The sequence below is a fragment of the Vibrio jasicida CAIM 1864 = LMG 25398 genome (assembly GCF_000400365.1).
Classification (GTDB): domain Bacteria; phylum Pseudomonadota; class Gammaproteobacteria; order Enterobacterales; family Vibrionaceae; genus Vibrio; species Vibrio jasicida.
Map to the genome: position 1 here is coordinate 115,344 of NZ_BAOG01000022.1, position 56,495 is coordinate 171,838.

Annotated in this window: 60 protein-coding genes (1 of these 60 only partly in view); 21 read left to right on the forward strand and 39 right to left on the reverse strand. The window is 46.1% G+C overall.

The window, feature by feature from the left end; translation table 11 throughout:
• The 6 genes from VJL_RS05945 to VJL_RS29960 all read left to right on the forward strand — a co-directional run.
• Nucleotides 1–768, forward strand: partial view of a flagellar hook-length control protein FliK gene (locus VJL_RS05945; RefSeq protein WP_038876439.1) — the 3' portion only. 285 nt of this gene lie to the left of the window's left edge; 768 of the gene's 1,053 nt are visible here — the last part of the coding sequence; the start codon falls outside the window, past its left edge; its stop codon occupies nt 766–768.
• A 23-nt stretch (nt 769–791) separates the two neighbouring features.
• Nucleotides 792–1,301, forward strand: coding sequence for a flagellar basal body-associated FliL family protein (locus VJL_RS05950; protein WP_038868346.1), 510 nt, complete (start codon nt 792–794; stop codon nt 1,299–1,301).
• Between the two features lie 12 nt (nt 1,302–1,313).
• Nucleotides 1,314–2,042 (forward strand): FliA/WhiG family RNA polymerase sigma factor, encoded by a 729-nt coding sequence (locus VJL_RS05955; protein WP_038876441.1) that lies wholly within the window; start codon nt 1,314–1,316, stop codon nt 2,040–2,042.
• 9 nt (nt 2,043–2,051) lie between these two features.
• Nucleotides 2,052–2,909, forward strand: coding sequence for a flagellar motor stator protein MotA (gene motA / locus VJL_RS05960; protein ID WP_038876444.1), 858 nt, complete (start codon nt 2,052–2,054; stop codon nt 2,907–2,909).
• Complete coding sequence (locus VJL_RS05965) at nt 2,909–3,901, forward strand: flagellar motor protein MotB (RefSeq protein ID WP_038868340.1); 993 nt, start codon at nt 2,909–2,911, stop codon at nt 3,899–3,901. The genes motA and VJL_RS05965 overlap by 1 nt, the downstream gene beginning before the upstream one ends.
• Nucleotides 3,902–4,001: 100 nt before the next feature.
• The gene (locus tag VJL_RS29960) at nt 4,002–4,289 is read left to right on the forward strand and encodes a hypothetical protein (RefSeq protein ID WP_038868338.1); all 288 of its coding nucleotides are present in this window, start codon (nt 4,002–4,004) and stop codon (nt 4,287–4,289) included.
• Nucleotides 4,290–4,316: 27 nt separating this feature from the next.
• Here the strand turns inward: VJL_RS29960 and VJL_RS05975 are convergent, their stop codons facing one another.
• The 6 genes from VJL_RS05975 to VJL_RS06000 all read right to left on the reverse strand — a co-directional run bounded on the left by VJL_RS05975 (nt 4,317) and on the right by VJL_RS06000 (nt 9,676).
• On the reverse strand, nt 4,317–4,889 hold the full coding sequence (locus VJL_RS05975; protein WP_038876446.1) for a hypothetical protein: 573 nt from the start codon (nt 4,887–4,889) through the stop codon (nt 4,317–4,319).
• Between the two features lie 163 nt (nt 4,890–5,052).
• Entirely contained in the window at nt 5,053–6,492 is a 1,440-nt protein-coding gene (locus VJL_RS05980) for a pyridoxal phosphate-dependent decarboxylase family protein (RefSeq protein ID WP_038876448.1), read from the reverse strand.
• Nucleotides 6,493–6,622: 130 nt separating this feature from the next.
• Nucleotides 6,623–7,642: a helix-turn-helix domain-containing protein gene (locus VJL_RS05985; RefSeq protein WP_038876449.1), complete on the reverse strand. Its 1,020-nt coding sequence runs from the start codon at nt 7,640–7,642 to the stop codon at nt 6,623–6,625.
• A 133-nt stretch (nt 7,643–7,775) separates the two neighbouring features.
• Nucleotides 7,776–8,546: a PhzF family phenazine biosynthesis protein gene (locus VJL_RS05990; RefSeq protein WP_038876451.1), complete on the reverse strand. Its 771-nt coding sequence runs from the start codon at nt 8,544–8,546 to the stop codon at nt 7,776–7,778.
• A 419-nt stretch (nt 8,547–8,965) separates the two neighbouring features.
• Nucleotides 8,966–9,343, reverse strand: a complete 378-nt coding sequence (locus VJL_RS05995) for a PH domain-containing protein (RefSeq protein ID WP_038868327.1) — start codon at nt 9,341–9,343, stop codon at nt 8,966–8,968.
• Nucleotides 9,344–9,460: 117 nt separating this feature from the next.
• Nucleotides 9,461–9,676: a TIGR02450 family Trp-rich protein gene (locus tag VJL_RS06000; protein ID WP_005435943.1), complete on the reverse strand. Its 216-nt coding sequence runs from the start codon at nt 9,674–9,676 to the stop codon at nt 9,461–9,463.
• A gap of 183 nt (nt 9,677–9,859) precedes the next feature.
• On the opposite strand from VJL_RS06000, the gene VJL_RS06005 reads away from it, so the two are divergent.
• Entirely contained in the window at nt 9,860–10,624 is a 765-nt protein-coding gene (locus tag VJL_RS06005) for a transporter substrate-binding domain-containing protein (RefSeq protein ID WP_038876453.1), read from the forward strand.
• Nucleotides 10,625–10,773: 149 nt separating this feature from the next.
• The gene (locus tag VJL_RS06010; protein WP_038876455.1) at nt 10,774–11,571 is read left to right on the forward strand and encodes an aminoglycoside 6-adenylyltransferase; all 798 of its coding nucleotides are present in this window, start codon (nt 10,774–10,776) and stop codon (nt 11,569–11,571) included.
• 106 nt (nt 11,572–11,677) lie between these two features.
• On the opposite strand, the gene VJL_RS06015 is transcribed toward VJL_RS06010, so the two are convergent.
• The 6 genes from VJL_RS06015 to VJL_RS06040 form a co-directional block, all read right to left on the reverse strand.
• Entirely contained in the window at nt 11,678–12,100 is a 423-nt protein-coding gene (locus tag VJL_RS06015) for a hypothetical protein (protein ID WP_038876457.1), read from the reverse strand.
• 187 nt (nt 12,101–12,287) lie between these two features.
• The gene (locus VJL_RS06020) at nt 12,288–12,740 is read right to left on the reverse strand and encodes a hypothetical protein (protein WP_038876459.1); all 453 of its coding nucleotides are present in this window, start codon (nt 12,738–12,740) and stop codon (nt 12,288–12,290) included.
• Between the two features lie 140 nt (nt 12,741–12,880).
• Nucleotides 12,881–13,126, reverse strand: coding sequence for a hypothetical protein (locus VJL_RS06025; protein WP_038876461.1), 246 nt, complete (start codon nt 13,124–13,126; stop codon nt 12,881–12,883).
• A gap of 302 nt (nt 13,127–13,428) precedes the next feature.
• On the reverse strand, nt 13,429–14,142 hold the full coding sequence (locus tag VJL_RS06030; RefSeq protein WP_038876463.1) for a class I SAM-dependent methyltransferase: 714 nt from the start codon (nt 14,140–14,142) through the stop codon (nt 13,429–13,431).
• A 150-nt stretch (nt 14,143–14,292) separates the two neighbouring features.
• On the reverse strand, nt 14,293–14,694 hold the full coding sequence (locus VJL_RS06035; protein ID WP_005435931.1) for a GFA family protein: 402 nt from the start codon (nt 14,692–14,694) through the stop codon (nt 14,293–14,295).
• A 168-nt stretch (nt 14,695–14,862) separates the two neighbouring features.
• Nucleotides 14,863–15,342: a porin gene (locus VJL_RS06040; protein WP_038868315.1), complete on the reverse strand. Its 480-nt coding sequence runs from the start codon at nt 15,340–15,342 to the stop codon at nt 14,863–14,865.
• A gap of 499 nt (nt 15,343–15,841) precedes the next feature.
• Here VJL_RS06040 and VJL_RS06045 point away from each other — a divergent pair, with 499 nt between their 5' ends.
• A complete protein-coding gene (locus VJL_RS06045) occupies nt 15,842–17,326 on the forward strand; it encodes a winged helix-turn-helix domain-containing protein (RefSeq protein WP_038876467.1) in 1,485 nt (494 codons plus the stop codon).
• A gap of 21 nt (nt 17,327–17,347) precedes the next feature.
• Here VJL_RS06045 and VJL_RS06050 read toward each other — a convergent pair whose 3' ends face one another.
• Complete coding sequence (locus VJL_RS06050) at nt 17,348–18,070, reverse strand: TerC family protein (protein ID WP_038876470.1); 723 nt, start codon at nt 18,068–18,070, stop codon at nt 17,348–17,350.
• A gap of 512 nt (nt 18,071–18,582) precedes the next feature.
• Between VJL_RS06050 and VJL_RS06055 the strand changes: the two genes are divergently transcribed.
• Nucleotides 18,583–19,197, forward strand: a complete 615-nt coding sequence (locus VJL_RS06055; RefSeq protein ID WP_038876473.1) for a mechanosensitive ion channel domain-containing protein — start codon at nt 18,583–18,585, stop codon at nt 19,195–19,197.
• A gap of 27 nt (nt 19,198–19,224) precedes the next feature.
• Here the strand turns inward: VJL_RS06055 and VJL_RS06060 are convergent, their stop codons facing one another.
• From VJL_RS06060 to VJL_RS06085, 6 genes are all read right to left on the reverse strand, one after another.
• Nucleotides 19,225–20,406, reverse strand: coding sequence for a M24 family metallopeptidase (locus VJL_RS06060; protein WP_038876474.1), 1,182 nt, complete (start codon nt 20,404–20,406; stop codon nt 19,225–19,227).
• Nucleotides 20,407–20,437: 31 nt separating this feature from the next.
• Nucleotides 20,438–21,781 (reverse strand): TRAP transporter large permease, encoded by a 1,344-nt coding sequence (locus VJL_RS06065; RefSeq protein ID WP_038876476.1) that lies wholly within the window; start codon nt 21,779–21,781, stop codon nt 20,438–20,440.
• Nucleotides 21,778–22,320: a TRAP transporter small permease gene (locus tag VJL_RS06070; RefSeq protein WP_038876542.1), complete on the reverse strand. Its 543-nt coding sequence runs from the start codon at nt 22,318–22,320 to the stop codon at nt 21,778–21,780. Before VJL_RS06070 ends, VJL_RS06065 begins: the two co-directional genes overlap by 4 nt.
• A 118-nt stretch (nt 22,321–22,438) precedes the next feature.
• Nucleotides 22,439–23,482: a TRAP transporter substrate-binding protein gene (locus tag VJL_RS06075; protein WP_038876478.1), complete on the reverse strand. Its 1,044-nt coding sequence runs from the start codon at nt 23,480–23,482 to the stop codon at nt 22,439–22,441.
• A gap of 113 nt (nt 23,483–23,595) precedes the next feature.
• Nucleotides 23,596–24,789 (reverse strand): M20 aminoacylase family protein, encoded by a 1,194-nt coding sequence (locus VJL_RS06080; RefSeq protein ID WP_038876479.1) that lies wholly within the window; start codon nt 24,787–24,789, stop codon nt 23,596–23,598.
• A 39-nt stretch (nt 24,790–24,828) separates the two neighbouring features.
• Nucleotides 24,829–25,596: a maleate cis-trans isomerase family protein gene (locus VJL_RS06085; RefSeq protein WP_038868307.1), complete on the reverse strand. Its 768-nt coding sequence runs from the start codon at nt 25,594–25,596 to the stop codon at nt 24,829–24,831.
• A 310-nt stretch (nt 25,597–25,906) separates the two neighbouring features.
• On the opposite strand from VJL_RS06085, the gene VJL_RS06090 reads away from it, so the two are divergent.
• The gene (locus VJL_RS06090; RefSeq protein ID WP_038868305.1) at nt 25,907–26,392 is read left to right on the forward strand and encodes an Lrp/AsnC family transcriptional regulator; all 486 of its coding nucleotides are present in this window, start codon (nt 25,907–25,909) and stop codon (nt 26,390–26,392) included.
• 106 nt (nt 26,393–26,498) lie between these two features.
• Here VJL_RS06090 and VJL_RS06095 read toward each other — a convergent pair whose 3' ends face one another.
• From VJL_RS06095 to VJL_RS06105, 3 genes are all read right to left on the reverse strand, one after another.
• Complete coding sequence (locus VJL_RS06095; RefSeq protein WP_038876481.1) at nt 26,499–27,680, reverse strand: diaminopropionate ammonia-lyase; 1,182 nt, start codon at nt 27,678–27,680, stop codon at nt 26,499–26,501.
• Nucleotides 27,681–27,948: 268 nt separating this feature from the next.
• Complete coding sequence (locus VJL_RS06100; protein WP_038868301.1) at nt 27,949–28,212, reverse strand: DUF3012 domain-containing protein; 264 nt, start codon at nt 28,210–28,212, stop codon at nt 27,949–27,951.
• A gap of 117 nt (nt 28,213–28,329) precedes the next feature.
• The gene (locus tag VJL_RS06105) at nt 28,330–28,767 is read right to left on the reverse strand and encodes a PACE efflux transporter (RefSeq protein WP_038868300.1); all 438 of its coding nucleotides are present in this window, start codon (nt 28,765–28,767) and stop codon (nt 28,330–28,332) included.
• Nucleotides 28,768–28,918: 151 nt separating this feature from the next.
• On the opposite strand from VJL_RS06105, the gene VJL_RS06110 reads away from it, so the two are divergent.
• Entirely contained in the window at nt 28,919–29,806 is an 888-nt protein-coding gene (locus VJL_RS06110) for a LysR family transcriptional regulator (protein WP_038876483.1), read from the forward strand.
• A 71-nt stretch (nt 29,807–29,877) separates the two neighbouring features.
• Here the strand turns inward: VJL_RS06110 and fni are convergent, their stop codons facing one another.
• Entirely contained in the window at nt 29,878–30,897 is a 1,020-nt protein-coding gene (gene fni, locus VJL_RS06115; RefSeq protein WP_038868297.1) for a type 2 isopentenyl-diphosphate Delta-isomerase, read from the reverse strand.
• A 249-nt stretch (nt 30,898–31,146) separates the two neighbouring features.
• On the reverse strand, nt 31,147–32,940 hold the full coding sequence (locus tag VJL_RS06120; protein WP_038876485.1) for a cation:proton antiporter: 1,794 nt from the start codon (nt 32,938–32,940) through the stop codon (nt 31,147–31,149).
• A gap of 234 nt (nt 32,941–33,174) precedes the next feature.
• On the opposite strand from VJL_RS06120, the gene VJL_RS06125 reads away from it, so the two are divergent.
• Nucleotides 33,175–35,898, forward strand: coding sequence for a DUF2339 domain-containing protein (locus VJL_RS06125; protein ID WP_038876487.1), 2,724 nt, complete (start codon nt 33,175–33,177; stop codon nt 35,896–35,898).
• Nucleotides 35,899–36,007: 109 nt separating this feature from the next.
• Here VJL_RS06125 and VJL_RS06130 read toward each other — a convergent pair whose 3' ends face one another.
• From VJL_RS06130 to flgB, 12 genes are read right to left on the reverse strand one after another with little or no spacing between them, the layout of a single operon-like run.
• Nucleotides 36,008–37,048, reverse strand: coding sequence for a flagellin (locus VJL_RS06130; RefSeq protein ID WP_038876489.1), 1,041 nt, complete (start codon nt 37,046–37,048; stop codon nt 36,008–36,010).
• A gap of 11 nt (nt 37,049–37,059) precedes the next feature.
• Nucleotides 37,060–37,959, reverse strand: a complete 900-nt coding sequence (flgL, locus tag VJL_RS06135) for a flagellar hook-associated protein FlgL (protein WP_005432410.1) — start codon at nt 37,957–37,959, stop codon at nt 37,060–37,062.
• Nucleotides 37,960–37,971: 12 nt separating this feature from the next.
• Nucleotides 37,972–39,345 carry a flagellar hook-associated protein FlgK gene (gene flgK / locus VJL_RS06140; protein WP_038876493.1) on the reverse strand — a complete coding sequence of 458 codons (1,374 nt, stop codon included), beginning with the start codon at nt 39,343–39,345 and terminating at the stop codon, nt 37,972–37,974.
• Nucleotides 39,346–39,894 carry a rod-binding protein gene (locus tag VJL_RS06145; RefSeq protein WP_038876494.1) on the reverse strand — a complete coding sequence of 183 codons (549 nt, stop codon included), beginning with the start codon at nt 39,892–39,894 and terminating at the stop codon, nt 39,346–39,348.
• Nucleotides 39,895–39,904: 10 nt separating this feature from the next.
• Nucleotides 39,905–41,026 (reverse strand): flagellar basal body P-ring protein FlgI, encoded by a 1,122-nt coding sequence (locus tag VJL_RS06150; protein WP_038876497.1) that lies wholly within the window; start codon nt 41,024–41,026, stop codon nt 39,905–39,907.
• Entirely contained in the window at nt 41,026–41,697 is a 672-nt protein-coding gene (flgH, locus tag VJL_RS06155) for a flagellar basal body L-ring protein FlgH (protein WP_005435900.1), read from the reverse strand. Before flgH ends, VJL_RS06150 begins: the two co-directional genes overlap by 1 nt.
• A gap of 32 nt (nt 41,698–41,729) precedes the next feature.
• Nucleotides 41,730–42,515, reverse strand: a complete 786-nt coding sequence (flgG, locus tag VJL_RS06160; protein ID WP_038876499.1) for a flagellar basal-body rod protein FlgG — start codon at nt 42,513–42,515, stop codon at nt 41,730–41,732.
• A gap of 39 nt (nt 42,516–42,554) precedes the next feature.
• Nucleotides 42,555–43,286 carry a flagellar basal-body rod protein FlgF gene (gene flgF, locus VJL_RS06165; RefSeq protein WP_005435899.1) on the reverse strand — a complete coding sequence of 244 codons (732 nt, stop codon included), beginning with the start codon at nt 43,284–43,286 and terminating at the stop codon, nt 42,555–42,557.
• A gap of 12 nt (nt 43,287–43,298) precedes the next feature.
• Nucleotides 43,299–44,498, reverse strand: a complete 1,200-nt coding sequence (gene flgE, locus VJL_RS06170; protein ID WP_038876502.1) for a flagellar hook protein FlgE — start codon at nt 44,496–44,498, stop codon at nt 43,299–43,301.
• 26 nt (nt 44,499–44,524) lie between these two features.
• The gene (gene flgD / locus VJL_RS06175) at nt 44,525–45,211 is read right to left on the reverse strand and encodes a flagellar hook assembly protein FlgD (protein ID WP_005535962.1); all 687 of its coding nucleotides are present in this window, start codon (nt 45,209–45,211) and stop codon (nt 44,525–44,527) included.
• Nucleotides 45,211–45,645, reverse strand: coding sequence for a flagellar basal body rod protein FlgC (gene flgC / locus VJL_RS06180; RefSeq protein WP_005432431.1), 435 nt, complete (start codon nt 45,643–45,645; stop codon nt 45,211–45,213). The genes flgD and flgC overlap by 1 nt, the downstream gene beginning before the upstream one ends.
• A 2-nt stretch (nt 45,646–45,647) precedes the next feature.
• A complete protein-coding gene (flgB, locus tag VJL_RS06185; RefSeq protein ID WP_038876504.1) occupies nt 45,648–46,010 on the reverse strand; it encodes a flagellar basal body rod protein FlgB in 363 nt (120 codons plus the stop codon).
• A gap of 78 nt (nt 46,011–46,088) precedes the next feature.
• Between flgB and flgA the strand changes: the two genes are divergently transcribed.
• From flgA to VJL_RS06205, 4 genes are all read left to right on the forward strand, one after another.
• The gene (gene flgA / locus VJL_RS06190; protein WP_081634925.1) at nt 46,089–46,886 is read left to right on the forward strand and encodes a flagellar basal body P-ring formation chaperone FlgA; all 798 of its coding nucleotides are present in this window, start codon (nt 46,089–46,091) and stop codon (nt 46,884–46,886) included.
• Nucleotides 46,887–47,024: 138 nt separating this feature from the next.
• Nucleotides 47,025–47,306 carry a flagellar biosynthesis anti-sigma factor FlgM gene (gene flgM, locus VJL_RS06195; protein ID WP_027726655.1) on the forward strand — a complete coding sequence of 94 codons (282 nt, stop codon included), beginning with the start codon at nt 47,025–47,027 and terminating at the stop codon, nt 47,304–47,306.
• A 22-nt stretch (nt 47,307–47,328) separates the two neighbouring features.
• Nucleotides 47,329–47,766, forward strand: coding sequence for a flagellar export chaperone FlgN (gene flgN, locus VJL_RS06200; RefSeq protein WP_038876507.1), 438 nt, complete (start codon nt 47,329–47,331; stop codon nt 47,764–47,766).
• Nucleotides 47,767–47,812: 46 nt separating this feature from the next.
• Nucleotides 47,813–48,490, forward strand: a complete 678-nt coding sequence (locus tag VJL_RS06205; protein ID WP_038876544.1) for a lytic transglycosylase domain-containing protein — start codon at nt 47,813–47,815, stop codon at nt 48,488–48,490.
• A gap of 404 nt (nt 48,491–48,894) precedes the next feature.
• Here the strand turns inward: VJL_RS06205 and VJL_RS06210 are convergent, their stop codons facing one another.
• Nucleotides 48,895–49,413 carry an NUDIX hydrolase gene (locus VJL_RS06210; RefSeq protein ID WP_038876509.1) on the reverse strand — a complete coding sequence of 173 codons (519 nt, stop codon included), beginning with the start codon at nt 49,411–49,413 and terminating at the stop codon, nt 48,895–48,897.
• A 228-nt stretch (nt 49,414–49,641) separates the two neighbouring features.
• Between VJL_RS06210 and VJL_RS06215 the strand changes: the two genes are divergently transcribed.
• A complete protein-coding gene (locus VJL_RS06215) occupies nt 49,642–49,902 on the forward strand; it encodes a putative hemolysin (protein ID WP_038876511.1) in 261 nt (86 codons plus the stop codon).
• Nucleotides 49,903–50,163: 261 nt separating this feature from the next.
• Complete coding sequence (locus tag VJL_RS06220) at nt 50,164–50,823, forward strand: hypothetical protein (RefSeq protein ID WP_038868264.1); 660 nt, start codon at nt 50,164–50,166, stop codon at nt 50,821–50,823.
• Between the two features lie 15 nt (nt 50,824–50,838).
• Here VJL_RS06220 and VJL_RS06225 read toward each other — a convergent pair whose 3' ends face one another.
• Complete coding sequence (locus tag VJL_RS06225) at nt 50,839–51,675, reverse strand: YdcF family protein (RefSeq protein ID WP_038876513.1); 837 nt, start codon at nt 51,673–51,675, stop codon at nt 50,839–50,841.
• A 144-nt stretch (nt 51,676–51,819) separates the two neighbouring features.
• On the opposite strand from VJL_RS06225, the gene VJL_RS06230 reads away from it, so the two are divergent.
• On the forward strand, nt 51,820–53,190 hold the full coding sequence (locus VJL_RS06230; RefSeq protein ID WP_038876515.1) for an L-serine ammonia-lyase: 1,371 nt from the start codon (nt 51,820–51,822) through the stop codon (nt 53,188–53,190).
• 373 nt (nt 53,191–53,563) lie between these two features.
• Nucleotides 53,564–55,039 carry a peptide MFS transporter gene (locus VJL_RS06235; RefSeq protein ID WP_038876517.1) on the forward strand — a complete coding sequence of 492 codons (1,476 nt, stop codon included), beginning with the start codon at nt 53,564–53,566 and terminating at the stop codon, nt 55,037–55,039.
• 81 nt (nt 55,040–55,120) lie between these two features.
• On the opposite strand, the gene VJL_RS06240 is transcribed toward VJL_RS06235, so the two are convergent.
• Nucleotides 55,121–56,392: an Nramp family divalent metal transporter gene (locus tag VJL_RS06240; protein WP_038868255.1), complete on the reverse strand. Its 1,272-nt coding sequence runs from the start codon at nt 56,390–56,392 to the stop codon at nt 55,121–55,123.
• Nucleotides 56,393–56,495: the final 103 nt, after the last annotated feature.

Sequence of the window (56,495 nt, forward strand, 5' to 3'; positions counted from 1 at the left end):
CAAGCGCAAACCCTTATCCAAGGAATGAGAAAAACCGCGGTTAAGCAAGGCGAAACAAATCAACTTGCGCAAGTATCGGCAGGTAATGCGTCTCAAAGCACAAATGTCGGAAACCAAGTAAACCCAATACTTAACACCACTGTGCAGGAGAACCAAAGCCCCCCTAAAGCCAGTGCAACGAGCGTATTAAAGGTATCAGCTTCGGACTTGCAAACTCTACTTAATCAACCAGCTCAAGGGCAAGTGCTAGCGGCCAACTCACAAGCGCAAACAGCTACAGCGCCGCATTCGAACCCAAGCTCACCACTGGCAGCTACTCAAGCTCAAGGCGCGGAGTGGGCGGCCGTACGTGTTGATACCAACTCTAGTAAATGGGGTGAGCAAATGATGCAGGTTTTACACGATCGTGTGACCTTACAAGCGCAGCAAAACTTGCAAGAAGCCAAAATCCGCTTAGACCCACCAGATCTCGGTAAATTGGATTTATTGGTTCGTGTCGAAGGGGATCGTTTGAGCGTGCAAATTAACGCCAACACAGCCGCTACGCGTGAAGCATTAATGCAAGTGTCCGAGCGTTTACGTGCTGAGCTTCAAGAGCAGAACTTTGTTCATGTGGATGTCAATGTCGGTTCGGATCAAGGTCAAGACCGTCATGACCATGAGAGCCCACAAGAAGACACCACTATTTTTGCGGCTCGTGAATCCGGCACTTTTCAATCAAATACAACAACAAACTATTCAGAGCATTGGCTGAACACTCAAGCCTAATTTAATCATCGAGGAAAAAGGTTATGACCAAACAACAAATGATCGCCCTGTTTATCGCCATGATCATCACCAGTGCCCTCGTTTCGGCCGCCACGGTGGTTGGCGGTATTTGGTACATAAATAAAAGTTCAGAATCCGCCTCATCGGAATCAGGCGTCAGCGCTTTTTTGGAAGATTCTCCACTCGCGTTCTTAACAGCAGAAGAACCGACCAGCAACGGACCGAGTTTTCACCCATTGGACAAAGTGGTACTGACTATCAAAGGTAAAAAGCAGACGCACTTTGTGATGCTGGAACTGGCCGTAGAAACACGTCGTCCAGAGCGCATTAAGAACATCGATAACTACATGCCAATGGTACAAAACTCATTGCTCAAGCTGTTCAGCGATAAAACCTTTGATGAACTACAGCAGGCGGGGTCTATCGATATTCTGCAAAACGAAGTCAAAGAGACCTTACTCTTAGCGTTTGCGAAAACTGACATCGTGCGTGATATCGATGATGTTCTATTGACCAAATACGTTGTGCAATAACGGAGCACGACTATGTTGGAGATGAACTTACAGGAAAGTTATACCGCGACGGAGGAAGTGAATACACCGTCTCGCCAGATTGACGAAAACGCACTGCTGCAACGCCATCAAATCATGGTGAAACGCGTCGTAAACCAACTCCGCGTTCATGCTACTTCGCATTGCAGCATTGAAGACATGCAGCAAATTGGCCTAATTGCGCTCGTCGAAGCAGGACGTCGTTATGGGGATGTGGATGACACACACTTCCCCGCTTTTGCCGTTTGTCGGGTTCGTGGCGCTATTTTAGACGAGCTTCGCCGCTTAGATTGGCGCTCACGTAAGACCCGTCAACAAGCACACGAACTAAACGACGTCACACGTGACCTAACCCGTGAACTTGGCAGAATGCCTACCGATGCCGAGATCATTAAAGCACTCGGCACTGATGAGCAAGACTTCTACAACCGCCAAAATGCAGCGCTGGCGGGCGAAATGCAGAGCCTTGATCAATTAATGGAAACAGGGGGAGACAGCCACTTCGGCGGTCAATACGACGGGATGGAACATGAACATATTCGTCGTAGCTTAGATTGCGCACTTAGCAAAATGTCGAAGCGCGACCAGTTGCTACTGACTCTGTTTTATCAACACGAACTCAACCTACATGAAATCGCGCTCGTGCTCGATCTGACGCCACCTCGCATCTGTCAGTTGCACAAACAAGCGCTTAAACAACTCAATCAATTAATGTCCTCTTAGGAGTCAAAGATGCAAAAGTTTTTTGGAGCCATTACCGTCCTGTTGTGTGTCTTTGGTGGATACATGTGGGCAGGAGGTAAACTTGGTGCGATTTGGCAACCGGCCGAGTTTCTGATCATCATCGGAGCCGCAGCTGGCTCTCTGATCATCGGTAACCCGCCTCAAGTGTTAAAAGAAATGCGTCAGCAAGTGCGTGCAACGATTTCTGGCCCGCGTCAGGAATACGAGTACTACATGGAGCTGATGGCACTACTGAATAACCTGCTAGAAACCGCACGCAGTCGTGGTTTTAAATTCCTAGATTCACACATTGAATCACCGGAACAAAGTTCGATCTTCCTCGCGTACCCAAAAGTGAGCAACGATCATCGCCTTATTTCGTTCATTACCGACAATTTACGTTTAATGGCAATGGGACAAATGTCGCCTCATGAATTAGAGGGACTGCTAGAACAAGAAATCGAAGCCATTCAAACCGAGATGTTACTGCCTTCACGCTCAATGCAGCGCACTGCAGAAGCACTTCCCGGATTCGGTATTCTTGCCGCAGTCGGTGGCATCATCATCACCATGCAAGCCATTGATGGTTCCATTGCACTGATTGGTTATCACGTTGCCGCTGCCCTCGTTGGTACGTTCATTGGTATTTTTGGTTGTTACTGTTGTTTAGATCCACTCAGTAATGCCATGGCTCAGCGAGTTAGACGAAACATGACGGCTTTTGAATGCGTTCGCGCCACCTTGGTTGCTTACGTCGCGAAAAAGCCAACATTACTCGCCATCGACGCTGGCCGTAAACACATTCAGTTAGACATCAAACCAACTTTCAACCAAATGGAGAAGTGGCTAGCTGAACAGGAGGGATAATGCAAAAACAAGAACATGTGGTGTTCAAACGCGCGAAAGCACATAACCATGATGAGTTTCATGGTGGCGCGTGGAAAGTCGCGTTTGCCGACTTCATGATCGCGTTGATGGCGCTGTTTCTTGTCCTTTGGGTCATGCAAGTGGTCGACAAGGAAGAGCGCAAAGCCATTGTCGCGCACCTTCATAGTTCGAGCGTTTTTGATAAGAGCTACGGTAACCCTTTCGATACCTCACAAAGTATCTCTCCTATCGACTTGGCACAGGACTCTTCTGTGCCAAGCAAACACAACTCAAACCACGTCGTCAGTTCCTTCTTCCAAGGTGATGGCGATGGCCCAGAGATTGACTCGCTTATCCCAGGCAATTTCGACACCCAAGAGCAACTTGCTCTACTGGCTAAAGTAATTGATGAAGTCGTAGGTCAAATCAGCGCGCAAGGTAACGTGAATGTCACCATTACACCGCAAGGGTTGCGTATTGTGCTGCAAGATGATTACAAACAGCATATGTTCAGCCGAGGTGGCGCCGAGTTGACGCCTTTCTTTGAAGACTTATTACTTGCTTTAGCTCCAGTGTTTGAGCGCATCAGTAACCCAGTCATCATCAGTGGGCACACCGATTCTACTCCGTTTAAAAAACGCTTTGGAAAGCAATCTAACTGGGCGCTTTCGGCTTCACGAGCGGATGTCGCGAGAAACACCTTAGTCGAGGGTGGCATGCCGGATGAGCGTGTGATGCAAGTGACAGGCATGTCGGATCGCGCGTTACTTAATCCTGACGAGCCCGATTCGAGTGAAAACCGTCGTATAGAGTTATTTATCCTGACCACGCCAGCCGCGCAAGTGCTAGAGACCTTCTTTGGTAATCAAGAAGACAGTGAACTACAGAAAGCCAAGCAAAAGGCAGAATTTAACCAACCCGTGATCAGACAAGAAGTAATTCGCTATTCGGTGGACTCAGAAACGCCAAAAGCGAAAATTCAAGACCTCTAAAATCAAAAAAGGTCACAACAAATACATGGTGTGACCTTTCATCTCGATTGCTGTTTGCATTGCTAATAATTGTTGCTATCACTGTTTAGTTGAGTTCGATATGCCTGTACGCGCGCCCAATAAAACCCAAAAAGATTCGCTCAAAAAAGCCTTTCTTTGGCTGATAATTTTTGATTATCTGTTGCTGGCATTCTTTCTAACTCAACTGCCAAGCCTTAATCTGAATAGTGGCACCATGATCAGCTTATTATTGGTCGTGTATAACATTTTGCTAGTTTCGCTTTGTTACCAACGCACCAGTAAGCAAGACTCTTACATCATTTATCCCGTACTCTCTGCAACGCTACTGGCATTCGTATGCTTTTTGTATTTCTTCTTTTTGGTGTGAATCTTGGGATGCTGTCGCATTAAAGCATCAACTTAATGGTACCATTTGTACGTTTTTAACTGAGTGGCTATCTAATGGCGCTGCACAGTTAGTGAGCGTTCCAACATCAATACGACTCGTTTTTGAAAAAGCCACAATCACGTCAATACACGCTTCCTCATTTTCTGCTACCGATGGGTTGGCACTGATAAAAGCGCGAATTTTGTCCACATAAACCGGATGATCTAAATAAAGGCTCGCCAGCTTTTTTCTACCGATATAAGTATGTTGGTGCTCCTCGCCAATTGGGGACAGCTTATTCTTATGTTCATGCACTAAGTGGTAATTACAATTGTTGCAGCTTCTCACCTGAGTAAGCGTTAAGGTATTTTCTTCGTCTTTGAATACCTTGATGTCGGTTTGAGTTTGGTTGAGAGCAGCATGACTCTTTGTATCGGCTTTTGAATACTCTAACTGCCCTAACAGGTCGGTATTTTTGCTCACTAAGAAAGCCACATCTACCCCAGAAGCACTGATAAGGTGGCTATCAACGGGAGTGGCACTTGAGCATCCATTTAGAACGACCAATCCAAAGAGAAAAGTAAGTAGTTTTGATTTCATATAGGAATCCTTATTGAATGGAAGAAGTCATTTAAAAAGAATAAAGAAACCAAAGACGGATTAATTGTCATTGCATGCCTACCAGAATCCACCCAAAATAAAAAACCCAGCATTATCGCTGGGTTTGCGTTGATACGGCGACTAACAGTCAACCATTAACATGTTATTTGGTGCTCATTAGTTCTTTCTCTGTCAGGTAAGCTTCGATGATCTTTTCTGCTGACAAATCGATATCTTCCTTGGAAGTATGGCAACTTAGTACAGAAAACAGCATGGTCTTAAGCCCCTTATAACCAGAAGTCGATGGATAAAGAGTTCCCTCTTGTTGCAGTCGGTGTACAACACGGGCCGTTAGCTCATTGCGATATTCCTCGCCTCCTTCACCAAACTGTGCTGAAAAACGATTCGACACCACATCGTTGAGGATAGTGATACCATCCACTGTTGAAAGTTTTTCTGCCATACATTGTGCAAGCGCAGTACAACGGTCAACATGGTCTTCGATCCCCTGCTTACCTAATGACTTAAACGCAGCATAAACAGGCACACCACGAGCTCGACGCGAAGCACCAATCCCAAAGTTGATCGCATTGCGATCTGGCTTATCCATCGCGTCATTAAGGTAGTCACCCATATTGCTGCCGCCCATCGCTTGAGCCAGCAAACCTGCGTTCTTCACGATGACCATTCCCGAGTCATAGGGCATGTTAAACCACTTATGACCATCAGTATCAATTGAATCAACTCTATCGATACCATCCAGTAGATAACGATGTTTTGCACTCGCTGCCGCCCAGAGCCCAATAGCGCCATCAACATGCAACCATGCATTACCATGAGCAGCAACGGCATCAGCAAGTGCATGGAAAGGGTCGAAAGCTCCGGAGTCAATACAGCCTGCTTGCGCGCAAACTAGGGTTGGCCCCTCAAGTGCAGTAATGGTCTCCATCAGGGAATCTGGAATTATGCGTAGGTTTTCATCCGTTGGAACTTTAACAATGTTTTCCAAACCGATTCCAATCATGGAAAGGGCACGTTTAATCGTTGAATGAATTTGATCGCTCACAACAACATTAATACGCGGCGCACCATACATACCTTGACTTGCCACATCCCAACCTGCACGTTCTAAAAGTGCATTACGAGCGGTAATAAGGCTTGTATAAATCGCCTCTTGGGCACCAGATGTAAAGCCAATACCCGAATTTGGCGCCAAGCCAAGTAGTTGGGTCATCCATTCTGCGGCGGTCTCTTCAACCACTGACAAAGCTGGACTAGCAACGTAATACGGTACATTTTGGTCCCATGCGCTCACCAGCCAATCTGCCGCCAATGAAGCAGGGAAAGAGCTGCCAATGGCATAGCCAAAGAAACGTGGTCCCCCCGTTGCGATCAAGCCTGCATCAACATTTTTAACCATCTCATTGATAACGACTGACGGCTGCGTTGGTGTCAATGGGAGTGGCCCACCAATCGCTTGTCTCAACTCCTGAGAAGTGATGCACTTGTCTACAGGTCGCTCATTTAATGACTCTAAGTAGTCAATGGCGTGTTCAAAGGATTGGGTAAGCGGTGAACGGTATTCATGGAATCGATGTGACATGTTTGCTTCTCTCTTTGGTTTCGATACTCCTAATCTTATGGATTGAGAGAAATATAAATTGTCACCTCGTGCCACCAAACTGAACTATTCCGTCGGCACACTCTCTTTAACCGAAATGTCACTTTATGCGCTAAGACGTAAGAAAAGACGATGCCTTCCGATAAGCAGACGGCGTTATTCCCATTTTTCTTCGAATAAATCGAGTAAAGTTTGCTGTATCGGTATACCCCAATGACGACGCAATGGTTGTGATTGATAGATGTGAATCTTTTAATAAGCGTAAACTTCTTTCCAACAGTAATTCTTCAATGACATCGCTATAGGTGACGCCAGCCATACACAAGCGCCGTTGCAAAGTTCGTTTATTGACCCCCAAAATACGCGACGCGTCGAGAATAGAAAGCCGTCCCACAGAAGTATAAGGCTGAATGGCTAATCGAAAAGAAGGAAGAAAAGACGTTGGTATCTCACTAAGAGCCGCTTTCACAACAGATTGTCTTTTACTGGGCATACAAACCGTTTGGCTTAAGGTGCCATCATCGAGCTGAATGCCTGTAGCTGCACGATTAGTATAGAACTGAATATGCTGAAGCTGAGAGCAGTTAAAAAACGGTGCCACCCCTGCGCACTTTAGACTCACATTCAACGTTTTTTGCTTAGCGTTCGAGAGCGCATCAACCAACTCATCCATGAAAATAACACTGAATAACTCAGCATATTGGTACCATGATTCAGCTTCACCATCTTTGTATCGAGCAAACCAAAGATGATTGTGGTAACGCTCAAGACCAATACAAGTGTTATTTGAGAACAGGGGAATAACACGGCAAAACTCTTCGATGCCTTCCGCTACCGTCATTGATGGAGTCAGGGATAACTGTTCTAAAATTTTAGGCACATACAAATCACGACACATCCCCCAGATGGTGTAAATAAAGGTTTCTGGTGAGCAAGATTTCCCAAACGCTAAAATAAGATTTTTAAGCGTGGTTTCAGGTAGAAACTCAACATCAGTAATCTGAATATCTTCTGGCGCCTGTGTTACCTTTATAAGCTGATACACATCGACATCACTCCGCTTATAGAGCTCCGCTAAATAATGCACCCACTCCGATCTAACCAAAGGGACACCTTCAAATACAACCGTCATCCTCTGCCCTTCACTTTGTCTAAATGTCGAAAGGTAAAGAAACCAAAACCGCTTGTCTTGTCATTTCGCGACAACAAGGGGATTCGCAAACACCATAAATTTGTTTACGTACCGATGTATTTGAAGAGAAGCTTTACTGAACTCTCAGATGCACCGACGCAGAAATCACGATCGTATCTGCACTTAGCTTCGCAATTTGGAAAAAGCCACCCCTCTCTGAAAGCTGAGAAGCATTCAGTGAGTCGACGTCCAACTTCTTAAACCAATATGGCGCTAACGTGCATTGTGCCGAGCCCGTTGCAATATCCTCATCAATTCCAATTTTGGGTGCAAAATAGCGCAATACGTAATCGTTAGGGCCTCGTTGAGCGGTAACCATCACCGCATGGAAATCTCGGATTTGTTTTAGGCAAGTAAAATCGGGGTGGTAACGTTTCACTTGCTGTTCTGATTCCAACACCACAACAAGATCGCGAGTAGTAAACACATCAACTGCCTGCACTCCCGATGGCTCCAGATTTAACAAGCTTAAATCCAAACTCGTCGGCACTGGCTTACCTTCCCATGATGGAAGTGCCATTTGATACTGGCAACCATGCTTAACGATAGTAATGTCGCCATAATCACTGTGTAACTTAACAGAACGCTGCTTTAGGCGAGCAATCAAGGCCGCACCAGCCCCCATACTGCCATGACCACACAGGTTGATCTCGCTGGTCAAAGAAAACCAACGAATGTGCCAACAGTTATCGATATGACTAAGAAATGAGGTGACAGGTTGTGCGACACTTTGTGCAATCGACAACATCTCTGAATCACTTAACCAATGAGACAAAAACACCACGCCACAAGGGTTACCTTGCGCTTGTTCAGAACAGAATACATCGTAAACTTGGGTATCGATAACTCACCTCATATCGCTAGCAGCCAAAAACCATAATGTTCATTATTAACGCATTTTCCAAATTAGAGAAAAACACTATTTTTCATCCATTAATAGGGAAAATATCGTGCAACAAATCATTAAGCAAGTGTACACATATCAATAATTGAATTTAGAAGGCTATTTATCTCTCTTGCTGGTTTCAACATTTCGCTCAGATAACAAATCAAAGGAATGAAAAAAGGAAGCATGTAATGCTTCCTTAAAACGTGTTATCTATCGTTAACACTCATCGAATCATTAGATAGAAAATAACCCCAGCAGAGAAACCAAGGATAAATATCAGAGACTTGCTGCGTTTACTTAATGCTTCCTTGCCTTGTTTTTGTGTCGCCATGATGACTCCTTGTCTTTGGCTGAATTAGCGCTTAAACCATTGTCTAAGCGAGTACGTGCTCACTGATCATTTTGTTAAACGATACGAGGTCAAAAGAGCCCCTGATCTCAAACCGCACTCGCCCGACTTCACTTAGGAACAATTCAATTTCACAATCCAGATCAAGTGTGCCAGACGTTTCAACCGAGAAAGCGTTAATTTTGCTGTATGGCAGAGAAGTGTAGTCCACTTTTGACCCTGTAATCCCTTGTACATTGGCTGCAATAACACGCTTATTGGTGAACACCACTTGGTCACGCACGGTCTTGAAGCCAGCAAAAATACTTTCTCCTTCAATCAAGAACTTGTGGAAATCGTCGCGCACCTTTGAAGTTTCAATCGGCTTGAGTTTGAATATGGATGAGTTTTCGAAATCGATCATGGTGTTGCCTTAGAATGTAAATAAAATCACTCATCAATTAATAGCAAAGTCTCTAAGACGAGCCTATTGATTTTGATGACTTTTCTAACTCCATCTCGTTTTTGTTATCGCGCCTGCTTATTTCCATCCTTGTCGCCACTGTTGCGTGTCTTTCAAATCATGCCAATCTAGCTCGCGCTCGCGCTTGGTCATAACCGCTTCAATCACGCACCTCACGACGTTGCCTTCTTCATCAAACTCCATTTCTGAAATGATGAAGTGCTTTTCTTTGTTTACCGGCTCTGTCGCAGTCCATTTGCTGCGAAGTAACTTTTTAGGGTGAACTCGATTCATAACGCTCTGCCATTCATAAGAAAAAGTTTGCTTTTCATACGTATAAATTAGCAAATGCAATCACATTCAATGTCGCTATTTTTTTCTTCAATATCGTGTTTTTTCTTATTGGTTTGATCTCTTTTTCTGATACTTCCTGTTACTTTGAGTGTTCAAACAAACACAACACATCAAACAACGACAATGAAAAAAACAACACTTTTACTTGCTTCCGTAGCAATGGCGCTTTCCGGTGTCGCCCAAGCCGATAAGCTGGAAGATATCCAAAAATCAGGCACGTTACGTGTCGGCACCACGGGCGATTACAAACCGTTTTCTTACTATGATGGCAAAAGTTATTCTGGTTATGACATTGATGTCGCCAACCACATTGCGGAGCAACTAGGCGTCAAATTGAAGCTGGTTCGTACCACATGGAAAGATCTACTCAATGACCTTGATGAAGACAAATACGACATCGCCATGGGTGGTATCACACGTAAAATGCAACGCCAACTGAACGCAGAGCAAACACAAGGCTATATGACATTTGGTAAGTGTTTCTTGGTTGCAAAAGGCAAAGCAGAGCAATTCAATACGCTCGAAAAAGTTAACGACCCTTCGGTTAGAGTCGGCGTCAATATCGGTGGTACAAATGAAGCCTTTGCGGATAAAAACCTGCAACAAGCTCATTTCACCCGCTACGAAAACAACTTAGACGTACCGAAAGCCGTCGCGGCGGGCAAAGTTGATGTCATGGTGACAGAAACTCCGGAAGGGTTATTCTACCAAGTCACGGACGAGCGTTTAGAAGCGGTTCGCTGCGAAGACCCGTTCACCAAAGGTCAGTTTGGCTACTTGATCCCTAAAGGCGAACAGCGCTTACTGAATACGGTGAACTTCATCATGGATGACATAAAACTGAAAGGCATCGACGAGCAGTTTATGCACCATAACTCGCTGAAGTAATTAACAGTCCATATCAAAAACCGTTCAATTTAGAGCGGTTTTTGTTGCTTCTTAAGATGCTTCACGCCATATTGTAATGCTGCGCTAATTTTACCGCACTAACCATCCTGCTGATGGTTCTAATATCAACCATGATTAATAGGTAAAATATGAAATTCTCAAGCACGCTCCCTCAAACTCATGAACAGCTTCTAACTAAAATTCTTGCGGTATTCACTGCTGACTCACGCATTCTTGGTATTGGTGCAAGTGGCTCTTACGCCTCTGACTCCATGGACAAATACAGTGATTTGGATTTGGTCATCGCCATCAATCCTGAAGATTTTGATTCGGTAATGGCAGAGCGCTTTGCGCTTATCGACCAAGTAGAAGGTCAAGTCGCGGCTTTCACTGGTGAACACGTGGGAGAACCAAGATTAGTGATCGCAATCTACGCGCCAGATGCGATTCATGTCGATTTCAAATTTGTCTCTTTGCCGGATGCAGCCACTCGTGTTGATGACACTAAAGTGCTTTGGGAACGCGACGGGCAGCTATCGCAAGTCTTCGAAATTACGGAGCCTCATTACCCACAACCGGATCCACAGTGGATTGAAGATCGCTTTTGGATTTGGGTTCATTACGGCGCAACCAAGATTGCGCGTGGGGAATACTTTGAGGCTGCGGAATTTTTATCGTTCCTACGCTCTGTTGCGATATCGCCATTAGCCCTGAAACAACAAGGGTTGACTCCTTCTGGCGTGAGAAAAATAGAATCACGCATGCCTGCGTTTGCGGCGGAGCTAAAACAAACCGTCGCCATGCCAGAACGAGAAGCGCTGATTCCTGCATTTGAAAAGATCGTAGAGCTGTATCTATCGCTGCGAAAGAACGAGCAAGTCAGTATTAAACCGGAAGCTCAGCAGCTTTGTATGGATTACTTCCAGCAAGAGCTGAAAAGCGAGTAGAGCCGGCACAGCGTAAAAACAATGACACGCAAAAACAACAACAGATAGAAACAACAAAGGGGATATCACTATCCCCTTTTTCATCGGTCTGATTCACTGAGAGCGATTACATCACGCACTCTTTTGCGGCTTGTGCCTTCTCGATGCCTTCTTCAATCAGAGATTTGGTTTCTTCGCTGCCGATAGATGACATCACTTTATCCATCACCTTATCCACTGTCGATTCAGAAGACGCTTCCACCAAACAAGCGTAAGCATTGGCAATGTGTTCTTTCGCTTCAATAAGTGCTTCAGGGTCACTGAAATCCACATTCATTGCTTCTTCAACCGATGCCGCCAGTTCTTCTACAGATTCAGCTGCATCACCAAATTGGTCTAGGTTAAACGCTTCTTCTACTGAATCCATCTGCTCTTGAACCGTATCAATTGCTTTGTTTGCGGCTTCTTGTGCTTGGTCAATGGCTTTGCTTGCGTCATCACAGCCGACAAGTGCCATTGCTAAAACCATTGTTGAGATTGTCTTTTTCATATTTGTTCTTCTAACAAGTAAATCGCTAATCATCACAATACGTGATTAGCCGGTAGATTTTAATTCAAGAGTTGTAAGAAGAGGAAACAGAAACGTTTGAAAGCCCCAAAAACAAAGCCGCTACGAATGAACGGCTTTTGTATTTGCTTTAACGTTTACTCAGGTGTTTAAGTAAACATTAAACCTGTCAGGCAATTCTTCCGTGGCTGATTGCCATCATTTCATCGTAGGTACGTTGTAATGCATCAAACGTCCATTCGAAGTAGACGCGACGTTCCATCAGCGGAGCAATTTGGTCTGCATCAAATGATTCGATCGTCAGATCAGAATACTCGACTTGCAGGCTGTTGCCGTTCGTACCCCAATCTTCGTACTCACGATTACCAATGAGATCGTAAAGGTTATTACTTAAGAAGCTGTATACCACTAAGAATGATTTTACTGCGTCTTCAGAAAAGTTAAGCATGCTCGCGACTTGCGCAACGTCATACGACTTTTCTTTATCACCTTGGTCAATATCAAGCCTCACCAATTGAGTTTCCCACGCTGCCAATTCACCGTAGGAATCCAAGACGTACTGGTTCAGTGCTTCGAACACATGAAAAAAGTCCTGGATCATTGAGATGTATTTATCAGACATAACGTCCCTTATTGTATTTGGTGAACGGACGATCTTCGCCGCCGTGTTATTGCTCACCCTAGCCAGTGGTTGTTAAAAGTTAGACTATAAGTTGCAACACCGCATACTGTACTTGTAATTTTGTTGTCATTTTTGAGTGATCAGTCAATTAATAGCGTTGGCTCGTCGATGCCCATGTAGTCACACAGTTCACGCTTAATTCGGTGAAAGTCTTGTACCGAGACAAAGCAATCGGCGTATTCTGTTTTACCATCAATGCCGATATAAACATGAGCAAAAGACTCGACCGTCGACGTAACTTTGATGGAATCATGGCTGAGTTCGAACGTAACAACTTGGTCCATATTCAGGTAACGACCAGATTCGATTTTTAGTGCTTTTGCCATAATGGGGTCCTAAGGTAACAGTGCAGATCTGGAAATAGGCAGCATCCCGGTGCTCAAATAGAAAGGCTTGCTAATTTGATGGTGATTCTGCCCCATAATTGAAGTGAGCCTATCACAAGCCCCTGCCTCCAAAATTAGAGTTTGACCGCACTTTCCTTTGGATTTACTTACAGATGAAACAGTTACTAAAAATCTGACCGCAAATTCACATACAAAAGAAAAACGGAGCGTATTTCACAGTTTCAAGGAACAAAAAGGCCACTGTGATAGCGGCTTTGGTTAGTCATTAATTGGTGTGAGCTTCACGCATTTATCTGGTACATCGCGAAATAGGTATCAGCTTGAATAACGTGTTTTTGGCTAAGCTGCTTCAAAGCCTCAACAGCGTTTGCGAATGGGTCATCTCCTGCGAATGCCTCAACCAACTTGTTGTAACGCTTTGAAGAAGAAAACAGCACATGCGCCAGCTCTTCAGCGCTGACTTCTAGCTCTACGGTCTCCTTGTAAACCTTCATCGCTTGGAAAGCATCACAATCACTGAAGTTGATAGCGTGGTCATAGTTGGACTCCATCAGTTCCATCTCTATGCCCAATAGTTTGAGGGGCTTTTCTAACAGCACTTCAAAATCGTACACCACGACGTGCGCTGCAGATTGAGAGACGCGTTGAAGTTCAGTCACCAAAGCCGCAGATTTCGCGTAAGAAAGTGAGCCTGCAAACGTCACGACATCCGCACTGTTGTCTGGTAATGGCACATGCTCACCATCCCCGACATGATACTCAATACCTGCTGATGGTTTGGTTTGCTCAATCATTGACGTGCTCGGATCCACACCATGCAATTGCTGACAGTATTTAGCCAATGCCAGTGTTGATATGCCCGTACCGCAGCCAATATCTAATCCCAACTGGAACTGGGGTAACGCACCTAAATTAGCTTGTAGGATGACTTGATGCAGCGGCGGACGATAAGCCGCGTAATGCTTAGAGATGGCTTGGTTGTATTCTTCGCTCACTGATGTTCTCCCAAAATCTGTCGATGTTAACTAGTCGTATAATGTCGGATATTACTGCCACTCAAAAGCAAAAAGCCACTCATTTGAGTGGCTCTATCTCACAACTTTAAATGCTTTCTGATTTGGTACGATGCTCTGCCTCAAACCAGCTTATAGCTTGGGTTCGGCTTCGAATTGCTTGAGGTCATCAGTAATGTCATTCCAAGGTGCTTTGGATGCGACAAAAATATGGAAGCTTGGCTTATGGGAAGGCACATCATCAAGAATACCCAAGCGCACATTGACGATACCGTTGTTCTTCTTCGAATAAAGGCTAGAGCCGCAGTGACGGCAGAATGAGAGTTCGGTATTGGCGCTCTTCTGATAGGTTTGGATGTGTTCCGCGCCCTCAATCACAATAAGTTTATCCAGTGCAACGCCACCTGCTGACGAGTAATCGGATCCGGTAAATTTGCGGCATTCAGAGCAATGACAATTGCCCATGTATTTGAATTCATCCGCGACTTCGAGTTTCACCTTGCCACACAGACATGAGCCTTTGAGTACTTCCATTGTTAAGTCCTTCTCTTTATTGGAATGTCAGTTACCGAATCACCATGCCAGTCCGAGACGACGAAATAAAGACAAGAAAGTCAGGTTTGCAAAAATGGAACGAAGAAAACCACCGCACTCTTCCATAAGCGCAGTGGAAAACAACTAGGACAAGTCGTTGCTTTTTTTTTAGAAGCGGAACTCTGCACTTAGCGCGTAGCTGTTCTCAACAACTTTTGCTTCGTACATGGTGTACTCAAGTGCAACGCGAGCTGGGCCCAATGTCACACCTGCACCTACGCCGTAGTAGATGTCGTTTGAATCACCAAGGTTCGTTTGGAAGTGGCCCATACCAACACGACCGTAAACGTCAAAAATAGTGATTGGTAGTGTTAGTTTCGCACTTGCTAGCCAAGCATCAGAGTAGATGTGCTCGAAGTCTTTGTGTGTATCGATGAAATCTGCATATCCACCTTCAATCGACAGTAGGTCATTAAACTGGTAACCGATGTAAAGATTGTAACCGCTGTTTTGGTCACTAAAGTCTGTGTTCTCGTTCTTTACTTGGTATTCAGAATATAGGTAGCTAGCACCAATGTATGGGTTAGCAGCAGCTTGTGTAGCAAAGAAGATAGCAGCGATTGGAAGAATAAATTTGTTCAGTTTCATTTCTTAATAACTCTCAATATAAAAGGTTGACTAACATTCCCTAATCCTTCAGTACGTGATGCTCATGCATCGAATTTTTATTTCCTTATTGCAAGTGACTTCAGGGAACGTTGCGCCTTTTCTCTTTTAAGAAGCTCGCCCCTCACTTGCGGTGTGGGATGCATCATCCTGTGTTTTCGCCGCTGTGACATAACGTAAAACTCAGCAGTTAATAAAACTTCATCACTGGCATATAAACAAAATATAAAATCAATAAATACAAAAACTTAAATATCAAAACAGAGGGTAAAACAACTAAGTTAATTGGAACTTTTCTGCCATTCAGTGTTGATTTCCTAGGTAAAAAGGAAGGCATTAAAGGTAGAGAGCAAAAATCGGCGTTCCGATAACGGAATGTGTAGAAAATCACGTTACTCGCGCTTTAAATTGTCAGCAAAATCATCCAATTGAGACTACATTTACTCAATGAGATGAATAAAAAATAGAAGAGCGAGTGTGAATGCCTGACAAAAACATCAGTTTTATCGTAGATGAGTGGCGTTTTGTGCCTAATGAGGGGCAAATACAGTTTGCTGACTCATGCATTACGATTGATAACCGTCTCTCAAAATTGCTTGAGTTCTTGTGTCTGAACCCAGGACTGACTCACACGCGTGATGAACTTATCGAGCAAGTGTGGGGCGGCAGTGTATTGACCGATCAAGTGGTCACCCAAGCGGTATTTGAACTCAGAAAAGTGCTGAAAAAACACAGCCAACAGGAATGTAGCTACATCGTCACCGTACCAAAGCGTGGGTATCGATTTGATGGCGAAGTAAAACTGGAAAAAATCGCGATACAGAAACCTGAAGATCAGGTGATTGAAGAGGAAGAGTCGCAAACTGAAGCCTCTAAACCCGCGATAGAGGCCGTTGAGCACCGTCCTAAAAAGAGCAAACAACCCATCTTAATTGGTGCACTTTCTTTGATTGTTCTTATTCAGGCGGCATTTTTACTGTTTAGCGCAAACGACTCAAAACCGAACCCTGATTCTCACACCGGGCACTTAAGCCATTACGAGTTTCGTTATGCAGTATTGAATGTCAGTGAGGATGTGAAAGCACGACCAGAATTGTACGGTATCGTCATTAAGTTCATGGAACACATTGGGTTTTATAGCAATATTCGTGTGGTCAAATCTAAAGAACACAGAAAACTCGCCGCCGTAGAGTTCAACATCTCCACCAGCAAGAGCAGCGATGGTAAAAAGTTGCGTTTGTTGTTCCAGTATCACAATCGCGTTTCAGGGCAGACTCATTTGAACCGTCGTTACTCGACCAACTTTGAACGTTTTCATCAAACTTTCCCATCCATGATCGATGACATGCTGCGCGCGATGTACATTGAAGTGCCGGAAGAAGAGTTGGAACACAATGTGTCGATCTTCCCTAAAGATCCAGAAGCAGTAAAAGCCTTGATGTCTGGAACGGGCGCTTTGTACAACAACGCTGGCTATGAGAATGCGATGGCGTATTTTCGTCAAGCAAAAGCCCTCGCACCAGATAATGCCTACACCATTTCGGTAAGCTACATCGGTGAAGTGTTAAGGGTGTTTACCAAAGACGAAGCCAATAAGCAGCAAGTGATTGAAGCACTCAACAAGGAATATTCCTCTTCCTTGTCTGAAGTTTTGAAGCGAGGGAATAACCCAAGAGTGTGTGAAGCCAACGCAATCTTGGCGCTGTCGGAAGACAATCCGGATAAGGCATCACAAATACTGTTGTCGATTCCGTACAATCAGCAAACGTCCTTAACTTATCTATTACTAGCGAAAGCGGAAGAAGCTCGCGGTCACACAAGCGGGGCAAAAGAGCTGTATTTGCAAGCGACACAAAATACGTCGTCGCCAATTGCACTGAAACTTGCGGGCCCATTGTTCTTTGACAGCAACTTGGACACCATGATTAAAGAATTGCAAAGCGTAAAAAGCGAAGCTAACCCGTAGTGGTTAGCTTCGCATTAAAGTTTAGAAGTACTGTCCTGCCACACGTCGAGAAGAAGGTTGTCGGCTGATTAAGATATGGCATAGCTCAAGCAGCAAACCAAACGCGAGCGCACTGTAAACGTAGTGCTTATCGATGTTCAGCCCCAACCCTTCAACAATCAGCAGCGCACCTAATACAATGAGGAATAGCAGCGCGAGCACTTTCAATCCGGGATGGCGAGTAATCACAGCCTGAACTTTATTCGCCATCAACATCAGAATCACGCTTGAAGAGATGATCACACCAGCAAGAATAGTGATGTCCTGCGTTAGGCTTGCCGCGATAATCAACGAATCGAGAGAAAACACCACGTCCACCGCAATAATCTGCAATATTACCGTGCCAACTTGCCCAGCAAAGAATTGGTGTGGTGGAGTTTCAATAGGCACGACCCACGCCCAAAGCTCTTTGATGCCTTTAAACAGCAAGAATGCGCCACCGACAATAAAGATAAGATCATTACAAGAGAGCGATACCCCTTGGTATTCGATAAACGGTTCTTTCCAAGACAGTAACCAAGATACCGAAAATACCAGCGCAATGCGGTTTAACACCGCTAAACCGATACCGAGATTACGTACGCGTTGGCGCAAATGAGGAGGAAGACGCTCAGTCATGATGGTAATAAAGACGATGTTATCGACACCCAGAATGAGTTCTAACATGAGTAAGGTGCCGAAGGCGATAAAGTAGTCGAGATTCATTATTTAAGTTCTCTGTGCAAAGTACGAAAGAATAGTTATTCAATATCCACTCTCTCCTAAGCAGGCACTACCTTGCGCTCAAATCCCCTCTCTAACATGGGGAAGTCTGTATTCCGTTCTTAGGTGCTTTGGGTGAGTTGTTCCCTAATGACGCGCTTATGAGTAGCGTCTTTTCATTGCTTTGTAGAACACGTAAAGCAATTTGATCGCGATAAGTGTCATCATTTTCTCCAAGGTTGTGGTTAATCAGAGGAGGGCTATTGTATTCACCCGTTTCATAACCACATCACAAAGCACTAAGAAAAAGATAAAGAAAATATAAAACAAATAAACACTTTAATTTCAAAGCTTTAAATAAGCTAAAAACCACCAAAGGTGAAAAACTCGTACCAAAAGAAACGGTTTCTTTGGCTTATAAAATGGCATGAGAGAGATATGATTTTTTGCTGAGAGAGACTTGACGCTTTTTCCGGTTGTTGACCGTACACTTGCCCTATAAAGAGGAGAACGTGATGCTGTCATCGATTGAACAATTTCTACAAATCCTGAGTGACTACGACATACTGCTCGGTCTGATTTTCATTTTGGCTTATCAAATCTTCAGTAAGATCGCGACGAAAGCACTCACTACGTTAGCGCGGAATAAAAAAGTCAAACCACCAAGAATATTATTCATTACCAGAACGGTGAACATTTTGTTGTTCGTCTTCTTATTTGCTACGTTTTTGCTCGTGAGTGGTATTGGCTACGGGAATTTTTCTATCTTCCTTTCTTCTGTGTTCACCGTTCTAGGCGTGAGCTTTATTGCTCAGTGGTCAATTCTGAGCAACATCACTGCTAGCTTTCTTATCTTCTTCGTTTTCCCTTATCGTGTAGGCGATAACATTCGTATTGATGATGGCGCAGGAATTGAAGGGATGATCATAGACATTCGTTTGTTTCACACCTTGATAAAGCATGAAGACGGCGACTTTTCGACTTACCCAAATAACCTCTTGCTACAAAAGAACGTCACCAAGAGAACCTATAAGAATGCCGTTGAACCCACTCTACAAAAGGTCACCGACGTAGATATCGATGTTAGTGCCGGTGTTGATGACCTTCAGATACAAGAAAACCGAGCATAGTGCTCGGCTTTCTTAGTATTTTACCCATCAAACGATGACAGGTAAGGTCTTCCACGTTCGTTCATGAAGCAGCTCACACCCATTCTCAGTAATGACGATATTTTCTTCATGCACCATCATTTTATTCGGTGCGAATGCCATCCCAGGTTCAAGCGTTAATACCATGCCGGGTTTTAAGATCACATCACCGTTAGGAACATGGGATGGCCATTCCGTCAGTTGCATTCCAAGCCCATGCCCCATACGTCCGACATCATTCCCTAACGCGCCGTTTTTCTCGAGTACAGACCACATTGCCTGCCAAAGATCACCTGTGGTTCTGCCCGGCTCTGCAATTATTAGCCCCGCTTCCGTCGCTTGATAGACCGTATCGTACGCCTGCTGAGCCTCTTCATCTATTTGACCAAAGGCATAGTTTCTGTCGAAGTCACTAAAGTAACCATCATAGTTTGCTCCGGTATCAATAATCAGCACATCGCCTTCTGTTAGTTCTCTATCGGTCGGCCCCATAATGATACTGTCATAACCACCAACACCGGAGCCAGATATCAAATAAGGGCAACTGTCAGCACCTAACCGTAACATTTCAATTTGCATGGCTTTACAAGCTTGGCGCTCTGTCATGCCGACTGCAAGGTATTGCTTTAAGAACTCAAACCCAGCGGCGGTGACCTGACAAGCAAAACGAATCTTGTCAATTTCAGCTTTAGACTTAACGCTACGAATATCACGGACAATCTGTGATACATCGACAACATTATGCCGACTCAATAGAGTTTGAAGTTGCTGGAAGTTCTGTGCGGGCATGCGCAAGTGTGTTTCCGGCCCGATCATTGCGCCGATTTTATGAGTTCGTAAACTGACTTCTGCTAATGTTGATGCCAATAATGAAATACCGTCATCTTGTGGTCGAGGTGACGGCCAACTTCTTACATCATCTATCCATGTATCTTCAAAGCCTGATACGCCGATCTCCGGAACCACGGCGATAGGTTTACCAGTACTAGGAACAACGAGAAACCATGGTCGCGTAGGACTCTCCCAAAACTGAGATTTGAAGCCACTGAAGTAACGAAATTCTGGTTCCGTAGTAAAGAAAGCCGCATCAATGTTCTGTTCTCGCAAGCGCTTTTGCAGCTCATAAGTACGCTGTTCAAACTCCGCGTTTTCAAACCCTCTAGGTGGGGCAATCAAAGGTAATGTGCTCATTTTTAGTCCTTTTAGCGCGATAAACACGACGTTAGTTGAACAAAATGTCTCTTGGTAACAAGGCGATTTCAGGGAAGAAAATCAGCAACGCAGACATCAAAATCAGAATGAGGAAGAATGGTAATGTGCCACGAATGACTTCCATGTACGGTCTTTCAAAGATGGCAATAGCAGTAAAAATATCGCACCCAAATGGAGGGGTAGCCGAACCAATTGCCATTTGAAGCGTCACCATGACACCCACCAAGATGGGATCGATTCCTGCGGCATTGACGATAGGCATAAATATCGGTGTGAGTATCAGTAACACCACAAGCGAATCGACAAACATACAGCCTACAAAGAAAGTTAACGCGATGATAAACAGGATGTATTCAGGTGACGCATTATCCAGTTCAAGAGGTGCAAGTAACTCTTGGGGTATTTGTTCGAATGAGATGTACCATGAAAAGGCTTGCCCAATGCCGACCAGTACGAAAACGACTGCGGTAATTAATCCCGTATTTAAAGCTGCATCACAAATATCTTTGACGCCCAACTTTCGGTACAGAAGGCACTCAACAATAATGGCATACAACACAGCAAAAGATGCGGCCTCTGTTGGCGTGACAATACCAGAATAGATACCGCCAATGATCAATGCAGGAAAACCTAATGGCAAAATCGCTTGTTTAATAGCGAGCAGCTTTTCGGCCCTATTGGTCTTTTCAACCAAGGTTAGGCTATCACTGTGTTTTACACTGTAGGCATAGCTGTACAAAGAAAATAACCCTGCCAGAACTAACCCTGGGCCAATGCCCGCAATAAACAACTCGCCAACACTGGCATTGGCAAGCGTACCGTAAAGAATCAAGCCGATGCTTGGGGGAATAAGAAACGCAATATCACTTGCGTTGATGATCAACGCCATAACGAAGCTGTCTTTGTACCCCGCTTGCAACAGCTTAGGGCGCATGATTTGTCCAACAGATACGACTGTCGCTTGCGTAGAGCCAGAGACTGAACCAAATAAAGTACAACTGATACACGTGGTGATTGGAAGCCCTCCTCGAAGGTGTCCCACAAACGCCTGTATTAACCCCAACAAGTTGTATGCTGTATTACCTCTCGTCATGATGTCCGCAGCTAAAATGAACATCGGAACCGCAATTAATGCATTGGGAGAAATCCCAGTAACCATCTGCTGAATGACAACACCAGGTTCAACTTGGGAAAAATGGATGAGACCGATTAAAGCCCCTACAGCAAGAGGAACAATCATAGGAAAACTAAGAAACAGCAAGATAACCATGACTGTGACCAAGGTGAAGGTCATGACATAAATATCCGGCTCTCCAGCAATGATGTCAGAGATAAACTGTGTCACGCTACTCATTCGAATTCACCTTTGGCACTGGTTTTGTTTTCAATGACATCAAAAGACACGTAGATCTCTTGGTGTAGCAAGTTCATGATAAAACTCATTGAATATTGCAAACCGGCAATCGCAAATCCGATAGGAATGATTGAGTACACCCAATACACTGGAAACTGCAATGCAGGACTAAGTCGGTTGATAGATTTAAGCTCTTCAACATAGAGTAAACCTTGGTACGCTAGATAGAACATAAGAAGCGCAGTGCAAAACGCGATCATTGTGGTGAGGATTTTTTGAGCACGAAAACTTAGCGAGTCATAGACTGCCGTCATTCGTATGTTGCGACCTTGCCTCACCGCGTAAGCAAAACCCACAAAGGTCACCGTCACAATTAAAAACTGGTTGAGCTCTTCAGAAAAAAATAAGCTTTTGTTAAAAGCATAACGACCAATCGCATTCGCCGTAGAATTTGTCATCATGACAAGAATGGCAATCATGATCAGAAAGCGTTCTAGCTTTTCTGTTGCAACACTGATTTTATGTAAAAGATCTTTCATCATTCACTAAGCTCCATACTTCCTTGAGCAGTACAATCCTTTTTCTGCTACTCGTGTTGAGCAGCAAAGACGATTACCCGCTTGCTAATCAAACGGATAATCGATGGCGCATAGAGCATTATTGCGTTTGGGAAGCCACTCGCACTTCATCTAGAATATTTTCAAGAATGGCTTTCGCTCCTTGGCGAGCTTCTGTCTGTTGATCGGCTGGATAAGCGTTCGCAACAACATCAAAGTAAGTATCATGAAGCTTTTCACTCAACACTTTAAAGCGCTCTCTTTCATCATCAGAAAGTACGACGACTTGAAGATCTGGGCGCTCTTTGAGGATCTTGTCCATATTTTCTTTGTTGATGCGAATTTGGTAATCGTAGGCAGCCTGATCTGCGGCTTTGATCGCTTTATCAACCATGGCTTGCTTTTCCTTAGACAAACCGTTGTACCACTTGCTGTTGGTCGAAACGGTGCTCACATAAGGCTGCTGCCCCGGGAACATCAAATAGTCTTGAACTTCATGCCATTTAGCGTTGTATATGAAATAGATTGGGTTGACCATGCTATCAATCGTTTTCAGTTGAAGAGAGCCATAAACCTCTCCCCAAGATAAAGGTGTCGGCGTTGCACCAAATGCTTTATAAGTTTCGACAGGAATCGTTGACGTAAAAGTGCGGATCTTTTGATTGGCGAAATCTTCTGGTGTACGAATCGGTTTATTACCTCCCCATACCATCTCGCCTTCAGACATCATGGACAGTAATTTTAGGTTTACACTCTCAAACTTAGGGGCGAGTTGGTTATAAATCGTCGGGCTTTCCGTTAAAACCTGATGCGTTACTTTTTCATCCGTACCCAGCACGTAAGGCAAACTGACTGCCTGAACTTCAGGAACGTATGAACCTAAGTGACCTGCGCCAACAGATACGAATTGAATGGTTCCTTTTGCTGCTAATTCGACGATGTCGTTTTCAGTGCCCAGTTGTCCGTAGTAGTAAATACGAACACGAATATCACCATCCGATTCTTTCTTAATCACCTCCGCAAACTTCTGAGCGTAGATATCTTGAACGTCCGTTTTGTCCTCTTCTGAAGCAAACTTCCATGTTTCGGCATGAACACCAAACACAACGCCTAAGCTTAAAATTGCCGCGCTTAATTTTTTCATCCTTTTCTTTCCTTTTCCTTCCAAGTGACACGTAAAATGAACCCCTTCATTTCACGCTTATCCTGAACTCACAGAGGACAACTTCTTTCCAAAACCTCCGCCAGCTATTCTCCTTACAATGAATTCAATCGATTGCTTACCAATTGAATCCAGTAACTTGCCCCGAACTTCAAGATTCGGTCATTAAAATCGTATTCCGGATTATGCAGTGCACACCCACCTACAGAGTTAATGCCGTTTCCAAGCAACACATAACACCCCGGTTTAACACGCAACATGCTGGAAAAATCTTCTGAGATGGTTATCGGGTCACACTTACCATTCACGTTTTCGTCACCCAGAACTTGCTGAGCCGTCGTGATGGCATAAGCGGTTTGCTCATCGCTGTTGATCGTCGGATAAAATGTATTGATGAATTCGAAGGTATAATCAGCGCCTGCAGACTGGCAGATCCCAGCTACAATTCGCTCCATACGTGTTCTGATGATCTCAAGGCTCTGCTCGGTAAAACAGCGACAATCACCTTTTATGGTCACTGTCGTAGGAATCACATTCACCGTCCCATCGGTGATAAGCTCGGTTGCGGATACCACCGCAGAGTCGTGAATCGCACTTAAACTTCTCGAAACAATGGTTTGTAGGCCCAACACAACCTGAGCCCCTACTACTAAAGGGTCAATCCCTTGATGTGGTAAAGCTGCATGCCCACCAACGCCTTTAATCACAATTTCAAAGCTGCTCTCACTCGCCATTAATGAACCAGGCCTCACCATCAGTTTTCCTTCCGCTAATCCGGGGAAGTTGTGAATGCCGTAAACTTCATCAATAGAAAAACGTTCAAAGAGCCCATCATCAATCATGGCTTGCGCGCCTTTTCCATGTTCCTCATCCGGTTGGAATATGAAATAAACGGTTCCATCAAAGCCGCCATGCTTAGCAAGATAGCAAGCCGCACCGAGTAGCATTGCTGAATGCCCATCGTGCCCACAGGCATGCATCTTCCCGTCATGCTGAGAGCAGTAAGAAAAAGTATTTTTCTCATGGACATGAAGCGCATCCATATCGGCTCGAAGACCAATGCTGGCTTTACTTTGTCCATGACGCAGGATCCCAACTAAGCCAGTTTTCCCGATATTACGAACCACTTCGATGCCAAAGCTTTGCAGCTTGCTTGCAATGAAATCAGCCGTCATATCAACATCAAACCCGCATTCAGGAAATCGATGCAAATGCTGTCGCCATTCCATCATGTTTTGAATCAATTCAGAGGAGAGCTGATTAGGGTCGATAGGCGTAGATGAATGCATAACAAAAAGTCCTTTAAAATCAGTTTCAAAGCGGGGTAATTAAAGATTTAGTGGTAAGTGCTGATCTAAAAGGAGACCAAAACCTTTAATGTTTTTGGGATAGTGGAGTAAAGCTAAAGTGTGCCAAGCCAGTACTTGATTGCTAGACAACACTGGCTTGTTTATCGCAGCTTCAATATCGTGAATAACCGTGGTCGCTCGTAGCGCGGTACAAGAAATGAAAACGGCGTCAGCATCGGGATGACAGGCTTGTATTGCCGCATGAGTAATATCATTTGGAGAGATGAACGTCATCGCGGTGTCATCTTCAAAATCAAAGCCTACGATGTTAAGTACTTCGATACCTACCGTTGAGAAAAAGGCGGCCACGTCTTGGTTTACTGCTTGCGTATAGGGCGTAAGAATAGATACACGCTTTATGTTCAATCGTTCAAAAGCAGCGAGTGCTGCAGTGACTGGGTTTGTCACTTTTGTATCGGGGTGATGTGCCTGAATAAGGTCGGCAATGCGCTGTTCACCGATCGCAATAGTGCCCGATGTACACGCGTAGATAACCACATCTAGCGTTGTCCCAGGAAGAATCGTATCCGCAACCTCTTGGATTCTAGGCTCCATACGACGCAGATTATCTATGGTTAGCGGGTTGTAGTTACGCACTCGACTGGTAAATGAAGCGACATTTTGTGGGAATAGTTGGCGTAAATCGTTCTCGATATTAAAGTCTGTCGCCAGCGAAATAACACCCACACGACCTGCGCTCGCAAGATTATCCAGTTCATTCTGTAGCGCTATTGATCCCACTTCCATGCTCGCATCCTATCCATCAATATCTTGCTGAAACTGACGTTTTGGTAATGCCAATTCGCCTTTCGTTTCGATTTATTATTGCTTTACATTTTGTTTACAAGATTAATAATGCCTTGACGACAACAAGGAATTTCATCGAATGACTCCCATATTGTGCGGATTTTCTGCATTTTTGGTGAGCTATAGTGGTTTTCCTTTAATTAGTAAAAACAAGACATTCGCTCATGAGTGAGGTCACAATTCGGAGCCAGAGCATGATTAGCTCACCATATGGCTTCCATCCATTACAGGCAGAAAGGAATCGATCGTCATGACGTCAACGCCACCACTTTCCGTCGATAGTTTCGACCGCAAAATTCTCGACATTGTCCAGCATTCAAATAGAGCGACTTCAGACACTATTGCTGATCAGGTAGGGCTATCGCCAGCAGCGGTACAGCGTCGATTAAAGCGTATGAGGGCGCAAGGGGTAATACAAGCCGATGTCTCTGTTGTTAATCCCAAGGCTGTAGGCCAAACCATGACTTTTGTTGTGCAAGTAACGTTGGAAAGAGAAAGAGTCGACTTGATGCATAACTTTAAGAAAGAGATGACAACAAATCGCTCGGTACAACAGTGTTACTATGTGACTGGAAGTTCAGACTTTATTCTTATTGTCACTGCGGCAGACATGGAAGGTTATGACAAGTTTACACGAGAAGCTTTCTTCGATAATGCCAATATTAAGAGCTTTCAAACCAACGTGGTAATGGACAACGTGAAAGTGGGTTTAACAATTCCCATCGATGACCAATGAGAAAATTGAGAAAAGTCCAACATTAGTAGACATAAAAACGGCGCCTCCTTTCAAGCGCCGTTTAACGATTTCAACTGATCAGATGGCTTTAAACAGACTCAGAGTCTCATTTCACCAGTTCTCGATAGAGTTCAGGGTCCGTTGCCCCTTCTGTACCTATCACTAATACCTTACTTTCTGATCCCAAACCAAGCGCTGTTGCATAGTCGCTATCTTGGCGAGCTAGCACTGCAGCCGCAAAACCAGGAACAGCGGACTCTCCAGCTTCAATATGATTTTCACCTTTTGCCAGTATTTGCATCGCCTGAGGGATTGCGTCTTCGCTTAGCGTCATAAAGTCATCTGCGCCGTTATGAAGAATGTCCCACGCTAATACTGATACTTCGCCACACGCCAACCCTGCCATTAAGGTCTCTAAGTCCCCCTCAACAACAATAGGTTTCCCTGCTTGCGCACTTTTTTGAAGGCAATTCGCTTGTTCTGGCTCTACGATAATAAATCTTGGGCGCTGAGCTCCCCACAGATCCCAGAAATAACCACAAACTGCGGACGCTAACCCACCAACTCCGCCTTGCACAAACACGTGAGTCGGGATTTCGCCGTCAAGCTGCGCAACAACTTCAGACAACATTACGGTATAGCCAAGAGCAACATCTTTGGGGATTTCCATATAGCCTTCATAAGACGTGTCGGAAACGATCACACGATCGTGTACTTTTGCTTCACTGTCGGCTAAGCGCACTGATTCATCATAGTTGCCAGATATTCTAACCACTTGCGCACCAAAAGATTCCATGGCGTGTTTTCGACCTTCTGAAACGTCTTTGTGAATATAAATCACACACCCACAACCAAACATTTGTGCGCCCCAAGCAACAGAGCGTCCATGATTTCCATCTGTGGCACAACTGACTACGATTTCAGCCGCCTCTGACTTCCAGTCACCTTGGAGCAGCTCTTTTATTGTTGGCTGTTTGCCATAACGCTGCAAAATGACACTCTGCAACTGACGAGCAACAGCGTACGCACCACCTAACGCTTTGAAACTCTTGAGTCCAAACCTTTGTGATTCATCTTTATACCAAAGGCATGAAACTCCGATGCCATCTGCGATGGAATGCAAAGAATGAAGAGGCGTAACCGCATAACCTGGCCATTGAGAAATCGTGTCTATCGCTAACCGAGCGCTCGCTACACTAAGAATCTCTTTTTGTTCATCTGAATACGTAAGGCTAGAATGCGCGGAAGGATTGGAGAAGTGGCTCAATTTACCCGTCAATAACTGCATAGATGCTCGTCCTTAAATTGTTCTCATATTCAACCTCATATGCTCATGTGATATGAAATTGCCAACCATTCAAGTTTAACGAGACTCGATGCAGTATTAGTGCCTTATGCTTCGATAAAATGCTTTTTTTGATACTTAATACTGAGAAGAGCGAGGAAAACCCTCACCTAGTGCGACTTAACGCCACTTACAAAAAATCCACCGTATTCAATGAATACGATGGATTCGTTTATTGCTTTTTGCTTCGAGAATTTAATTATGAAAAGCGTTAAAACACACAGTGTTTAGCGAAACCTGTTGCTTCGTTTGCCGTCCATTCACCTTTCGGCTTCTCTTTTAAGTCTTTACACCACTGCTCGCTACCGATGCCATCTTGCAGAACACAGTGCTTCGCGAAATCAACCGCGTTGTCTGTTGTCCATTCTGTCTTTGGCTTTTCACGCATGTCTTTACACCAAGCTTCTGTACCCACTTCGTCAGAACATGCTGTTAGCGCTGTTGCTGCTAACAGTAGCATTACCAGTTTTTTCATAAATTTAGGTTCCACTTTCAATTGATGAATGAACTATACCCAAAATATCACTGTTCGTGTTAAGCTCGCGACAATTTATCGACTCTCTCTCCGTAAAAGAGACGAATTTCTGCCAACTCAACCTAACTGCATCGAAGTCGTTACTCGGCGTTTAACCAAATACGCTCGAACATGATCATAGATGTAATTGAAGGCAAACGCATACAAGGTGATGAAGATCGTCACGCCCACGTCCATGACAAACGCGTCCCACATGCTGACTTCTAGCATCCACGCCATCGCCGGAATGGTGGCAAATAACAAACCCGCTTCAAACAACACCACGTGTACGATTCGAAGTCGGATCGTGCGTTTCTCTTTTGCCCCTGTCGCAAAGCGATCAAATATCCAGTTGAAGATGAAATTCCAAATCATCGCAATGGTTGCGACGACTATCATGGTTCCTGATAATGCACTGACTTCATGATCCGTAAACAGTGCCAAACCAATAATGGATAAACTGATTGCCAATACTTCAAATAATACGGCGTGAAACACACGCTCTAACGCTCCCATAAAAACCTCACAACTTTACATGGAACAAGTTAAGTGGCGGGGATTATGACAGCTAGATAACGAAGAGAAAGTTAACAACCATCACGAATAGTGATAGCTTACAACGATACTTTCCGGATGAGTGTCATCCAAATCCTCTTTAGGTATTGAAATGTACAGCTTTGAACAACTCAAAATCTTTGTCACCGTGTGCGAAACAGGATCCTTCTCCGCAGCCGCAAGAAAGCTAAAGCGCGCGCAATCAGGTGTAAGCCAATCTGTCGCTAACCTTGAGATCGCAGTTAACCAAGAGCTGTTCAATCGAGTGAAAAACACACCGACACTCACAGATAGCGGTAAAGCCTTATTGCCCATCGCTCAGTCCATTCTGCATCAACAGAAATTCTTCGACCAAAAAGTCGAGTCCTTAGAGCAAGCCTACGAACACGAGCTAGTGATTGCGGTGGATGAATCTCTCATCAACCAATCGCTACTGGCGCAATTTGCCAGCTTGGCAGACCAATTCCCTATTACGCAGTTCGATATCATTACCGCACCGACATTTGATGTAGAAGAGTTGATTCGAAAAGGCAAAGCGCAAGTGGGTATCGTGTTGGCTGATGGTGAGCTAAAAATGGACATGGATTTCTTTACCCTCGGGCACACTCGTTTTCTCACCGTAGCTTCGCCTTCTCACCCCTTAGCACAACTATCGGTGGTTCATGATGCGGAGCTCAAAGCCCATCGCCAGCTGGTACTGCGCAGCGCACAAAGGAAAGAGCTGTGGTTCAGTTACGCCATCAGCACTCAGTTATGGTTTGCTAATTCGCATCAGACACTGACCGACTTAGCGTGCCAAAACGTTGGCTGGGGATTATTGCCAGAAAGAGTGGTAAACAATGAGATTGAGAGCGGTAAGCTAGTTGCCCTGCCCGTTGCGCACGAATTTGATGGCTGGCTCACGACAGTTGGATGTTTAGTTTCTCGAACCCGAGGTATGGGCCCGGTTTTGCAAGCACTAGTAAAAACTTTGCAGAGCTATCGCTATCAGGACGAATAGTCCAAAACTGTTTTGTAGGTTCAAGTTTTAGAATTTGTCGAGACCTAGAAGATTTCTAGGTCTAATTGAAGCTAAAGACGACGAGCTTGGGTCAATGCTTGGAGATTCGCAGAACCTGTACCAAAGCACGCTAAACGTAACTCTAATGCCATTTGTTCAAAGTGGTCGACGACAGATTGCGTGCTGATTGTCGCAGCTTTTAATACCGCACCAGCTTGGCCAACAAGGTTAGCACCAAGGTGTATCGCTTTTGCCGCTTCTAAGCCGTTATGTACGCCACCAGAGGCAATTAAAGGTAAGTTAGGGTATTGAGCGTGGATTTGCTCTAGACACTTGGCCGTTGGAATGCCCCAGTCACGAAATAGCTCCGCAGCGCGCTGCATCTTGTTGTCTGTTTGGCAGTAACCTTCAACCGCAGACCAACTCGTGCCACCAGCGCCCGCAACATCAATCGCATCCACACCCGCGTCAACAAGCTGCTTGGCTACTGCACCACTGATACCAAAGCCGACCTCTTTGATGATCATCGGGACATCAACGCGCTGTTTTAGCTGCTCAATCGATTTAAGTACACCAATCCAATCATGGTCACCATTCTGCTGAAAGGCTTCTTGCATAGGGTTGAGATGCACAAATAAAGCGTCCGCTTGGATAAAGTCGACTGCACGTTGAGCGTTATCGAGACGTTGTTTATCTCTCAGTTGAGCGGCACCCAAGTTGGAATACAAAGGCACGCCTTTAGCGAGATCACGAATGGTTTTGCCTAAACCTGAATGTAGGCTGTCTTCTAGGCTCACTCGCTGCGAACCAACCCCCATCGCAATGCCCATTTCACTGGCCGCTTCTGCCAAACGACAGTTGATGATCTCTGCATCTTTTGCGCCACCCGTCATGGAACTGATCAAAAACGGTAGCGTCAATGAATGGCCAAGAAACTCGCTCGAAAGATCGATGGCGTTAAAGTCACATTCAGGCAATGCGCAATGCTCGAATTCGATAGACTCAAAGCCCGCCGTTTTGCTTTTCATGTTCATGTCATGATGTAAAACAGCGTCAAGATGTAAGTCTTTGCGATTAGATTGCGGAGCCATAATGTCACCCTAAAGTAAAGCAGTCGCGCAGTATTGCGATCCTTGCCATTGTCGTCAATGCGAAAATTCGGAAATTGAACAATTTATTTACCGAATCGAGCCTTGTGCGCTCTCGCTTTATGACTAAGAAAGCATATCGAGGCGCTGCGTTTAAAACACTGCGCCTCACTGCTCTATTAAGCTTGGGTAACGATTAACAATGTTGCCACTCCGATGTGCCAAGAGTGGCAGTTCTCTATGTCATTTAGGCTATTTAGCTTCGACGGATTGAATAAGCGCCACCACCGTGCTGGTTGTAGGTGGTATGAACTGGTCTGGATCATCACAGAATTGAATTTTGCCTTTCTCTTCAACATGGAAAAGCGGAATCACCAAATTGTCTTTGTGGTGCTCAAGGTAATCTTGGTAAGTGAAACTCTCACTCAGCTTAGTGTGTTTGATTTCAGCTCCTTGGCTCAGCAAACTCGCCATTTGGGAGTAACTGACGTTGCCGCCCATCAATAATTTGCCGTGATACTCTTCCGCAACTGAGTGTTTTTCATTGCCGTTAGATTTGGTTTTCTGCAGACAATGTACTTTATCTTCGCCAAACTCGCCGACAAATTGCATACACGCCATGATATTGAAGTGTTGGTCTGGCGTTAGCGCCACCACTTGACCAATGCCAATTAGATTCAGGTTGTCATCAGCATGGCTAGAGATCGGGTTACCGTAGTAATGGTCTAAGCCCAACATGCGAACTTGGCTAATGTAGTCCCAGTTCGAATCAGTGAGCAGAACTTTGCGATCGTATCTCGCCAGCGCTTTACCTATCTCTTGAGCCACTCGGTTTGCACCAATCAATAGGAAACCTCTTGGCGCAGGCTCAGCCACACCCAACGCTTTAGCCATAGGACGCGCCGTCGCACTTTGTAGTACCACCGTGCCAATGATCACCATGAAGGTCATTGGCACCAACAGCATGGCTTCTGAAATACCATATTCCGTCAGCTTGATAGCAAACAGGGATGAGATGGACGCCGCCACGATACCGCGCGGAGCAACCCACGAGAGGAACAGCTTATCTTTGAAGGTTAAGTTACTGCGAATAGTTGAAGCGAAAATCGAAAGTGGACGCGATACCAACTGCATGAAAACAAACAGCAATACCGCACCGCTACCAAGCGCCGCGAAATCATCAAGACTGATGCGTGCCGCTAGGAAGATGAACAACCCGGTGATCAACAAGATGGTTAAGTGCTCTTTAAAGTGCAGGATTTGCTGAATATTGATGCCCTTGGCGTTCGCCAGCCACATGCCCATCACAGTAACGGTCAGTAGACCTGCTTCCGATTCCATTTGGTTAGAAATCGAGAACACACCGAGCACGACCATCAATACCGCAAAGGGCTGAAGGTATTCTGGCAGCCAAGCTCTACGCAAAACGGTAGACACCGCAGCACCAGAAGCAACACCGAGGACCAAGCCCACCACAATGATGGTACCGAACACTTCGACGCTGTTAACGGCATTGTGCGAGACAATGAACTCGTACACCATCACCACAAACAACGCGCCCAATGGGTCGATCAAGATACCTTCCCAGCGCAGGATATTGGCTAATTTGGAGCTTGGGCGCACGGTTCTCAGCAATGGCACGATCACCGTTGGACCTGTCACGACGGTTAAACTGGCGAATAAAATCGCAAGCTCCCAAGTAAAATCAAGGAAATAGTGCGTCGCCACACTAGTTGCCACCCAAGAGATGATCGCGCCAACAGAGACAATGCTCCACACCGAACCGCTCACGCCACGAATCTCTTTAAAATTAAGGGTTAAACTGCCCTCAAACAGAATCACCGCCACCGCGAGAGAAACCAAGGGAAAGAGTAAATCCCCGAGAATTTCATCGGGTTTGAGCCACTGTAAGAATGGCCCAACGATCAAACCTGCCAACAATAAGAATAAGATGGCCGGCAAACGCATCCGCCACGCTAACCATTGGCACCCTAAGCCAATAACCCCAACCGCTGACAGCACCAGCGCTTCGTTGCCCACTTGCATCAATTATCACCTAATATTTATGGTCATTTTGGTGAGCTCACGCTCTACACAATTTAAGACTTTGAAATCTATTATGAATATAGTGTAGAGCAGACAAGCTGCCAGTGTTCGTCCAAATATGCGACTCCATCTCAAAACTATCGTTCTCGGTTGTATATCGCGTTAGCTTGTCACACAGTGAACTAAGCTTAGCTAAGTTGCTCAAAGTTAAGGATTCTGAAACAAGGACAGGGAGTGCAGCAGTTGTTTATCTCATTGGCGGTTATCTTGGCGGTTTGCGCCTTACTCATCACATTGAAAGCAGTCGGTCGAATATCGAGGCTCGAAGACGAAGTATCTCAGCTTCATAAAGAACTGGCAGAACTGCGCGCGCGTTGGTTCGAGAGAGACACACCGCCGACTCCAGAACCCGAGCAACACGCCTCTCAACCACAACAGGCGTCGCCAGAACAGCCCGCACAACCTAGTGCTCCGACGCTTGAATCAAGTCCAACACTGGTTTCAGAGCCAACCTCTGCGCCTCTAACAGCCAAAGAAGTACCACCGCCAATTATCGAGCCGAGCCTCCCGTCACTCGATGAAGTACACATAGGTGGTCTGGCGCAAAGCAGTGAATCCGTGTTTGAGAAACAAGCCAATAAGCTGCTGACCAACATCCAAGAAAACTGGTTGGTTTGGGTTGGCGCGCTCGCCATGTTAATTGGTGGTGGTTACCTTGTACAAGTGATTGGCAGTCATATTGAGTTCTCACCAATCATGCGCGTGACCATCGCATTCTCCATCTCTCTTGCTACCGTGATAGCAGGTGAATGGTTCCATCGCCGCGAGCAGAAATCCCCAGACCGAGCAGGACGAGCGAAAGGCTTTACTTACGTTCCTGCCGCCATTACCGGAACAGGGTTAACTGGCATCTACTGCACGGTGATCTTTGCGTTTGTCTTCTATCAGCTCTTATCGCCAGGTGCATCACTGGTTATCTTGGCGGGTGCGGCATTTTCGAGCTTAGCGCTTTCTCTACGCCAAGGGCCTTTGATGGCCGTACTTGGTTTAATTGGAGGTTATTCAGCACCACTTTGGATTGGCGGTGCAGAGCCTAACTATTACTTACTCGCTAGCTACATCACTGCAATTTCAATTGCCGCAACGCTACTGATGCAAAAGATCCGACACGCTTGGATTTCACCCTCAATTACCGTGCCGCATATTTTGTGGATGCTGTTACTGATTGAAAGCATGCCGATAGAGCAACTTTTCTCATGGCTTGCGATCTTCCTTTCTCTGAGTTTGTACCTGCTGTTTACGGTGCCAAGAATGGGTTGGATACTCAAACCACGTTACCGTCATTGCCAAGGCAAATGGACACATCCACCGACAGGTATTGCTCTCGCGCTGACATTATTAGTGCTTTCGGCACTAGCTCGCATGTCTAGCGTTGATACCGCTGAGATGATTTACTTCTATGCCTTCTTTACTGCCATGATTTGGCTACCCGCCGTTCGTAAAGGTTGGTCATTAAGAGTCTATTTACCATCGATATTGGTTCCTTCTACCGCAATCATGCTGCTTTCTATTGCGCTTGAATCTATCTACATGGCTGAAGGACAAACGCCAGTACTGCTCGCGCTCGGCATTAGTATTGTTTTGATTGCACTGAGAACATTATTCCAGACATTGGCAGGTGACCGCTCTCAACTAACAGGCATCCTCTTCCTTGTACTCGCCCCTGCAATGACTTTTATTACCCTGCTCTACACCTACGAGTTCATGAGCGGTCATGTTCTAGGTTGGACACTCTTCACCGCTGCAGTTGCGGTTTACTACGCCTTGATTGGACAAAGATTCAAAGCGTTGGCACTGGAATGCTCTGCCATCATGCATGCCATCATTGCCGGAACGGCTTTCGTTTGGCTGAATGACACATGGCTCACGACCGCTATTTCGATTCAAGTGGCGGTTATGGCGTTGCAGACTCAAGCCAATGTTTTCCGCCCAGCGAGTTGGGCAGTCAAAGTCGCCATGGGCATCTTAGTCGTACGTCTAACGCTGTTACCGTTTATTCCAGAGTGGCAGCCTGTCAATGCGGGACACTGGGCTTGGGTGCTGATCAGTTACCTGCCTTCTTTGGCGATTCTTGCTTACGCTCGCACTGTGTTACATCGCTCAGATACAGAGCTCGCCAATTGGTTTGAAGGGGCGTTCTTACACGTGTTCTTGATGGCGGTGTTCACCCAAACCAACTACTGGCTGACGGGACAATACGTCTACCTTGGCTACATCGATTTCACTTCGGCGATTGTGTTTGCTAACCAAGCATTAGCGATGGGGTTGGTTTACAGCTATCGCAGTCAGTTTGCGCAGCAATTAGAACGCGTTTATCAAGCATACTGCTATCTACTTTGGGGCGCTTTTGTTGTGCTGATGATGTTGCTCAATAGCCTAGAATCACCGTTGATGGTCAATAATGTTTCCGCTGAATCCATGCCTGTGTTCAACATGCTGTCTCTTGGCTGGTTGTTGCCTGCGATTGTTTTGCTAGTAACCACTTACAAGCGTTGGAACACATTGCAGATCCCACGCCCTGTGGTCGCTAGCTTTGGTCTTATCTTGGCAGCCATTTGGCTAGGTATGTCAATTCGCCAATTCTGGCAACCTATCTCGATGACGCTAGCTCAGCCAACTGGCATGGCAGAGCTGTTTACTTACTCGATTGCTGGTTTGATTGTCGGCGGCATACTGACTTGGGTTGGCGCAACCCGCAAAGCGATGACGATTCAACGCATTGGCTTAGCCGTACTGGCATGCGTCGCGCTTAAGGTGTTCTTATGGGATGTTCGTTCACTGGATGGCTTCTGGCGTGCGATCAGCTTCTTGGGCCTAGGTGCATCACTGATTGGATTAGGATGGCTATTCCAAAAACTCCACCGCTCGGTCGCGGAACCTGTCGAGCAAGTGGAATAGAGTTTAAGATAAGAAAGGTGATTCCCAACTCTATTCTGGGTTACGCAACCACTAGTGAATTGAGAAGGGAATCTTGGAGTGTTCTTAAAGCGCTATTTCAACTGAGGTCTTATTTCAAAAGCGCCACAACCGTATGACGACGAACATTCGCTTGTGCATTCAGCGCTTGGAATGTCGAGCTAAACTGACCGGAAGCGGCCATAAAGCCATCGAGTTTCGCATTGACATCAGCAGCACTTAACTGCTTGGATTGGCTCTGCACTGTACGCATTTGGGAGTTCAATTCTCCGTGAAACGCTTTGGCTTCTTCCAAGCTGGTTTGTACCTGCCTTATATGCTGATTCACTTTGGCGATGGTTTGCTTAATGCCATCACGAGAGCCTAAATCAAAGCTCAACTCAGCGATGCCATCCGGTTCTGATTTTAGGTTCAGAACATTCGCTTGTCCTGCAGGAAAACGATGACCTTCACCCGTCACTAGCACCTTTTGCTGCATTTGTTGATATGCGGTATCGCGCGCTTCAAACAAAATGGTGCCGTCTTCTGCCAGTGACGCTCGCATGCCCATCGCAATCAAACTGCGGTCGAGCATTTTTACGGTGCGCGCACCATCGGCTTGACCATCAAATTGGATCATCACCGATTGGCCTTGCGGGAAATCTAAACGGATTTGCTCGGCTTTCTCACTCAAACGATGCACGTTCAAACCGGGAATGGAGAAACGGCGAATATCCGCTTTATCCAGTTTGAGGTGCAGTTCGTTATCAATCACTTTCTGCCCGTCAAAACGTGCCTGTTCAACCACTTGTTGAATCGACGCTTTAGAACGTACTAGTCCTTCTTGCAGGCCGGGAACATTCTGCACGCCTTGATTGACAGCTTGGGTCAAACCTCGCTTGATTTGAGTCAGCTCTTTACCAATCACTTGCAACGATTTAGAGGCGATTTGCACCGCGGTTGCTTGTTGCTGGCCTTGAGTAAGCTGAATGCCAGAAACGGAATAGGCTGACGCGGTGTCAGCCTGAACTTGCGTAGGACGCGGCTTAATCGCACTGCTCGAATCCGCTGAGCGGGTTGGCATGATAGAGGCTTGTTCTTGCCCACCTAAGCGTATGCTATGGGGTCTTACCTCTACTGTGCTCATCACCATACAAAACTTCCTTAAATACGATCAAACAGGTTGAGATCGTTGATCTTCACGTAGCTAGCTTGCGTTGCTTGTAACGCCGCCATGTAGTTGCTCAAACGTACTGATGCCTCACCGTAATCCAATGCCGATAAGTCACTGGTCACCTTATCAACGAACAACTTGTTTTCGCCGTGTGCACTGTCCATTAGGTCAAGGTTGTTGTGGCGACCACCGATTTCTGTCATCGCCCCCAGTACGTTCGCCAAGGTATCATCAATGGCAGATAAGCTAGCGTCTACTTCCGCTTGAAAATTCGGACTCGGGTTCTCAAATTCTGCAATCAACGCATCGATTTGGTTCAATACGTTATCGCCACCGCCAAGCTCCAGAATCTCTTTCGCCGTCATATTGGAATCCATGGTCACGCCCTTTGCGACGGTGACCACGCGCTTATCACTGTTGCCATCAACTTGGTACGCACCACCAGCATTGCTCACTGCCGGCGTGTCCGTCTGAGTACCTGAAAACAGGTAGTGGCCTTCTTCGTCCTGCGCATTGAATGAGGATTCAATCGAATCACGGTAGCTTTTAAGCTCGATGATCATGCCGCTGCGGTCTTCATCGGTTAATGTGCCGTTCGCGCCCCAAAGCACCAAATCACGCACACTCTTCAAGCTCTCGTTGACCGAATCCAAATGGGTTTCTTGAGCAGAAAGTGTGGTTTTCAGATTGGCGATATTACTCTGGTACTGGCCGATCGCGCTGTTTTCACGTTCAAGGTTCAGCAGCTTTATCGACGCCATAGGATCGTCAGAAAGCTTGGTTAGTCGGTCACCCGTGGCCATTTGTTGAAGAACATGCCCCAAACCTGCGTTGTTGGTTTGCAGGCTTTGCAGCATCATTTGGCTAAATTGACTGTCACTGATTCGCATCTCGGGTTCCTTTTAGAATAACTGCAATACAGAGTCGAAAAGCTGGTTAGCGGTGCTAATGACTTTCATGTTGGCGTTGTGTGCATTAGCGAATGTCATCAGGTTCGCCGCTTCTTCGTCGCTGTTCACCGCACTGACGTTGTCGCGCGCGGCATGCGCTTGTTTGTTCATTGCCGCTTTAGCTTCATAATCCGCTTCTGCTTGGCGTGCTTTGATCGCCGTTTCACCGACCATTGCGGTGAACGCATCGTTTAAGCTCAGCGAGCCATAGCCAGTGACTGAAACCGGCTTATTGCTCAGTTGAATTAGGTCATTCAACACATCCGCATTGCCCGGCGTGCCATCGCTGGAGAACGCTAATTCTTCCGCGCTAATATTGGTAATGGTTAGGCTCGCTGCTGGGTTTGCTGGGTCGTAGCTAAACAATGGCTTGCCCGGATTGCCGTTGAGATCTTGCCCTGTAGCCAGAACAGCGTTGTATTCATCCGCCAATGCTTTTGCCATGTCATCCAAAGCGACTTGGTTTGGCTTAAGCACATCGGTTTGATAATCGTTAATCGCGCCCAACTTACCGCCTACCGAGTGGTCAATGACAAAGCTTTGCGAGGCGAAATCGACACTCAAATCCGCAAGATATGGGTCGCTTGGATCTGGCTTCGCTGTCAGCTGACCATAATCCGAACCCATTACCAAAGGCTGACCAGAAGCGAGTGTCACCTGCATGCTGCCGTCTGGTTGGTCGGTGGTTTTGATTTCAACGATTTGAGAAAGCTCGCCAATCAGCACATCGCGAGTGTCCATCAATTGAGCCGGATTGCCGCCTGTGCCTTGCATCTCGACAATCTGCTTGTTCACATCCGCAATGTTCGCCATCACGCTATTGGCATGGTTCAACGCCGCAGTGCGCTGGTCACTCATGTCTTTATGCTGATTATGAAGGGACTCAGTTAACGTATTGAATCGGCGCGCCAACGCTTCTGATTCATTAATGATTTGCTGACGGTATGGGATTGATTCTGGTTTTACTGTGGCATCATTAAGCGCAGCATTAAGGGAATCTAACCCCGCAGAAACGCTAAAACCATCCGCGCCAAGCGTATTCTCAAGCTGGCTCATTGCGGTGGTATAACCCGCCGAATACGCCACTAAACTGTTGGTAGACCACGTTTGCTTCACCAAGAACTGGTCTGTGACACGACGAATGCTCGTCACTTCAACACCCATACCTGGGCTGAGCTTGTTGTACTTACCGTCACCAACAGACGCGGTTAGCGCTTGTTGTCGGCTATATCCCGGTGTGTTGATGTTTGCCACGTTTTGTGCGGTCACATCCAACGCCACACGGTTCGCGTTTAAGCCTGAAAGGGCGATATTAACAAGGTTCATTTACAGCTCCATTTTCCTGATCAGCGGCTGAGTAAACGCGGTCGTCATTCCGGCTTCACCGAGCACTTGTTTAACAGAGGCGACCGCTTGAAGCGTGGGATTAACTGCGTCGGTCTTCATCGCGATTTCATCGCTTTCAAGTTGTGACGTGCGTTCAAGGCTGACCACTTTTCCATCGTTCGCCGGAGAAACATTACGTGATTGGTCGAACGCCACTTCTCGCATTGAAGGGCTAAGTTGCTGGATCAGCATATTGGCGATACCAGAGTTCTGTTTTTTCGCCAACTCCATCGCCAATTGTCCATCGTACATATCGCGAAACACGCCTTGTTGTTGGCTAGCAAACGGGCTGTCTTTGTCGGCCAATACATCACTGCTACTGCGCATTTGGCGTAGCACCATTTGTAGGAACATCGCCTCGAATTGACTCGCAACCACTTCAAGAGCACCTTCTTGATCGCGGCTTTTCTTGATGCTCGCTAGGGCGCTGTTGTCGTGATACAGCATGGTATTGAGTTGTGCTTGATCGCCGCTCGTGTCTAACTTCATCGCTAACTCCTTAAATCACCACAAGCTCAGCATTCAGCGCGCCCGCTTCGTTCAATGCTTGCAGAATCGACATCAGATCCGTTGGCGTTGCGCCTAAGCTGTTTACGGCGTTGACGATGGTGTTCAGTTCCGTACCCGGAGGCCAAATCACCATTTGCGCTTGCTCTTCGTTTACTTCGATTTGGGTTTGATCCACGACTTTGGTTTCACCATCAGCAAACGCGTTTGGTTGGCTGACTTGTTGAGATTCGGAGATTCGAACAGTCAAGTTGCCGTGGCTTACTGCCGCTTCACCCACTTTGACATTTTTACCGATGACGACGGTGCCAGTACGAGAGTTGAAAACAATTCGAGCCGGTTTGCGACCTTCTTCCACGCTCATTTCTTCCAACATCGACATCATGGTCACACGCTGTTGAGTGTCCATCGGCGCACGCATTTCGACGCGCGCTTTGTTGATGGCTTTCGCTACGTTTGGACCAAAAGTATTGTTGATTTCACGGGCGATATTCTTCGCTGTCGTAAAGCTAGGCTTGCGCAGATTCAACGTGATTTCGTCACGCTTGTTAAAATCGGTTTCGATTTCTCGCTCCAACGTTGCTCCATTTGGAATTCGGCCTGCGGTTGGTGTGTTTACTTCTACTTTAGAGCCGCTTCTGCCTTCGGCTGACAGACCGCCAACAACCACACTACCTTGCGCAATGGCATACACTTCACCATCAATACCGCGCAGTGGCGTTAGCAGTAACGTGCCGCCGCGCAAGCTTTTCGCATCGCCGATAGAGGAAACCACTACGTCCAAGGTTTGACCAGGGCCCGCCATTGGGTCAACGGATGCGGTAACACTTACAGAAGCCACGTTACGTAACTTCGGGTTCATGCTGTCGTCAATCTGAACACCAAATTGGCGCAGCATGTTAGTAATCGATTGAGCGGTGAATTTCACTTGGTTACGGTCGCCTTGACCGGCCAAGCCCACGACTAAACCGTAACCGACTAATTGGTTTTCTCGGATGCCCTGTACATCCACCAAGTCCATGATCGGAATTTCCACTTCGGCATGTGAAGTGGCAGGAAGTCCCAAGGTCAGAGCCAATAGGAAAGAAGTAAAGAATGCGTTGATTGGCTTCATTAGAATGGTACCCATGGGCTGTTGAAGAACTGAGTCAGCCACCCGGCTGCGTTGCTGTCCGCTAATGCGCCACGACCAGCGTAGGTAATGCGAGCATCCGCAATACGTTGAGAAGACACTTGGTTGCTGCGGTTGATGTCATCAACACGCACAATACCTGTTAGGCGAATAAACTCATCGCCTTGGTTGAGTCGGAGCCACTTTTCACCGCTAATGCGAAGCACACCATTTGGCAGTACCTCATGAACAGTCACGGTGATCGCGCCTTGTAACTTGTTGCCTTGCGAGCTGGATGCGCTGCCATCAAAGTTACGGCTGCCATCAATACTCACGCCTAACTCGTCTATGGTTTTGGTGCCAATAGTTGGCGTAGCAAAGTCAACGGTAGAGCTTTTACCAAACTGAGTGCCCGCTTTCTTGCTGGACTCGGTCTCTTCAGAAAGCTGCACAGTCAAGACATCACCCACTCGGTAAGCGCGGCGGTCTTGGAATAACGTCATGGTGTATTGGTGACGATAAAGGCTGCCGGATTTGGCTTCTGGCAAGGTGTAATCCAGCACTGGCGGCGCGTATTCCTCTGTGTTTGGCTCAGGTGGAATAAACTCCTGACGCCCTGCACATCCCACCAGCAACACGACGGCAACTGCCCAACTCTTCGAAAGCCATTTCATTGCTTTTTCCTTCATCATCACCAATTTCTTACTTACATCGATTGCGCGACAAACTTCAGCATGTCGTCTGCGGCAGAAACTACTTTGGCGTTCATCTCGTACGCGCGTTGAGTGGTGATCATGTCGACCATCTCTTCCACTACCTGCACGTTTGAGCCTTCTAAAGCGCCCTGTTTGATGCTGCCTGCTCCGTCTTCGCCTGCAATCAATTCATCCGCAGGACCACTTGCTTCTGTTTCACGGAACAAGTTACCGCCAACGGCTTCTAGGCCCGCAGGGTTGATGAACTTCGCCAGCGTGATTTGACCCAACTGCTGCGGCGTTGGATCGTCAGCCGATATGGTTGTTACCGTGCCATCCACACCCACAGAGAACGAAATCGCGTTGTCTGGGATTTGAATTTGCGGCTCTAGTGGCAAGCCTTGGCTGTTGACCATCAAACCCTCTGAGTTGATGTGGAACTGACCATTACGCGTGTACATGATCTGACCGTCAGAGTTTTCGATTTGAAAGAAGCCTTGCCCCATCACCGCTAAATCCAACTCTTGAGTGGTGTTTTGTGTGTTGCCTTGAGTGAATACTTTTTGAGTTCCGACTACGCGAACACCGGAACCAAGCTGAACACCGCTTGGCAGTTCATTCACTTGGTCGACTTGCGCGCCCGGCTGACGCTGAATGCTGTAAAACAAGTCTTCAAACACCACGCGATCACGCTTAAAGCCGACCGTGTTAACGTTCGCTAGGTTGTTAGAGATGGCAGTCATTTTGGTATCTTGAGCTGCCATGCCCGTTTTACTTACCCATAATGCTGAATGCATTGGTTATCTCCTTTGGACGAGAACCCCTTGCTGAGAGGGTTATCTCGCCGCCATCAATTTGTTTCCGGCTTGCGCCAAGGTTTCTGCGGTTTTCATCATGCGAACCTGCATTTCGAAGTTACGTGTTAGCGACATCACGCTCAGCAGTTCATCAATGGCAGACACGTTACTGCCCTCAATGTGCTCTGGAGAAAGCTGCACGGTTTCATCCGCAGGGAAAGGCACGCCATCTACGCTGTGTAGCAAGCTGTCGCTCTCTTTTTGCAGTTGGTTGATTGGTGGTTTCACCATTTTCAAGGTGCCCACTTCCACTTCTGCACCACCACCCGGAGGAATCACAGAAACGCGGCCACGTTCACTGATTTCAATCTTCTGAAAATCAGGCACAACGATTGGTCCGTTTTCACCGACAACAGGGAAACCATTGATGCTCATTGCGCCAAAGGTATCGACTTTGATGTTGCCTGCTCGGGTGTATGCTTCATTGCCAATTGGCGTTTCAACGGTGAGGTAGCCCTCGCCCATGATCGCCACATCGAGAGGACGACCGGTTTTCATGATGTCACCAGAATCAAAACGCGTTGCGGCTGAGTTGGTCACCACCATGGTGCGGCCATCAAAACCCGCACCTTGTAGCTCAACGCTGCGAACGCGTTCCATATCTGCACGGAAACCTGCGGTGTCAGCATTCGATAAGTTGTTCGAACGTACGTGCTGAGCCTTAAGAACTCGACTCGCACCCGACGTGGCAGTAAATAACAAGCTATCCATGCGACTCTCCCATTACACCGCGTTGAACAGAGCTTGAGTCAGCTTGTCATTGGTCGAAATGGTTTTCGCGTTCGCTTGGTAGTTACGCTGCGCCGTCATAAGCGCAACCAGTTCGCTGGTTAAGTCAACGTTAGAACCTTCTAGCGCACCCGGTGTTAAGTCACCCAATGTGCCTGTGCCCGGAACACCCATGATTGGCGCGCCAGAGCTAAAGCTTTGTGTCCAAGCCGTGCCGCTCACTTTCGATAGACCTTGCGCGTTAGCAAAATCCGCAAGCACAACCTGACCTTGCAGCTGAGACTGACCATTAGTGTAAGTCGCGTAAACCATGCCGTTGTCTTCCACTCGAACGCCCGCAAGCTCACCTGAGGTGTAACCGTTCGGGTTGTTGGTGCTCACGCCAAACGCAGCGCCAAACTGAGTGCTGCCGTTCAAGCTGATATCAATGCTCATTGCGTTTGCGCCCGCTGCTGGGAATGCAACATTGAATGAACCCGTTGGAGAAGCGAGCGTGCCGTCAGTATTGAATTGAACCGTTTGAGCCGTTGCTGGCGTTGTTGGTGCACCGTCGACTTCCACGTTCACTTGCCATTCGTTATCTGATGTCTTGGTGAAGTACTGAGTGACTGTGTGCGAGTTGCCAAGTGAGTCGTACACCTTAGTGGTGTAAGAAGAGTTGAATGAGTTTGGATCGGAAGAATCGAATGGGTAAACCGCTTGATCGACTGCCGTTGCGCTTGCGTCGAAGTTCGCCACAAAGTCCAGATTGTCGGTCGCTTTTGCGTTAAGTGAAGAAGTAGATACTTTGATGTCGCCAACTGAGCCAGTTTGAAGGTTCGCATTGTTGTCTACGCTGTAACCTTGCAACTTGGCACCGTTATTTGCGGTCACAAAGTTGTTCTTATCAGTACCAAACACACCTGCGCGAGTGTAAAGCATCTGACCCATGTGATCTTTCGTCACGAAAAAACCACTGCCATTGATCGCCAAGTCCATTGCACGACCCGTGCCTGTCACCGAACCATTCTTATCGAAGTTCTGAGAAATCGACGCCACTTCTACGCCGCCCGGTTGCATACCGTTGTAAACCGCGGCAAATTCTGTGCGTCCACCTTTAAAGCCGTACGTTGATGCGTTGGCAATGTTGTGGCTGATGGTGTTTAACTCTGTGTTGGTCGCATCCAGACCACTAAGTGCGATGTTAAAACTCATAAATAACCTCTGATTTCCTTATTTGGTTAAGCACCAAACTGAGTGATTTGATAGAAAGGAACGTTGCCAACGCCTTGAACATTGACCAGTGCTGCGCCACCTGAGCTAGGAATACGTACCTGCTCAACCGTACCTGCCAGCAAAACATTTGGGCTCTTTTGCCCTTCTTGAACTTCCACCGCAACGGTGTATTTACCCGGTTTCAAACCAAGCTCTTCGGGATTGATCGAGAACTCGACGTCACCCGCACCGTGTGCACCTAAAGGCACTTTGGTTGATTGGCCGAACTCATCTTTGACGACTAACGTCACTTGGTTCGAACCGTGTTCAAGCTCGACCTTGCCACTTTGCACACCTTCACCAAGTTCAAACTCGTTTGAAGAGACGTACACGGTTTGACCAACCAAACCAGCCGTTGAAAGCACCTGCATGTTGTCGAGCAATACCATGCTGTTTTGCATCAGCATCGACATGTTTTCAGTACTTTGAACTTGCGAAAATTGCGCTAGCTGGCTGACATACTCAGTGCCATCAAGCGGGTTAAGTGGATCTTGGTTTTGAATTTGCGCCACCATGAGCGAGATAAACTCGTTTTGCAGTGACGTTGCGCTGTTCATATCCGATGGGTTCGCAGAAATGCCGCCGGTATCACCACTAGCGGTAGTTGCGACTGGTGCGTCAGAAGAGAGCGCAGTGTATTGTGCGAGACTCATTAATTACCCTGCCCTAATCGAAGCAGACCTTGCTGCATGCTTTTCACATTCGTCAGCACTTCCACGTTGGTTTCAAAGCTGCGCGTTGCGGACATCATGTCGGCCATCTCTGACACCACATCAATGTCTGGGTAGTACACATAGCCTTCATCGTTCGCTAACGGGTTGTTAGGTTCAAAGCGTTTTTCTGCCTGACCTGCGTTTTGCACCACATCTACAATGCGCACTTCCGCATTCGGATAAACACCGTTTTCCGTCGCCATCTGCGTTTTTTGATACACAGTGGCGAACACAGGTTTGAGTGCTTTGTAGGCATCATCCGGATTGGCAGACACCGCGTCGGCGTTGGCAAGGTTACTGGCTACCGTGTTCAGGCGAACGGTTTGTGCCGTCATCGCCGAGCCAGTGATCGAATAGATATCAGTAAATGACATGTTTAACGTCCCTCAATCACTTTCGCCAAGCCACTGAATTTCATGTTGAGAAACGTCAGGCTGGTTTGAAAGTCCATGTTGTTTTGCGTGAACTTGGCTTGTTCAACGCCCAGTTCCACAGTGTTGCCGTCTTTGCTGTTTTGGTAAGGCACCGAATATTTCGCCTCAACCTGAAACTTCGGCACCGGTTTATTCACACTGCCCGCTGACATTTGGTTCATCACGGTGGTGAAACTTAGGTCCTTTGCCAAGTACCCTGGGGTATCAACATTTGCTAGGTTACTGGCGAGGACTTTGGTACGCTGAACGCGAAAATTGAGTGCCTCTGGATGTACACCTAACGCATTTTCGAATGTGATCGCCATGCATCTTTCCTTAAAGTCGGCTCGAATACGCCAAGATCAAAACAAGATGCATGCCATAAAATTTAGTTATATATATCAATGAATTACAAACAAGAAAGGAAGCCTCGCTTCCGGTTTACGGAAACCATTCAAACCAAGGGGAAAGGTCGACTTTCCTCAATCATGCTGCTTTGCGGTTTGGCTTTGAGTGCAAGCTCAATCAGTGCTTTAGCGAATGAGAAAAACCTAACCGCAGACGAGTTAAAAGCCATTGTCAGCGAGCAGTTTGAGCAAGAAGTGGCGCAAGTAGCACACTCACGTCAATGGGGAAATTACCAACTCGATTATCAAATATGGGTGCCAGGCTCTGCCAATCATCTACCGGTTTGTGACGCCCCTTTGGCAATCACAGGACGCGATAACCGCCCGTTGCCTGTTGGCAATTTAAAGCGTGCTGTCAGTTGTGAAGCGGTGAGCTCTCCATGGCGCATCAATGTCACAATCAAATCGGTGGTGACGCTTCCTGTGCTTGTTGCCACCAGCACAATTGACCGCAACGAAACCCTCTCAGCCTCAAACTTAAAATCAGAAACACGCACAATTTCACGCCAAGACGATTTCTACACGAAAACAAACCAAGCCATTGGCCTTGAGGCCACCCGCCGCATTCGCGCAGGCCAAATCATTGACCCAACCAACTTAAGTTCGCCGCCATTGATCGAGAAAGGCAACGAAGTGATCATCATCGCCAGCAAAGATGGATTTAGTGCCAGCACTAAGGGAGTCGCTTTAGAACAAGGTAAGAAAGGTCAGCAAATTGAGGTAGAAAACATCAGTTCTGGCAAGGTGATACGCGCTGTCGTAACGGGGCTCAATCAGGTGCATACCCAATTTTGATTTTGGACTCAGGTTATCATTTTTCGATTTAGGCACTCGTCATCACAGGTGAACTTCGAGTACAAAAAATAAATATTTAATGTTCATCACGCCCTAGTCGCCTATTCGATTTAGAACATGATGATTGAGGACAACAGCATGAAAATCGACAAAGTCGCGGGCGGTCATGTCCCACAAACTAAATTCCAGCAGGCGAGTAAAAAGCCAGTCGACACCATCGCACAGAGCAAAATTAACGAGCCAGCATTCCAAGCGAACACAGCTGCGATCGATCGCGCTCAAGCAGAAATGAAATCCCTGCCAGACGTAGACATGGCAAAGGTTGAGCAAATTCGCAATGCGTTGGCACGTGGTGAACTGAATCTAGATACCAAAGCATTATCCAAAGCAGTAATGCAATTTCACACCGGTCACGAGTAACGCAGCGCATTAGGAGTCATGCATGGCAACGGCGGCATCACAGCATATTCAGCAGTTTGTTCGTTCTATTTCCGAAGACATCAAACTCTACCAGCAATTGCTTGGGCTGATTCAACAGCAAAAAGCACTGTATTTGAAGTTCGATGGTGAGGCGCTAAGCGAGAACATTCAAAAACAAATGCCGATTTTGAATCAGCTTGGTCGCTCTGTAAGCGAAAGAAGCCAGTTAATGCGTAAGCTCGGATTGCCTTGTAATGAAACCAGTGTGAATCGTATTTTCAATGCCTTGCCCGCCAAGATTGGTACGCAAGCGAGAAAACAATGGACGCTGTTGGAATCCTTGGTGAAACAATGCCAACAGGACAATCAGAGCAATGGCCAAAGCTCTGCAGCGTTCCAAGAGTTAGTCAGTCAACTCAAACAACCTGTGCAACACACTTATGAAGAGCGCTCGTTCTAAACAACGATTCTCGCCTTGCCTGCAGAGTCTACCGCCATCCCGGTCGATTGCTGTGGGCTTTTTTGTTTTGTGCGTGATGTGCTTGTCTCCAATGACGATGGCCAAGCCGCATAAAGCCAGTATCGACCAGCAATATCAAGTGCTCGCGCCATATCAAACGCAAATTAGCCAACGTCTCGATTCCGTTAGCCCGCTTCTCGATCATATTTTCAAACAGCTTAAGCAAAAGTCTTTACCCGCCAACTTGGTGTTAGTGCCCATGCTGGAATCATCTTACAACCCGAAAGCAGTATCACACGCCAATGCCGCCGGTTTATGGCAACTGATTCCTGCTACAGCGACGCGCTTTGGCTTGCAAGTGAGCGATAAGCAAGATGAGCGCTTTGATACTAAAGCCAGCACTCAAGCCGCCATAAGATATTTGGAATTTCTGTATAACAAGTTTGATCAAGATATTGCGCTCACTCTGGCCGCATACAACGCAGGAGAAGGTCGCGTTGCACGAGCCATCAAAAAAGCAGATAGTCGAGATTTCACGGCACTTACTTTGCCCAAAGAGACTCAGCAATACGTTAATCGCTTTTACGCATTGGAACGTTTGGTAAACATACAACAATTGCGTACCGATTCTTTCCAGCCATTACTTTTGTTTGCAAACCAATCCTCCATCTACGCCGAACCGCTTATAGACCTTAGTCGATTACCCCCACTCGTGGAATTGTGAACACTCTCACTAAATTCCACCAATGTCAGAAGCACGTAAAATTACAAGATCCTGTTCTGCCAATTTGCAAACTCGTGATCTCGATGCAAACGCGTGCATAAAAGTTACGGTAATGTATCTCAAAGATAAGAAAGAGCAGTGGTTTGCTGATAATTTACCAACTTGCACTTGTGTATTGGCTAGATATCCATCACATTACGTGTGCAAATAAAGTGAAAACCAATAGTTAGACCTATTAATTATTTACACAACAAATATAAAGCCGCTATTGTTTTCACAGATTGATACAAAAAACAGAATATCGAGATGACGCTTCGCTTGCGCGTCTGGAATAAGTCCGGGTTCCGGGGGGGAGCTCGGACTTTTTTTATTGCTTGGAAGTTACAATTTTGATCTGAGGAGAGTTACAGCAACTCTTTTGCGATAAGTTGTAGCAAGAAAGTTTCGCGTTCAATGCTCATGCCTTTCTTCGGACTTTCCGCCATCGTCTTTTCATTGTGCGCGATCGCGTCGTGAACATTCATCCATACTGGGCGCATGCCGTTCTTCACTTCGTAATCTTCATAAGCCGTTTCACCTAGCTCACGGTCAATTTTGCACGTGTAGCAATAAGACGTCATGTGCATCACATCGGCATCGTCTTTGTACCAAGGACGAAATTCTTCGAAGATACCGTAAGGCTTGATGTTGTGAATGTTCTTCGCACCCGTTTCTTCTTCCAACTCACGAACCAAACCTGCAATCACATCCTCACCGTCATCGATGCCACCGCCAGGCAGGGTGTAATCGTGGTAACGCTCTGTGTAAAGAAGCAGGACATCTTCACCGTCTAATACAATGGCGCGCGCCGCATTGCGTTGGAAGATGATTTTTTCATCCAGATGTTCGATATCTGGGTGCGTGGTGGTTTTCAAATGTCTCATCGCAGATTCCGCTGTGAATGTTTTGCGCGCATACTACCGAAATTCATGCGCATTCCCAAGTTTCAATTTGAGCACCTCTGAAACAAATATAGGCGAACAGTGAGCAAATTCTAAAATTGCACAGAATTCCCTTACAAGCGTCGTGCTTTTAACAAACATAAGACAATATTTTTCTGAAACTCTCCTATAATCAACACACTACTCGTTAATCCCATGCGGAGATCAAGAATGAAAAAGACAACTTTAGTAACGGCAGTGGCAGCAGCGATGGTGTTGGCAGGTTGTTCAACTTATGAAGGTGCGACTCGCTCAAATGAATACACATCAGCAGCAAACCCAGCAGCGGTATACTGCGTACAGCAAGGCGGCGAGCTAGATACAGTAACGGAAAATGGTGAACGCGTAACTTACTGCCAACTGTCTGAAAACGAGCGCTTTGAGCAGTGGGAATACTACCGCAACAACCACAAAGAAGATGGCGAGTCGTAAACAACGTTAACATTTGCGCAATCTAAGATTACAATTTTATCAACAAAGGAGCGTTAAGCTCCTTTTTGTTTACCGTAAATTTCCCTACATTCTGATACTTAGCCCTTTATCCACCAGCCTTACCGCATAGCGATACGATATCGAACGGCGTTTTATTCTGACATTTCCCTGACATTACTTTCCAAGTGGTCAATAAAATTCCTTGCACACATCACGAAATTTCACGTTTTTTCCACATTTTTATCGGAGCGGGTGGTCAGGATGAAAACAAATACTGTTAAGCAAGCCGAATCGGCACAAACGAACGTCATTACAGAAGAATCAAAACGCATCATCTATAAGTCGATGCTAAGTGCACTCACCATTGTTGCCATCAGTATTTTAGTCAACCTAAGTATCCGAGTGGACTACGTTTTATTAGGTTCTTCATTGGGCGAAACCTCTATTACTGAAACACTGCAATTGATCATGCTGGCGGTTGCATCTTGGTCTTTCTTCCGCATGTCTAAACAAGAGACTCATGTCTCACATGCCGCGATACTTATTTCAGGCTTTTTTGCGGTATTGATGATCCGTGAAATGGATTACTGGTTTGACATGATCCACCACGGCTCTTGGGTCTTTCCTGCCCTTGCGTTAGCGGCACTGGCTTGTGCGAAAGCTTACCAAGGTGGTAAAGGTACCGTGAACGAAATGGCAACCATTCTACAATCACCTTACATGAAGCTACTTATCGGCTCAGTGATCTTGTTGTTGGTGTTCTCTCGCCTGTACGGCATGGGTAGCTTCTGGCAACACGTAATGGGCGAGCACTACGTACGCGATGTGAAAAACATCTCAGAAGAAGGTATGGAGCTGTTGTGTTACAGCCTAATCGCGCTAAGTGCCGTACGCACACGTCGCGAACTTAAGCGTCAGTAAGTTGAAGTGGCTTAACTAGCTATTCGCTTCGGGGTCAAGTTGCAGGTTCAACGTCGTTAATATCGGATGAAACACTGCTAACGCTTGCTCTGCTGCAACCACTGAATCATCAAAGGCCGTCATTTCGATGGCCTTTTTCATATCTGCAATTTGCCCTCGCACTTCAGGCTCTAAATCGAGCGCTTGAAGCTTTTCTATCGCACCAAGGCCAATGTCTAAAGGCTTTGCTCGTACCTCAGCGAGATCACGTTCAAAAGCGCCACGCTTAACTCCCTCTAGATACACGCGGTAAGTCGTGAGTTCATCAAACAACAAAAATGCTTCCGCTAAAACGCCTGTATTAGGGTAAGGCACACTCACATGGTGTGAGAGGTCGAGTGAAATGTTGAGCTTTACGCCCATTTCTGCACAGCGCGACTTCAATACGCGTAATAAACCCTGTTCATCCATTAAGGTTTGAATCTCGATGATGCGCTCTAGATGGTAGTCATTGGAGAGTAAAGTGACGTCAATGGTTTGCCCTGCCTCGCAAAGGCCACTTCTTAATAACTCCGCAGCGGCATTTTGCATGTTCTGCACCGTATTGAGTGAACGATTCTCGATGATGACCTGCTGCTCAGGAAAATCGATTTCCCTAGCCTTAGCTAACTGGTAAAAGTAGCGGTACATCGCATCCGCTTCTGAGACGGTTTGTCCTTGGGTCACACCGCCACAAAAAACCAAGGCAGTCGTCTCAAAGCAAAATTCGTTTAAAACATTCAACAGCGCTTCCACGCGTGAGCGACCTTCAGCACTTAACTGATCGTGCACCAACCGCTTACCTAAAATGATCACTACCTTGTTTAACTTCATTACCCAGATCTCAATTACTCATACTTTAGCGAACAATTTGTATACAAAAATCTGCTTTGCCAATACTCTCACAGGTATTAACATCTAATTAACAATGTCATTTTAGAGACCTGAATAAAGGTCCGTAGAGAAAGGAAGTCAATTATGCTGTCGATTTTCGATATTTTTAAGGTCGGTGTCGGTCCATCTAGCTCCCACACCAATGGCCCAATGCTCGCAGGTTACCATTTCACTCAATTACTTTGCGACTCTATGGCGAAAGTGCACAAGGTGCAAGTTGACCTTTACGGTTCTTTATCGCTGACTGGCAAAGGCCACCATACAGACCGCGCTACCGTCCTTGGTTTAATGGGCAATAAACCCGATACCATTAAAATGACCAGTGCAAAAGCGGCGCTACAACATACCATTGAACATGGCACACTCTCGGTTGCAGGTGTTCATGAGATCGTGTTTAGCTATGATCACGATATTGTCTTCCACAGTGATAACCTTCCTCTTCATGAAAATGGCATGACCATCACGGCTTATGATGCTTCTGGTGATCAGGTGGCGTTTGAAACTTACTACTCTATTGGTGGTGGCTTTATCGCGACGGCAGCGGAACTGGAACACGGCAGCAATGATGCTCAAGTTGAAGTACGCTTTCCGTTTTCTTCTGCCGACGAAATGTTGGAAAACGCAGAGCTCAATGGCCTCAGTCTAGGAGGCATGATCCTACAAAACGAATTGGCTTTTCGCGAACAAGAAGAGATCGATCAAAAAGCTGAGCAGATCTGGAAAGTGATGTCGCTGTGCATGCAACGAGGCTTTGATACCGAAGGCATTCTCGAAGGCGGGTTGAACGTAACTCGCCGAGCACCAAACCTACTCAAAAAACTCGAAGCCAATGCGGCAGTCGAGAACGATCCAATGGAGATCATGGATTGGATTAACCTGTTTGCTTTCGCAGTGAGTGAAGAGAATGCTGCAGGTGGTCAAGTAGTGACATCACCAACCAATGGTGCTGCCGGTGTTATTCCTGCCGTGCTTATGTACTACCACCGCTTTATTAAGGAGCTCGATAACAAGCAATTGAAAGACTTCTTAGCCGTGGCGGGGGCGATTGGCATCTTGTACAAAACCAACGCTTCCATCTCAGGAGCAGAGGTTGGATGCCAAGGCGAAGTCGGGGTATCGTCTTCGATGGCGGCCGCAGGCTTAACGGCACTGCGTGGAGGCAGTAATGAGCAAATCTGTATTGCCGCAGAAATCGCCATGGAGCATTCGCTTGGCATGACTTGTGACCCAATTGGTGGTCTGGTTCAGGTGCCGTGTATCGAGCGAAACGCGATGGGCGCGATGAAAGCCATTAACGCATCACGCATGGCACTGAAACGCACCAGCAAATGCCTTATTTCATTAGATAAAGTTATCGAAACCATGTACCAAACGGGCAAAGACATGAATAAGAAATATCGTGAGACATCACTTGGTGGACTCGCGGTGATTCATATGGCCCCACCATGCGAATAGCATACTTTATATCAGTTATTGCTAATTAATATTTTTCATTGTTGGCGGACAAAATTCCGCCAACGCCTGTTTTCTTATCAAAAACCACCTTATTTACTCAAACTCTCCCGTCTGTTTATTATTTCAACGACTTTTCAAAACCTTAAAAACCATATGAGAACAATCATCTTATAAATTGTTACTTTTTGGTCATTTATTCACATAATTTCTAGTTGATCTAGAACAACACATTAGTGAGGCAAACGTTTCGCATTAGAAATTTTAGTGCATTAAATTCAGTTTATGCGACAATTGTTTCAATATGTAACATAGCGTTTAAGTAACATTTAACAGAAATAATAACTACCTTTCTCGCAATAGTGAGTATTTAATTATGTGGAATAAACTAAATAAATCTATGATGTTCTGCCAAATGATGTTTGGCTTATCATTTTATGGCGTGTTAGTCAGTCTGACGCGTTTCTTCTTAGAGGATCTGAATTACAACGAAGCTGATACCATGATGATCGTCGGTGCATTTTCGGCGATTGGCCCTCTATTTGCGATTGCTGGCGGCTTTATCGCTGACAAATTTTTAGGTGCTTACCGCTCTCTATCGATTGCCTTCTTAGCATTCGCATCTGGCTATGTACTGCTTGTTCTTGGTGCTTCGGCAACCAACGTACCGCTTTCCATGTGTGGTATCGCATTGGCAAGTTACGGCCGTGGTTTAATGTCTCCTTCTTACCCTAGCTTGTACAAACGTACCTTTAAGTCGCAAGAAGACTTCGAGAAAGGCTACCCAATTAACTACTCAGTGAACAACGTGGGCGCTTTCCTAGGCCAATACTTGTTCCCTATGATTGTGCTTATCATCGGCTTTAATGGTGGTTTCACTATTTCAGCAGTGATGGCTGGCGCAGCATTGGTGATGCTACTTGTGTTCCGCAAAGGCTTGGTTGGCGTTGCTTCTGATCTGGATCGTCAAAGCGTAAGCATGAAGAACTGGATCTTCTTCGCCATTATCTCTGCGGCGATGATTGCACTGGTATTCTTCATGTTCTCTAACATGGATATCGGTCAAAACATCGTTTACGCTATCGGCGGTGCAGCGATTCTTTACTTTGTTTCTTTGATGTTGAAAGCAAGCAAAGCGGAATCATTGAAGATGGGTACTATCCTTATCGTTACCTTCCTAACCACGTGTTTCTTCGTTTACTACGGTCAAATGATGACTTCAATGAACATGGTAGCGATTAACACTCTGAAAGGTTCTCTATTTGGCTTCATCCCACTAGAGCCTGAAGCAGCAATGGCAATGAACCCACTATGGTGTATGGTTGGTGGCCCTATCGTTGCTGGCTTCTTTGGCATGCTAGAAAAACGTGATATTCACCTATCAACCGCGACTAAGATTGCATTGGCATTCGTGCTAACCGCTATCGCATTCGGCATCCTAACGTTCGCGGTAACGACTGTTGGCGAAGACGTTATCATCATGCCTGAAATCTTCCTAGCGATTCACTTCTTCCAAGCAATTGCGGAAGTTATCGTAGGTTCAATGGTAGTTGCGTTCATTCTATCTGTGGCACCTAAGCACATCGAAAACTTCTCAGTAAGCTTGTTCTCTGTAGCAATCGCACTAAGTGGTATCGTTGGTGCTGCGTTCTCTACGTCTATCGCACTAGAGAAAGGCCAAGAGATCACCCAAGAGATCGTACAACACGTTTACGGCGAATACTTCCAACTGCTGACTATCCTAGCGGTTGTGATGGTTGCGATTGCCTTGGGCGCGTCATTCATCATTCGTAAGATGCTTGAAGCAGCAAAACAAAGTGAAGCTGAATTGGAAGTGGTTGAGCAAAACTAATTCTCTCTCAGCAGCAAACGAAAAACGGAAGCCAAGCGGCTTCCGTTTTTTTATCGACAAAGAAGAAGGATAGAGAAATCATTAAGCGGTTAAAGTAACCATCAGATAACCGTTGAGTGCGAGTACTAAAGTAACGATAACCATACCGACATAAGAGACCCATTTGTTATTTTTGAACTCACCCATCAAGCGTTCGCTGTTGGTAAAGATAAGCAATGGGATAATCGCCAACGCAATACCAAAGCTCAACACCACTTGGCTCATCACCAAGATATCGGTGGTGTTCATGCCTAAACCAATCACCACAAACGAAGGTGCCATAGTAATAAAGCGTCGTACCCACATTGGAATAGAGAAGCGGACAAAGCCTTGCATCACCACCTGACCTGCCATTGTTCCAACAACGGTAGAAGACAGGCCTGAAGCAATCAACGAAACACCAAACAACACAGATGCGGCTTTACCTACCAATGGCGTTAGCGTCATGTACGCTGTTTCAATTTCCGCCACATGTTGGTTGCCTGAGTAATGGAACACGGCAGCAGCCATCGCCACAATTGCGATATTCACAAAGCCTGCAATTACCATCGCAATCAACACATCAAAGCGAGTGGTGCGAAGGCGAGTTTTGGTGCTTTCGCCATAGCTGTTTTTGAACAGTGCAGAATGAAGATAGATCACGTGAGGCATTACAGTCGCGCCTAGAATACCTGCAGCAAGATAGATTTGATGTGAATCCGTAAAGGTTGGAGTCAGCAAACCTTTCACCATTTCACCGCCCGCAGGGTGCGCAAAAAACAGTTCAGCAATGTAGATAACCGCCACCAACATCAAAAGTGAACCGATCACGACTTCTAGCGGTTTTTGACCTTTCTGGTTAAGCATCAAAATCATCACGGTTGCTACCGCAGTGATCATCGCTCCTTCCATTAAGCTAATTCCAAACACCAACTGAAAGCCGACTGCTGCACCGATAAACTCGGCAAGGTCTGTCGCTATCGCGATGATTTCAGCTTGGATCCAGTAGAAGCCTACCGCCCATTTATTTGGTAAGTGGTCACGTAGATGCTCCGCTAGATTTTTGCCTGTAACGATACCTAGCTTGGCGGATAAATACTGAATCAACATCGCCATTAGGTTTGCCCATAGCACTACCCAAAGTAGCTGGTAACCAAATGAAGATCCTGATTCAATATTTGTCGCAAAGTTGCCTGGGTCGATGTAACCAATCGCGGCAATAAACGCCGGGCCTAACATCAGCATTTTGCGTTTGATTTTGTTGAATGCCGAAACTTTTGATGTTGTGGCGGCATCTAAATGTATGGATGCATTATTTATCGATACATTACTCATGACGATATTCCTCTCTAGTCGATGAGAAGAATCATACGCCCACCCAAATGAGAATCAATATCATTTGGGTGCACAAAAACGGTAATTAAGATTTCAACAATTA

Excerpts from the sequence above, each read along its gene's own strand:
- VJL_RS05950 (WP_038868346.1), top strand. The coding sequence starts at position 792 with ATGACCAAACAACAAATGATCGCCCTGTTTATCGCCATGATCATCACC.
- VJL_RS05955 (WP_038876441.1), top strand. The coding sequence starts at position 1,314 with ATGTTGGAGATGAACTTACAGGAAAGTTATACCGCGACGGAGGAAGTG.
- motA (WP_038876444.1), top strand. The coding sequence starts at position 2,052 with ATGCAAAAGTTTTTTGGAGCCATTACCGTCCTGTTGTGTGTCTTTGGT.
- VJL_RS05965 (WP_038868340.1), top strand. The coding sequence starts at position 2,909 with ATGCAAAAACAAGAACATGTGGTGTTCAAACGCGCGAAAGCACATAAC.
- VJL_RS29960 (WP_038868338.1), top strand. The coding sequence starts at position 4,002 with ATGCCTGTACGCGCGCCCAATAAAACCCAAAAAGATTCGCTCAAAAAA.
- VJL_RS05975 (WP_038876446.1), bottom strand. The coding sequence starts at position 4,889 with ATGAAATCAAAACTACTTACTTTTCTCTTTGGATTGGTCGTTCTAAAT.
- VJL_RS05980 (WP_038876448.1), bottom strand. The coding sequence starts at position 6,492 with ATGTCACATCGATTCCATGAATACCGTTCACCGCTTACCCAATCCTTT.
- VJL_RS05985 (WP_038876449.1), bottom strand. The coding sequence starts at position 7,642 with ATGACGGTTGTATTTGAAGGTGTCCCTTTGGTTAGATCGGAGTGGGTG.
- VJL_RS05995 (WP_038868327.1), bottom strand. The coding sequence starts at position 9,343 with ATGATCGATTTCGAAAACTCATCCATATTCAAACTCAAGCCGATTGAA.
- VJL_RS06000 (WP_005435943.1), bottom strand. The coding sequence starts at position 9,676 with ATGAATCGAGTTCACCCTAAAAAGTTACTTCGCAGCAAATGGACTGCG.
- VJL_RS06005 (WP_038876453.1), top strand. The coding sequence starts at position 9,860 with ATGAAAAAAACAACACTTTTACTTGCTTCCGTAGCAATGGCGCTTTCC.
- VJL_RS06010 (WP_038876455.1), top strand. The coding sequence starts at position 10,774 with ATGAAATTCTCAAGCACGCTCCCTCAAACTCATGAACAGCTTCTAACT.
- VJL_RS06015 (WP_038876457.1), bottom strand. The coding sequence starts at position 12,100 with ATGAAAAAGACAATCTCAACAATGGTTTTAGCAATGGCACTTGTCGGC.
- VJL_RS06020 (WP_038876459.1), bottom strand. The coding sequence starts at position 12,740 with ATGTCTGATAAATACATCTCAATGATCCAGGACTTTTTTCATGTGTTC.
- VJL_RS06025 (WP_038876461.1), bottom strand. The coding sequence starts at position 13,126 with ATGGCAAAAGCACTAAAAATCGAATCTGGTCGTTACCTGAATATGGAC.
- VJL_RS06035 (WP_005435931.1), bottom strand. The coding sequence starts at position 14,694 with ATGGAAGTACTCAAAGGCTCATGTCTGTGTGGCAAGGTGAAACTCGAA.
- VJL_RS06040 (WP_038868315.1), bottom strand. The coding sequence starts at position 15,342 with ATGAAACTGAACAAATTTATTCTTCCAATCGCTGCTATCTTCTTTGCT.
- VJL_RS06045 (WP_038876467.1), top strand. The coding sequence starts at position 15,842 with ATGCCTGACAAAAACATCAGTTTTATCGTAGATGAGTGGCGTTTTGTG.
- VJL_RS06050 (WP_038876470.1), bottom strand. The coding sequence starts at position 18,070 with ATGAATCTCGACTACTTTATCGCCTTCGGCACCTTACTCATGTTAGAA.
- VJL_RS06055 (WP_038876473.1), top strand. The coding sequence starts at position 18,583 with ATGCTGTCATCGATTGAACAATTTCTACAAATCCTGAGTGACTACGAC.
- VJL_RS06060 (WP_038876474.1), bottom strand. The coding sequence starts at position 20,406 with ATGAGCACATTACCTTTGATTGCCCCACCTAGAGGGTTTGAAAACGCG.
- VJL_RS06065 (WP_038876476.1), bottom strand. The coding sequence starts at position 21,781 with ATGAGTAGCGTGACACAGTTTATCTCTGACATCATTGCTGGAGAGCCG.
- VJL_RS06070 (WP_038876542.1), bottom strand. The coding sequence starts at position 22,320 with ATGAAAGATCTTTTACATAAAATCAGTGTTGCAACAGAAAAGCTAGAA.
- VJL_RS06075 (WP_038876478.1), bottom strand. The coding sequence starts at position 23,482 with ATGAAAAAATTAAGCGCGGCAATTTTAAGCTTAGGCGTTGTGTTTGGT.
- VJL_RS06080 (WP_038876479.1), bottom strand. The coding sequence starts at position 24,789 with ATGCATTCATCTACGCCTATCGACCCTAATCAGCTCTCCTCTGAATTG.
- VJL_RS06085 (WP_038868307.1), bottom strand. The coding sequence starts at position 25,596 with ATGGAAGTGGGATCAATAGCGCTACAGAATGAACTGGATAATCTTGCG.
- VJL_RS06090 (WP_038868305.1), top strand. The coding sequence starts at position 25,907 with ATGACGTCAACGCCACCACTTTCCGTCGATAGTTTCGACCGCAAAATT.
- VJL_RS06095 (WP_038876481.1), bottom strand. The coding sequence starts at position 27,680 with ATGCAGTTATTGACGGGTAAATTGAGCCACTTCTCCAATCCTTCCGCG.
- VJL_RS06100 (WP_038868301.1), bottom strand. The coding sequence starts at position 28,212 with ATGAAAAAACTGGTAATGCTACTGTTAGCAGCAACAGCGCTAACAGCA.
- VJL_RS06105 (WP_038868300.1), bottom strand. The coding sequence starts at position 28,767 with ATGGGAGCGTTAGAGCGTGTGTTTCACGCCGTATTATTTGAAGTATTG.
- VJL_RS06110 (WP_038876483.1), top strand. The coding sequence starts at position 28,919 with ATGTACAGCTTTGAACAACTCAAAATCTTTGTCACCGTGTGCGAAACA.
- fni (WP_038868297.1), bottom strand. The coding sequence starts at position 30,897 with ATGGCTCCGCAATCTAATCGCAAAGACTTACATCTTGACGCTGTTTTA.
- VJL_RS06120 (WP_038876485.1), bottom strand. The coding sequence starts at position 32,940 with ATGCAAGTGGGCAACGAAGCGCTGGTGCTGTCAGCGGTTGGGGTTATT.
- VJL_RS06130 (WP_038876489.1), bottom strand. The coding sequence starts at position 37,048 with ATGGTGATGAGCACAGTAGAGGTAAGACCCCATAGCATACGCTTAGGT.
- flgL (WP_005432410.1), bottom strand. The coding sequence starts at position 37,959 with ATGCGAATCAGTGACAGTCAATTTAGCCAAATGATGCTGCAAAGCCTG.
- flgK (WP_038876493.1), bottom strand. The coding sequence starts at position 39,345 with ATGAACCTTGTTAATATCGCCCTTTCAGGCTTAAACGCGAACCGTGTG.
- VJL_RS06145 (WP_038876494.1), bottom strand. The coding sequence starts at position 39,894 with ATGAAGTTAGACACGAGCGGCGATCAAGCACAACTCAATACCATGCTG.
- VJL_RS06150 (WP_038876497.1), bottom strand. The coding sequence starts at position 41,026 with ATGAAGCCAATCAACGCATTCTTTACTTCTTTCCTATTGGCTCTGACC.
- flgH (WP_005435900.1), bottom strand. The coding sequence starts at position 41,697 with ATGAAATGGCTTTCGAAGAGTTGGGCAGTTGCCGTCGTGTTGCTGGTG.
- flgG (WP_038876499.1), bottom strand. The coding sequence starts at position 42,515 with ATGCATTCAGCATTATGGGTAAGTAAAACGGGCATGGCAGCTCAAGAT.
- flgF (WP_005435899.1), bottom strand. The coding sequence starts at position 43,286 with ATGGATAGCTTGTTATTTACTGCCACGTCGGGTGCGAGTCGAGTTCTT.
- flgE (WP_038876502.1), bottom strand. The coding sequence starts at position 44,498 with ATGAGTTTTAACATCGCACTTAGTGGTCTGGATGCGACCAACACAGAG.
- flgD (WP_005535962.1), bottom strand. The coding sequence starts at position 45,211 with ATGAGTCTCGCACAATACACTGCGCTCTCTTCTGACGCACCAGTCGCA.
- flgC (WP_005432431.1), bottom strand. The coding sequence starts at position 45,645 with ATGTCATTTACTGATATCTATTCGATCACTGGCTCGGCGATGACGGCA.
- flgB (WP_038876504.1), bottom strand. The coding sequence starts at position 46,010 with ATGGCGATCACATTCGAAAATGCGTTAGGTGTACATCCAGAGGCACTC.
- flgA (WP_081634925.1), top strand. The coding sequence starts at position 46,089 with ATGAATTACAAACAAGAAAGGAAGCCTCGCTTCCGGTTTACGGAAACC.
- flgM (WP_027726655.1), top strand. The coding sequence starts at position 47,025 with ATGAAAATCGACAAAGTCGCGGGCGGTCATGTCCCACAAACTAAATTC.
- flgN (WP_038876507.1), top strand. The coding sequence starts at position 47,329 with ATGGCAACGGCGGCATCACAGCATATTCAGCAGTTTGTTCGTTCTATT.
- VJL_RS06210 (WP_038876509.1), bottom strand. The coding sequence starts at position 49,413 with ATGAGACATTTGAAAACCACCACGCACCCAGATATCGAACATCTGGAT.
- VJL_RS06215 (WP_038876511.1), top strand. The coding sequence starts at position 49,642 with ATGAAAAAGACAACTTTAGTAACGGCAGTGGCAGCAGCGATGGTGTTG.
- VJL_RS06220 (WP_038868264.1), top strand. The coding sequence starts at position 50,164 with ATGAAAACAAATACTGTTAAGCAAGCCGAATCGGCACAAACGAACGTC.
- VJL_RS06225 (WP_038876513.1), bottom strand. The coding sequence starts at position 51,675 with ATGAAGTTAAACAAGGTAGTGATCATTTTAGGTAAGCGGTTGGTGCAC.
- VJL_RS06230 (WP_038876515.1), top strand. The coding sequence starts at position 51,820 with ATGCTGTCGATTTTCGATATTTTTAAGGTCGGTGTCGGTCCATCTAGC.
- VJL_RS06235 (WP_038876517.1), top strand. The coding sequence starts at position 53,564 with ATGTGGAATAAACTAAATAAATCTATGATGTTCTGCCAAATGATGTTT.
- VJL_RS06240 (WP_038868255.1), bottom strand. The coding sequence starts at position 56,392 with ATGAGTAATGTATCGATAAATAATGCATCCATACATTTAGATGCCGCC.